Genomic DNA, 55412 nt, shown 5'->3' with positions numbered 1-55412 from the left:
ACCGGATTGTTCAACCGTCGGCACTTCCTGGCGACGCTGGATGCGGAGTGGAGCCGGTTCCAGCGCTACTATCGTTCGGTATCTGTGCTGATGGTCGATATCGATCACTTCAAGAGCATCAATGACCGCTTCGGACATGCGGTCGGTGACGAGGCCATCAAGGCTGTTGCCGGGATATGCATTCGGGGCAAGCGCAAGTCCGACGTCGTCGGCCGCGTTGGAGGCGAGGAGTTCGCCGTCTTGCTGCCGGAGACCACATTGTCGCGCGCTCGAACCGTCGCCGAGCGCATCCGCAAGAGGGCGGAAGCGCTGTCGTTGAGGGCTGATGATCGACTGGTGCCACTGACAGTGAGCATCGGCGTTGCCGAGGCCCTCACAAGCATGCCCGGGATTGATGCCCTGACGAAGGCCGCCGATGCGGCGCTCTACCAGGCCAAGGAGCACGGCCGGAATCGTACGGAGTGCTGGTCACCTCCGTCGCCACCGAAGCTGGCCGCCGGGTAAATTGCAGGATGGAGGGACTTGTCCGCCGTAGCCCGAAGAGCGAAGGCTGAAGCGATACGCCCATCGCGTCACCGCGAATTGGATGACATCGCTGCGCATCGGTGGAACGACGAGTACCATCCATAACACCCGCTGCGGAGTATGGGTCCCGGCCTTCGCCGGGACGACGGCGGAGGACGTGTCCTCTCGGCTCAGCAACTGGCGCCTCTCGAATACTGGATCACTCGCACGCGCACGCGGGTGATGACACCGAATACGCTGTTTGACAGTTGAATCCGTGAGCAGGGGCTGGCCTTTCCCGCTACTCCAGCGGGTTCCATCACAAGGCGGCAATCTATCGGCTATGTGGTCGGGCCCGCGTCTGGTTCCTATAAGGACTGATAATACATGGTTGCCTGGCGGCCACGATTGTTGCGATGTTGCAACGGTGCTTGAACATTTAACCTTAAAAGCACCCGGTCCGCACTCGCGCCGCTTTTTAGCCACACCCCGACATGAAAGGATATTCACGTAGCTGAATAGCCAGCGCTCCGACGACGGGACATTTTTTCGGGTTCCGGCGTTGATGGAGGAAAGAGCGCCGGGAACAGGGTCGCGATGGACGCCAAGACGAACATCAAGGGCAGGCTGCCCAGCCGTCACGTGACGGAGGGCCCCGAGCGCGCACCGCACCGGTCCTATCTTTATGCGATGGGGCTGACGACAGCCCAGATTCATCAACCCTTTGTCGGCGTTGCTTCATGTTGGAATGAAGCCGCTCCCTGCAACATCTCGCTGATGCGCCAGGCGCAGGCGGTGAAGAAGGGCGTGGCCTCGGCCGGCGGCACGCCGCGCGAGTTCTGCACCATCACCGTCACCGACGGGATCGCGATGGGTCATGACGGCATGCGCTCGTCGCTGCCGTCGCGCGAATGCATCGCCGATTCGGTCGAACTGACGGTCCGCGGCCACTCCTATGACGCGCTGGTCGGGCTCGCCGGCTGCGACAAGTCGCTGCCGGGCATGATGATGGCGATGGTCCGCCTCAATGTTCCGTCGATCTTCATCTATGGCGGCTCGATCCTGCCCGGCAACTTCCGCGGCCAGCCGGTCACCGTCCAGGACATGTTCGAGGCGGTTGGCAAGCACTCGGTCGGCGCCATGTCGGACGAGGACCTCGACGAGATCGAGCGGGTGGCGTGCCCGTCGGCCGGCGCCTGCGGCGCCCAGTTCACCGCCAACACCATGGCGACCGTCTCCGAGGCGATCGGACTCGCGCTCCCGTATTCCGCCGGGGCTCCGGCGCCCTACGAGATCCGCGACTCCTTCTGCGCCGCCGCCGGCGAGAAGGTGATGGAGCTGATCGAGAAAAACATCCGGCCCCGCGACATCGTCACCCGCGAAGCCCTTGAAAATGCTGCGGCCGTGGTTGCAGCCTCAGGTGGTTCGACCAATGCTGCGCTGCACCTGCCGGCGATCGCCCATGAGTGCGGCATTAAATTCAATTTGTTCGACGTTGCCGAAATCTTCAAAAAGACTCCTTACGTCGCGGATTTGAAGCCGGGCGGCCGTTATGTTGCCAAAGACATGTTTGAAGTAGGTGGCATTCCGCTGCTGATGAAGACGCTGCTCGACAATGGCCACCTGCACGGGAATTGCCTGACCGTCACTGGCCGAACGATCGCCGAAAACCTCAAAAGCGTGAAATGGAATCCGCACCAGGATGTGGTGCGGCCCGCCGACAATCCGATCACCGTGACGGGTGGCGTTGTCGGGCTAAAGGGTAATCTCGCTCCGGAGGGTGCGATCGTGAAGGTCGCGGGAATGTCCAACCTGAGGTTTACCGGTCCGGCCCGGTGCTTCGACCGCGAGGAAGACGCCTTCGAGGCGGTGCAGAAGCGCACCTACAGGGAAGGCGAGGTGATCGTGATCCGCTATGAGGGGCCGAAGGGCGGTCCCGGCATGCGGGAGATGCTGGCGACCACGGCGGCACTGACCGGGCAGGGGATGGGCGGCAAGATCGCCCTGATCACCGATGGCCGGTTCTCCGGCGCCACCCGTGGCTTCTGCATCGGACATATTGGACCTGAAGCGGCCGTCGGCGGGCCGATCGGGTTGTTGCAAGACGGCGACATCATCGAGATCGATGCGGTCTCCGGCACCCTTAACGTAAATTTGAGCGACGCCGAACTCGCAAATCGTAAGACCAAATGGGCCCCTCGCGCGACGAACCATACATCTGGTGCGCTGTGGAAGTACGCCGAGCAAGTGGGGCCGGCGGTAGATGGCGCAGTCACCCATCCGGGTGGCGCGTACGAGAAACAGTGTTATGCGGACGTTTAGGCGTACGATATTGGCGTTTGCGTTAGGGGCCATCCCGGTGGCGGGCCCCGGATTCGGATTCGACGGCGCCCCGGTCAACCCACAAGATACGGTTCTTCCTGTGGTTTCCCCGCAGCCGGGGACCGCCGGCGCGCTGAAACGGGCCGCCACCCCGGTGGCGCCTGCGGCGACCTCGCCGACCTCGTCGTTCAGCACGCTGCAGTACCAGGCCGAAGGCGGCCACCCCGTGGCGCAGTGGAAGCTCGGCAAGATGTACGCCGAGGGCGACGGCGTCATCCAGGACGACATGCGCGCCTTCGAGTATTTCAGCCGGATCGCCAATGCGCATGCCGAGGATTCCCCGTCGGCGCCGCAGGCCTCGATCGTGGCCAACGCCTTCGTCGCGCTCGGCCGCTACTATCTGAGCGGCATTCCCAATTCCAAGGTCAAGGCGGACACCGAGCGGGCGCGGGAGATGTTCTCCTATGCCGCATCCTATTTCGGCAATGCCGACGCCCAGTATGATCTTGCCCGGCTCTACCTGAAGACGCCGGACGCCTCGCGGGACGACTTCCGCTACGGCGCGCGCTGGCTCGGCCTTGCCGCCCAGAAGGGCCAGCATCAGGCGCAGGCGCTGCTCGGCCAGATGCTGTTCAACGGCGACCGCCTGCCGCCGCAGCGGGCACGCGGCCTGATGTGGCTGACGCTGGCGCGCGACAGCGCGACGCCGGATGAGGCCTGGATCAAGGAAAGCTACAACCGGGCGATCGCCAAGGCCTCCGAGGACGATCGCGCGATGGCGCTGCAGATGCTCGAGCACTGGGTGCAGGGCCGCCGGGATTGAACTTCCGGCCGGCCGGCGGGGTCAGGCGATCTCGAAATCGAGATCGGCCCAGACCGGGACGTGGTCGGACGGCTTCTCCCAGGCCCGGACATAGCTGTCGATGCCGACGTCGATCAGCCGGTCGCTCGCTTGTGCCGACATCAACAGGTGGTCGATGCGCAGGCCCCAGTTCTTCTGCCAGGCGCCGGCCTGGTAGTCCCAGAAGGTGTACTGGCCCGGCTCGTCATTGACCGCCCGCAGCGCGTCGGTCAGGCCGAGGCCGAGCAGCGACTGGAAGGCCTCGCGGGTGGCGGGGCGGAACAGGGCGTCATCGGCCCAGGCGGCGGGATTGTAGACGTCGCGCGCGGCCGGGATGACGTTGAAGTCGCCGGCCAGGATCAACGGCTCCTCGGCCCTAAGCCGCTCCTTCGAATACTCAAAAAGCCGCGACATCCACTTGAGCTTGTACGGATATTTGTCGGTATTGGCGGGGTTGCCATTGGGCAGGTAAAGGCACGCGACCCGGATCACGCCCTGCTTCAGCGTGACGACGCCTTCGAGGAAGCGGGCATGGGCGTCCTCGTCGTCGCCGGCGAGGCCCGATTTGGTCTCGTCGAACGGCAGCTTCGACAGCAGCGCGACGCCGTTGAAGGTCTTCTGGCCGTGCGTGACGACATTGTACCCGAGCGCCTCGACCTCGAGGCGGGGAAACGCATCATCGACGCATTTGATCTCCTGCAGACAGACGATGTCGGGGGAGCACTCCTTCAGCCAGCTGACCAGAAGCTCGATCCGTTGCCGGACCGAGTTGACGTTCCACGTAGCGATGCGAACTGCCATCGGACTTCCTTCATTGTGGGGGAACGTGACCGAGCGCCGCCCCGCTTAGACCAAGCGCTTCCGCATCTCGATGTGCGGGATGCCGGCCTCCTCGAATTCCGCGCCGATCCGCTCGAAGCCGACGCGCGCGTAGAACGGCTCCGCGTGCGTCTGCGCGTTGAGGATCAGTTCCGGATAGCCGAGTTCGGCCGCCTTGGCCATCAGCGCGTCCAGCACGCGGGCGCCTACGCCTGTGCCGCGCGCCGCTTTGAGCACGGCCATGCGGCCGATATGACCGTCCGGCAGCAGCCGGCCCGTGGCCAAGGGCGCACCGTCGTCGGCGAACGCCGGCGCATGCCAGCTCGATGCGTCCATGTCGTCCCATTCCAGTTCTACCGGCACCCGCTGTTCCTCGACGAAGACGCTGTAGCGGATGGCACGGGAGCGTTCGCGAGCTTCTTCCCAGGGGCAGACAAGGACGGAGGTGGACATAAGGTCGCGATTCGAAAGCTCAATGAAGCAGAACGGATGCGGCCCGGTTACTCAAAACGTCCGGCGATGCGCATGCAAATCACCGGATTGAAGCCGCACTATTTCACTTAGGTGGCATACCATGGGCGGTCCGCCTGTGCTAACCCTCTCAGGAAACAAGGCGCAACAATTGCCGACGGGGGAGTGACGACGCGCACCGGCCTTCAAGGGAAGCTGGCGGCGCACGTGCAAAACTTATGAAAAAACGCAATTTGGTTCTGACTGTCGCTGTTCTCGGCATTGCGGCCGGGGCGGCTTACATGACCCGCACTTCATGGATGGGTGGCGGCGCCGCCACCGCGCAAGGGACGGCGCGGCCGCGCGTAGTGTCCGTGGATCTCGCCAAGGCGGAACGCAAATCGGTTCCGGTCGATGTCGATGCCATCGGACAGGTCACGCCGATCTCCAGCGTGGCGCTGAAGTCACGGCTGGAGACCACCATCGTCTCGGTGCATTTCGAGGACGGCGCCAGGGTCAATGAAGGCGACCTGCTGTTCACGCTCGACGCGCGCCAGATCGACGCGCAGATCGAGCAGGCCGAGGGCGTCCTGGCCCGCGACCAGGCCCAGCTCGAGGGCGCGCAGCGCGACCTCCGCCGCTACACCGAACTGGTCGGCAAGGGGGCGACCACCCAAGTCAACCTCGACAACGCCAAGACCCAGTCCGACGTCCTGATCGGCACCATCAAGGCCGACCGGTTCGCGCTGGAGAACCTCCGCGTCCAGAAGAGCTACACCGTCATCCGCGCACCATTCGCGGGACGGATCAGCGCCGCCAACGTCAAGGTCGGCAACTTCGTCCGCCCCGCCGACACCCAGCCGCTCGCGGTCATCAACCAGATGGCACCGGTCTACGTCACCTTCGCGATTCCGCAGCGGGCGCTGGTCGATCTGCGCGACGCCATGGGGAAGGGCGATTCAAAGGTGATCGCGACCATTCCCGGCCACCAGCGCTCCGAGCGCGGCAAGGTCGCGATGGTGGAGAACGCCGTCGACGCGACCACCGGCATGGTGACCGTGCGCGGCATCATGAACAACGAGAGCGAGACGCTCTGGCCCGGCACCATCGTGCAGACCAAGCTGATCATCCGCAGCGAAGACGCGGTCGTGGTGCCGACGGTCGCGGTGCAGCGCAGCCAGAACGGCAATTTCGTCTTCGTCGTCAAGGACGGCGTTGCCAAGGTCCGGCCGGTCAAGGTCGATCGCACCTTCCAGGGCAGCTCGGTGATCTCAGACGGATTGGCGGGCGATGAAAGCGTCGTCGTCGACGGCCAGCTGCTGCTCTCGGAGGGATCGCGGGTTGAACTGCGGGCGCGCAAGGCCGGAGCCTGACCGATGACGCTCTCCGAGCTTTGCATCCGCCGCCCGGTCATGACGACGCTGATCACGGCGTCGATCATCGCATTCGGCGTGTTCGGCTTCCGCCTGCTGCCGGTCTCGGCGCTGCCCAAGGTGGACTTCCCGACCATCGCGGTGACCGCGACCCTGCCCGGCGCCAGCGCCGACACCATGGCGGCCTCGGTCGCCGGCATCATCGAGCGCCAGCTCTCGACCATTGCCGGCATCTCCTCGATGTCCTCGAACTCCTCGCAGGGCACGAGCGTCATCACCATCCAGTTCGACCTCAACCGCAACATCGATGCCGCCGCGCTCGACGTGCAGACCGCGTTGACGATCGCGCAACGACGGCTGCCGATCGAGATGACGATCCCGCCGAGCTTCCGGAAGGTGAACCCGGCGGACTTCCCGGTGCTGTTCGTCTCGCTCGGCTCGGCGACGCTGCCGCTGTCGAGCGTCAACGAATACGGCGACATCACGATCGGGCAGGCACTGTCGCAGCTGCCGGGCGTCGCCCAGGTCTTGATCTACGGCGCGCAGAAATTCGCCATCCGCGTTCAGGCCGATCCGGAGGCCGCCGCCGCGCGCGGCGTCTCGATGGAGGATATCCGCGCCGCGGTGTCGCGCGCCAATTCGTCGACGCCGGTCGGTACCTTGAATGGCCCCAAGCAGGACGTCGCGCTGCAGGCCTCCGGCCAGATGGACAAGGCGGCCGACTACCGCCAGATCTATGTCGCCTGGCGCAACGGCTCGCCGGTCCGGCTCGACGAGATCGCCAAGGTCTATGACAGCGTCGAGAACGACAAGATCGCGACCTGGATGAACGACGAGCGGGCGATCGTGCTCGCGATCCAGAAGCAGCCCGACGCCAACACCGTGGCGGTGGTCGACGCCGTGCTGGCCAAGCTGCCGGCGCTGCGCGCCGCGATCCCGCCCTCGGTGACCATGCAGGTCATGATGGACCGTTCGGTCTCGATCCGCCAGGCGGTCAGCGACGTCGAGGAGACCCTGCTGATCGCGATCGGGCTCGTGATCCTCGTGATCTTCCTGTTCCTGCGCTCGGCGTCCGCGACCTTCATCCCGGCGCTCGCGGTGCCGATCTCGCTGTTCGGCACCTGCGCGGCGATGTACGCGCTGGACTACTCCATCAACAACATGACGCTGCTGGCGCTGACGCTCTCGGTCGGCTTCGTGGTCGACGACGCCATCGTCATGCTGGAGAACATCGTCCGCCATATCGAGCACGGCATGAAGCCGTTCGAGGCGGCGCTGAAGGGCGCCCGCGAGATCGGCTTCACGATCATCTCGATCACCTTCTCGCTGATCGCCGTGTTCATCCCGGTGCTGCTGATGGGCGGCATCGTCGGCCGCGTGTTCCGCGAATTCGCGGTGACGATCTCGGTCGCCATCATCGTGTCCGGCTTCGTGTCGCTGACCTTGACGCCGATGCTGTGCGCCCGCGTGCTGCGCACGCATGACGCGACCAAGCGGCCGAACGTCGTGCTGCGGGCGTTCGAGGCGATGTTCGAGGCCTGGCTGCGGGCCTATGAATGGGCGCTGGATTGGGTGCTGGCCAAGAAGGCCCTGATGCTGGTGGTGACGCTGGCTACGCTGGGCGGCACCATCTACCTCTACATGATCGTGCCGAAGGGCTTCTTCCCGCAGGAGGACACCGGCTTTCTGATCGGCGTGACGGAGGCTGCGACCGACACCTCGTTCGAGGCGATGAAGGTGCGCCAGCAGGCGCTGGTCGAGGTGCTGCGGACCGATCCGGCGATAGAGTACATCAACTCTACGGTCGGCTCCGGCGGTCCCAATCCGACGGCGAATTACGGCCGTCTGTTCATCGCGCTGAAGCCGCAGAAGATGCGTGACAACGCCACCGTGGTGATCGGCCGTCTGCGGCAGAAGGCGCGCGAGATCCCGGGCATGCAGGCGTTCTTCCAGAGCATCCAGAACCTCAGCATCGGCGGCCGCATCTCGAAGAGCCAGTATCAGTATGTGATGCAGAGCGGCGATACCGAGGCGCTGTACCGGCTGGCGCCCGAGATGCGCGACAAGATCGAGAAGATCCCGGGCTTGCTCGACGTTACCACCGACCTCTACATCAAGAACCCGCAGATGACGGTCGACATCGACCGCGAGAAGGCGGCGGTCTACGGCGTCACCGTGGATCAGGTCCGCAACCAGCTCTACAACGCCTATGGCGCGCGGCAGGTCGGCACCATCTACATGCCGTCGAATGACTACCAGATCATCCTCGAGGTGCAGCCGCAGTTCCGCGTCGATCCGTCCGACCTCTCGAAGCTCTACATGAAGACCGCGAACAACCAGACCATTCCGCTGGATGCGGTGGCGAGGCTGGTGCCGACGGTCGGGCCGTTGCAGATCAACCACCAGGGCCAGCAGCCGGCGGTGACGATCTCGTTCAACCTCGCGCCGGGCACCTCACTCGGCTACGCGGTCGACAAGATCACCGAACTCGAGCAGACCGCGAATTTGCCGCCGACGATTGTGACCGGCTTCTCCGGCACCGCGCAGGTGTTCCAGGATTCGCTGCGCGGGCAGGGCGTGCTGATCCTCGCCGCGGTGTTCGCAGCCTTCGTGATCCTCGGCATTCTCTACGAGAGCTTCATCCACCCGATCACCATCATCTCCGGCCTGCCGTCGGCCGGTATCGGCGCGATCCTGACGCTGATGATGTTCGGGATGGAGCTGTCTGTGATTGCGATGATCGGCATCGTGATGCTGGTCGGCATCGTCAAGAAGAATGCGATCATGATGGTCGACTTCGCGCTGGAGCGTCGCCGCGTCGGCCTCAGCGCCGAGCACGCGATCCGCGAGGCGGCACTGCTGCGCTTCCGTCCGATCATGATGACGACGTTCGCGGCGATCTTCGGCACGCTGCCGATCGCGCTCGGCGCGGGTGCCGGCGCCGAACTGCGTCAACCGCTCGGCGTCGCCGTGGTCGGCGGCCTCTGCGTGTCGCAGCTGCTGACGCTGTTCATCACGCCCGTGATCTACATCTATCTCGACCGCATCGACCGCAGGCTGCGCCGCAAGCTCGACCCGCAGGCGGAGGCAGGCGGCGACGTCGAACGGCCGCAGGTGGTCGCGGCGGAATAGCCGAGCGTTCGGCGCGAGCCGGAAACCGGCTCGCCGGGAGAAACCGCTCGGGATCGCGAAGCGTTAGGCGGTGTGGACAGTTATCGCAGCCATAGGACGATGGCTGCGAGAGTGATGACGGCAAGGTAATTTCGGGCGGTCTTTTCGAAGCGGGTTGCGACGCGGCGGAATTGCTTGAGCTTTGAGAAGCAGCATTCGACGAGATGGCGCTGGGCATAGAGATGCTTGTCGAGCGGATACTTGAGCGCGCGTGACGGGTTGTTGGGGATGACGGCGAGCGCGCCCTTGGCTGCAATGTCCTGGCGCAGGTGATCGGCGTCATAAGCCGTATCGGCCATGAAAACCTCGGCAGGCAATCCCTCGATCAATGTGGCGGCTTGCGGTGCATCGCCCTTCTGGCCTGCGGTGATCGTGAACCGTACCGGACATCCCAAGCCGCGAACGGCCATATGTATCTTGGTGCTCAGGCCGCCGCGCGAACGGCCAAGCGCCTGATCTTCAGACCCCCTTTTTTGGCCCCGGCAGCATGCTGATGGGCTCGAACAATGGTGGAATCGACAATCAGATATTCGAAGTCCGGATCGTCGGACATTGCCTCGAAGATCCGCCACCAGACGCCTTTGGCACTCCATCGGCTGAAGCGCCGGAACGCGCTGTTCCAATCCCCGAACGCTTCCGGAAGATCACGCCAGGGAGAGCCCGTGCGAACGATCCACAGCACACCTTCCACGAACATCCGATTGTCGCGCCCGGTCGAGCCCTTCTGGTCAGGCCGGCCTATGATCAGCGGCGCCATCCGCTCCCAAGCCGCATCGCTCAACACCAGACGATCCATCACACCCAAGACTGCCTCCCAAAAGCAGCCTTGAATCTGATTTGCTCCTAAAAGGGAATCCTTAGAGTCCACACCGCCTAGATCGAGAAGCTGGTGCCGCAGCCGCAGGAGGCGGTGGCGTTGGGATTGACGACGCGGAACGAGGCGCCGATCAGGTCGTCGACGAAGTCGACCTCCGAGCCTGCGAGGAACGGGACCGAGGCGGGATCGATCAGCACCACCGCGCTGTCGCGCTCGATCACGAGGTCGTCATCGGCCTGGGTGCGCTCGACGTCGAACTTGTACTGGAAACCGGAGCAGCCGCCGCCCTCGACCGAAATGCGCAGCTTGGCGCCTTCGCCTTCCTTGCTGAGGATCTGCCCGATACGGCGGGCGGCCCGTTCGCTGACGGTAATGGCAGCAGTCATGTCGGTCTCCGAAACCCTATTTGAGCATGATCTGATCCGGATCAGGCCCGGCGTCATCCCCAATTCATTTGGTCGGCCGCCTCAGTCATAGTTAAGTGCGTCGGACCATGGAATCAAATGGATAAGGACTAAAATACAGTGTCGGTCGGAATGGCTGCCCCCCGCGCGCCTTATGCCTGCGACCCCGATCGCAGCCGCGGCCGGCTGGTCGCGGAGCCGCCGAGCCGGACCCGGAGCCCGTTTCGGCGCGACTGCGACCGGGTGATCCATTCCACCGCGTTCCGCCGCCTCAAGCACAAGACCCAGGTCTTCGTCTTCCACGAAGGCGATCACTACCGCACGCGGCTGACCCATTCGCTGGAGGTCGCGCAGATCGCCCGGGCGCTGGCCCGCCAACTTGGGGTCGACGAGGACCTGACCGAGACGCTGGCGCTGGCGCATGACCTCGGCCATCCGCCGTTCGGCCATGCCGGGGAGCGGGCGCTCGACGAATGCCTCAGGGATGACGGCGGCTTCGACCATAATGCGCAGGCGCTGCGGGTCGTCACCTCGCTGGAGCATCGCTACCCCGAATTCGGCGGGCTGAACCTGACCTGGGAATCGCTCGAGGGGATCGTCAAGCACAACGGTCCGCTGACCGAGCGCGGTGGCGCACCCGCCGGCCGCTACCTGGTGAGTGGAATCCCGATCGGAATTGCCGACTACAACAAGGGCCACGACCTCGAGCTCTGGAGCTATGCCTCGCTCGAGGCGCAGATCGCGGCCTTCGCCGACGACATCGCCTACGACGCGCACGATATCGATGACGGCCTGCGTGCCGGTCTGTTCGCGGTCGACGACCTCAAGGAGATGCCGCTGACCGCTGAGATCATCGCCGAGATCGACCGCCACTATCCCGGGCTCGACGAGGTCCGGCGCGGCGCCGAACTGGTGCGTGAGCTGATCTCACACTTCATCAGCGCGGTCTTCAACGAGGCGAGCCGGCGCCTCGCGGCCGCGCAGCCGCAATCGGCCCATGACGTGCGCCACCACAATACCCCGCTGATCGCGTTTCCGTCCGAGGTGGCGGAGCAGGAGGCGGCGATCAAGGCGTTCCTGTTCCGGCGGATGTATCGCCACAAGCGGGTGATGCTGGTGATGGGGGAGGCCGAGAAGGTGGTCCGCAATCTGTTCGAGCGCTACCAGCAATCGCCGGAAGACCTGCCGGCGGAATGGATCGAGGGCAGCGTGCAGGAGACCGGGAGCGCTCGGAACAGGCGGATCGGCAATTTCATTGCCGGGATGACCGACCGTTTCGCCCTGATCGAGCACCAAAGGCTTTTTGACTCGACCCCGGATTTGCGTTAGCGCCCTGCCATGGCCGACACCACTGCTTCACCACACCTTTTTGCCGACATGCTGACGCGCGTGCACGCGATCTGTGCCGCGCTCGCAACCGAGGACAATTGGCCCGCCGGCATCGATCTGTCCCGCGTCGTGGTGGAGCCGCCGCGCGACGCCAGCCATGGCGACATGGCGACCAATGCCGCGATGGTGCTCGCCAAGGATGCCAAGGCCAAGCCGCGCGAGCTCGCCGACAAGATCGCCGACCGGCTGCGCGCCGATGCGCTGGTGGCCTCGGTCGATGTCGCCGGGCCCGGCTTCATCAACCTGACCTTGAAGCCGCAGGTCTGGGCGGACGCGCTGCGTGCCGTGCTGGCCGCCGGCTCGGCTTACGGGCGCAGCGACATCGGCAAGGCCGAGAAGGTCAATGTCGAATATGTCTCGGCCAACCCGACCGGACCGATGCATGTCGGCCATTGCCGCGGCGCCGTGTTCGGCGACGCTCTGTGCAGCCTGCTGCAGTTCGCCGGCTTCGACGTCTGCCGCGAGTATTACATCAACGATGCCGGCGCCCAGGTCGACGTGCTCGCGCGCTCGGCGTTCCTGCGCTACCGCGAGGCGCTGGGCCAGGACATCGGCGCGATCCCGGAAGGGCTCTATCCCGGCGATTACCTCGTGCCGGTCGGCGAGGCGCTCGCCGAGGAATATGGCGAGAAGCTGCTCGACATGAGCGAAGCCGAGTGGCTTCCGATCGTGCGCGACAAGGCGATCGCGATGATGATGGAGATGATCAAGGGCGATCTCGCCGCGCTCAATATCCATCACGACGTGTTCTTCTCCGAGCGCTCGCTTATCACGTCAGGCAACAACAAGGTCGCCGAGACCATCGATTTCCTGCGCGCCAAGGGCGACATCTACGAGGGCCGCCTGCCGCCCCCGAAGGGCAAGCCGGTCGAGGACTACGAGGACCGCGAGCAGTCGCTGTTCCGCGCCACCGCCTATGGCGACGACGTCGATCGTCCGCTGATCAAGTCGGACGGCTCCTACACCTACTTCGCATCCGACATCGCCAACCACCGCTACAAATTCGAGCGTGGCTTCACCAATCTGATCGACGTGTTCGGCGCCGATCATGGTGGCTACATCAAGCGCATGCAGGCCGCCGTGAAGGCGGTGACCGCGGGCAAGGCTGTGCTCGACGTCAAGATCGTGCAGCTCGTGAAGCTGTTGCGCGACGGCGAGCCGGTGAAGATGTCGAAGCGGTCCGGCGAATTCGTCACGCTGCGCGAGGTGGTCGACGAGGTCGGCTCCGACGCTGTCCGATTCATGATGTTGTTCCGCAAGAACGACGCGGTGCTCGATTTCGACCTCGCCAAGGTGATCGAGCAGTCAAAGGACAACGCGGTCTTCTACGTCCAGTACGGCCACGCCCGCGGCCATTCGATCTTCCGCAACGCGCGGGAGGAAGCGGTTTCCGATCTGCCCGAGACCGATGAGGCCCGGCTGGCCTATCTCCGTAATGTTACGGTCGAGCGGCTGACCGACCCGGCCGAGCTCGAGCTGCTCAAGCGGCTTGCGCTTTATCCGCGGATGATCGAGGCTGCGGCGGTGGCGCATGAGCCGCACCGAATCGCTTTTTATCTCTATGATTTGGCCAGTGAATTTCATGCGCTTTGGACCAAGGGGCGCGATTTGCCCTATTTACGCTTCATTATCAATAATGATGCAGAGATCACGAGGGCGCGACTGGCAATGGTTCAGGGCGTCGTCTCGGTTCTGGCATCGGGCTTAGCTGTTCTAGGCGTCCACGCTCCGACCGAGATGCGGTAGGCAGGGGCATTAGGCCCTCACGAGTGGGGATTTGTGAGGGCATCTGGCAGAGGCCAACTCGTACGGACCGGCTGTGCCGGCGATCTTGGCGCTGTCCCGAAGGGGATGCATCATCACAATGGCTGATCGATATCAGGACCGACATTTTCCCGCCGACACGGCTTCCAAGGCCGACAGCGATCCGCTTGCCGAACTGGCACGGCTGATCGGCCAGACGGATCCCTTCGGCTCCGCCAACAAGCCGCCGCCGCGACCGCTGCAGTCGCGCGCCAACGCGCGGCCGCAACAATACGAGCCGCAGGCCGCGGACGAGGATGCGCCGCCCGCGGGCCCGCCGCCCTGGATGCAGCGCGCGCGGCAGGAGGCTGTCGCTCCGCCTCCCGTGCAGAACATCGAAGACGAAGAGCCCGAGCAGGACTACCAGCCGAAGCCGGTGCATCCGTTGCATCGCTACGCGGCTCAGCAGGCGCAGCCCGCGCCCGCGCCGGTGGCGCAGTATCGGCCGGTCGAGGCCCCTCGGCAGCCGGAGGCATTTGACGAGGAGCCGCGCTATCAGAGTGGCAGTCAGAGTCAGGATCCGTCGCGCTATGACGACGCGCTCTACGGCCAGCTGGAAGCCGGCGAGCAGGACCTGCAGCGCGATCCCGCCTATCCGGACGATCCCTATGCCTATGAGGAGGCCTACGAGGAAGAACCCGAGCCCCGTCGGCGGCGCAGCGGCCTGATAACGGTCGCCGCGGTGCTGGCGCTCGGCGTGTTCGGTGTCGGTGGCGCGTATGCCTACCGGACCTATGTCGGCTCGCCCCGCAGCGGTGAGCCGCCGATCATCAAGGCTGACAACACGCCGACCAAGGTGATCCCGGCCCAGGCCGACGCGCCGGCCAAGACGCCGGACCGCATGGCGACGGGCGACGGCACCGAGAAGATCGTTTCGCGCGAAGAGACGCCGGTCGACGTCAATTCGAAGACCGCCGGACCGCGCGTCGTGTTTCCGCCGCTGAACGCCAATGCGAATCCACCGCCGCCCGCCAGCGTGCAGACGGCACAGCCGGCGCCGGCGCCGATCACCGCGAACGGCACGTTGCCGAACAACGAGCCGCGCAAGGTCCGCACGCTTTCAGTCAAGGGCGATACGCCCGATGGCACGCAGGCCACCGCAACCGTGCCGGCGAAACCTCCGGCGGCGGCGAAGTCTCCGGTGTCGCGCGGCAACCCGGCTGCGGCCAACGCCAGCGTCAACTCGCCAATGTCGCTTGTTCCCGGCCAGGCTGAGGCGGCTCCGGCCGCACCTCCGACCCGGGTGGCCTCGACCTCGGCGGCTCCGGTTGGGGGCGGCGGATATCTGGTCCAGGTCTCCTCGCAGAAGAACGAGGCGGACGCCCAGGCGTCGTACCGGACGCTGCAGGGCAAGTATCGCAACGTGCTCGGTTCGCAGCCCTTGGTGGTGAAGCGCGTCGATCTCGGAGAGAAAGGCGTCTACTACCGCGCCTTCGCGGGCCCGTTCGCGTCCTCGGAAGAGGCGAGCCAAGTGTGCAAGAGCCTGATGTCGGCGGGTGGACCGCAGTGCCTCATCCAAAGAAATTAAAGGCCGTTTCCTTGACCCGTGAGCTGCATACGGCCTAATCGGCCGAATGACGAACCGCGCATTCATCACGGGCATATCCGGGCTGATCCTCAACGACGCCGAGCGCGAATTCATTCGCGCCGAGCGGCCATGGGGCTTCATCCTGTTCAAGCGCAACATCGAGAGTCCTGCCCAAGTGGCGGCTCTTGTTGGGGAACTCCGGTCCGCAGTCGGCGTTTCCGATGCTCCGGTCCTGATCGACCAGGAAGGCGGGCGGGTGCAGCGGCTTGGTCCGCCGCATTGGCCGGCCTATCCGCCGGGCGCGAGCTTTGGGGCGCTCTACGACATCGATCCGAAGCTCGGGCTTGCGGCAGCCCGGCTCAGCTCACGGCTGATTGCGGCCGATCTGACCGACCTCGGAATCACTGTCGATTGCCTGCCTTTGGCCGACGTTCCCGTGGCCGGGGCGGATGCGGTGATCGGCAACCGGGCCTATGGAACTGAACCCGGCAAGGTCGCGGCGATCGCCCAGGCGGTCACGGACGGGCTGGAACAGGGCGGGGTATTGCCGGTTCTCAAGCATATTCCCGGCCATGGCCGGGCCACCGCGGACAGCCATTTCCGGCTTCCGACGGTCGATACCGCCAAGGCCGAGCTGGAACGGACCGATTTTGCTGCGTTCCAGCCGCTTGCCGATCTGCCGATGGCCATGACTGCACATGTTGTGTTTAGCGCGCTCGACCCCGTCCATCCGGCGACGACTTCTGCGACAATCGTCGAACAGGTGATTCGCGGCCTGATCGGGTTCCAGGGTTTGTTGATGAGTGATGACGTGTCGATGAATGCTCTGGCCGGATCGATTGCCGAGCGGACCCGCGCCATCGTCACCGCCGGTTGCGACATGGTTCTGCACTGCAACGGCAATATTGACGAGATGCGCGAGGTCGCACGCGAAACGCCGGAACTGACCGGCAAGGCGCTTGAGCGCGCCAAGGCGACGCTCGCCGCGCGCAAGCCGCCTCAGCCGCTCGACCGGCAGGCGGCACGGGCTGAACTGGATGCGTTGTTGGATCGGGTAGGGACGGCATGACCGCTGAAATTCTTTCGTTTGATACCGGGCGGCCGGCCGACCTCGCCGAGGGCGAACCGGCGCTGGTGGTCGACGTCGAGGGCTATGAGGGCCCGCTCGACCTGCTGTTGACGCTGGCGCGGCAGCAGAAGGTCGACCTGTCGAAGATCTCGATCCTTGCGCTTGCCGACCAGTATCTTTCGTTCATCGAGGCTGCCCGCAAGATTCGCCTCGAGCTTGCGGCCGACTATCTGGTGATGGCGGCGTGGCTGGCGTTCCTGAAGTCGCGGCTCCTGCTGCCCGAGCCGCCGAGCGCGGAGGGGCCGAGCGCCGAGGAAATGGCGACCGCGCTCGCCAACCGGTTGCGCCGGCTGGAGGCGATCCGCGAGGCGGCGAACCGGCTGATGAACCGGCCCCAGTTCCAGCGCGATATCTTTCCGCGCGGCAATCCGGAATCGATCGCCGAGATCAAGCATCCGAAGTTCACCGCGACCCTGTACGACCTGCTGTCGGCCTACGCCACGCAGCGCCAGTCGCGCGTGCTGACGACGGTTCATCTGCAAAAGCGTACCGTATGGTCGCTGGCCGAAGCGCGTGCGTCGCTGGAGCGGCTGGTCGGCATCGCCGAGGACTGGAGCTGCCTCGACGAGTATCTGATGAATTACGTCGCCGATCCCACCCAGAAGGCGACGGTGTTCGCATCGAGCTTCGCTGCCGCCCTCGAGCTGGTTCGCGAGGGCGAGATGGAGATCAACCAGAAGCAGGCGTTCGCGCCGATCTATTTCCGAAAGCGTCAAGCGCAGGCCGCAATGGCAGCGCCGGACCTGTCGGTTGAGTAAGTGGAAGAAGGAGAGCAAGCCCATGGCAAGCTTGGCGGAAGTGCGCAGAGAAGAGCCCGAGGAGGAGGTTTCTCCTATGGATCCGGTGGCGCGTCCTGAGGAATTGCGGCTCCTGGAAGCCCTGTTGTTTGCATCGGCCGAGCCGATCGATCAGGCAACGCTGGCAAAGCGGATGCCCGACGGCGTCGACGTCAAGGCGGCGCTCGCGCAGCTGCAGGCGGAATACGCGCCGCGCGGCGTCAATCTGGTGCGTGTCGCCAACAAGTGGACGTTCCGCACCGCCGGCGATCTGTCGTGGCTGATGACGCGCGAGAGCACCGAAACCCGGAAGCTGTCGCGTGCCGCGATCGAGGTGCTGGCGATCGTCGCCTATCACCAGCCGGTGACTCGCGCCGAGATCGAAGAGATTCGCGGCGTGGTCACGTCGAAGGGCACGATCGACGTGCTGCTCGAGACCGGCTGGATCCGCCCGCGCGGCCGCCGCAAGACGCCGGGCCGTCCGCTCACCTTCGGAACCACCGACGCGTTCCTGTCGCAGTTCAGCCTGGAAGCGCTCGGCGACCTGCCGGGGCTCGAGGAGCTGAAGGGCACGGGTCTGCTCGACTCGCGTCTGCCGACCGGATTTTCCGTTCCGTCGCCGTCGGATGACGCGACGCTGCGGGAGGACGAGGAGCCGCTCGAGCCGGGTGATACGCTGGAACTGCTGCTGGCGCCGGCCGTCGAGCCGGAAGCCGAGGAACCGAAAGCCGACGCAGAAACGACCGATGAGGTTGGGACTGCCGAGGTCGAAACGACCGCTCAGGTCGAGGTCGAGGCGGACGTTGCCTCTGACGCGGATGCGGCCGAACCCGACGCGGGCGAGCCGGAAGACCGCGCCGACCACGCGGGTGATGACGCCGACACCGAGGACAAGGGCGAATAAGCCTGAATATTCCCGGTTAAGGCTAGCAATATTACGTAGCCGCGACAGCGATTTGCCGCGGCCGAGGTCCTTGTTTTTGACACCCCGCGGGCCTACCTTCCGGCAAAGTTCAGGCCGGTCCGCCGGCCATTTCTGGAGGGTTGCAGGATGGGTTCGTTGAGCATTTGGCACTGGATCGTCGTGATCGCAGTGGTCCTGCTGCTGTTCGGACGCGGCAAGATTTCTGATCTGATGGGTGACGTCGCCCAGGGCATCAAGGCCTTCAAGAAGGGCATGCAGGACGACGACAAGGTCGCCGAGAAGACCGAGCCCACGAAGTCGATCGATCACAATGCGGCGCCGTCGGCCGCGCGCCAGGACGTCGGCAGCAAGGCCGTCTAACGCGCTTGTACTGACGCATATTTCGACGTTTTTTCTTGCGCGAAACGGTGACGCCGTCGCACAGACGCGCTATGGACGCCGATTGAGAAAAGGCGCCGGCAGCCCCAGATCCTGATGGGAGCGATGGGGCCGATGGCGGCGCGCTTAGGCGGAAGAATTCATGTTCGATATCGGGTGGAGTGAACTGGTCGTCATCGCGGTCGTCGCGCTGATCGCCATCGGCCCGAAAGAACTGCCGGGCGTGCTGCGCATGGTCGGGCAATGGATGGGCAAGGCCCGCAAGATGGCCTCCGAATTCCAGGGCCAGTTCCAGGAAGCCATGCGCGAGGCCGAGATGGCCGACCTCAAGAAGAGCTTTGACGAGGTCAAGGAGGCCGCAACCGGCATCACCAGCGGCAACATCATGACTTCGCTGCAGAAGGACGTCAGCGACGCCCTGCAGATCGACAAGCCGGTCGATGCGCAGGTCGCATCCGCGATCGACGCACCGGTGACGTCGAGCGACGCACTTGTGACGTCAAGTGACGCACCGGTGACGCCCACGACTCCTGCCGAGCCGACGCCGGAAACCTTCGTCGAGGCCGAGGCGCATGCTGCCGCCAGCGAGCCGCTCGCGATCACCAATGAGGTGAAGGCCGAGCCGTCGCCGCAGGACGTGACGCCGGCGCAGCCCGATGTGCGCAAGGACGCGAGGGCGTCATGAGCGCCGAAGACATCGAGGCCAGCAAGGCCCCCTTGATGGATCACCTGATCGAGCTGCGCTCGCGGCTGATCAAGGCGCTGCTCGGCTTCGGCGTGGCCTTCATCATCTGCTTCTTCTTCGCCAAGCAGATCTACAACGTGCTGGTCTGGCCGTTCGTCTGGATCGCGGGGCCGGAGAATTCGAAGTTCATCTACACCGCGCTGCTGGAATATTTCATCACCCAGCTGAAGCTCGCATTGTTCGGCGCTGGGTTCATCTCGTTTCCGATCGTCGCCACCCAGATCTACAAATTCGTCGCGCCCGGTCTCTACCGTCATGAGCGCAACGCGTTCCTGCCATACCTGATCGCCACTCCGGTGTTCTTCGTGATGGGCGCGGCGCTGGTCTATTTCGTCGTGCTGCCGATGCTGGTGCGATTCTCGCTCGGCATGCAGCAGGCCGGCGGCGCGGAGACCGCGCAGATCCAGCTGCTGCCCAAGGTCGGCGAATATCTTTCGCTGATGATGTCGCTGATCTTCGCCTTCGGCATCGCGTTCCAGCTGCCGGTGATCCTGACGCTGCTCGGCCGCATCGGCATCGTCACCTCGAAGATGCTGAAGGAGAAGCGGCGCTACTTCATCGTGATCGCCTTCATCATCGCCGCCGTGCTGACACCGCCCGACGTGCTGAGCCAGGCCTCGCTCGCGATCCCGCTGCTCGCGCTCTACGAGGGCGCCATCATCGCGGTCCGGATCGTGGAGAAGAAGGCCGCGACCTCGACCGCCTCGTCCGGGGCGCCGTCGGCGACCAATCCGGCCGAGTAGGGTGATTTCACCTCACAGTCGGTGTCATACCCCGCGAAAGCGGGGTATCCAGTACGCTGCGGCTTCCCGGTGACACGCCGACGTCTCTGGAATACCGGATCACCCGCTTTCGCTGACGATGAGGGTCGTGATAGTGGAACTACATAGCCGTAGTTTGCCAACGCAATGGTTGGTTGCTTACGCATAGCCTGCCAGGACTGACCCATGCACGACATCAAAGCGATCCGCGACAACCCGACAGCCTTCGACGCCGGCCTGAAGCGCCGCGGGCTAGAGGCCCTGTCGCCGTCGCTGCTGGCGATCGACGAGAAGCGACGGGCGGCGATCCTGGCGTCGGAGCAGGCCCAGGCGCGGCGCAATGCGGCCTCGAAGGAGATCGGCGAGGCCAAGAAGGCGAAGGACGAGGCGCGCGCGGCCAAGCTGATGGCTGAAGTCGCCGAGCTGAAGACCACGATGCCGGAGCTCGAGCTGGCGGCGAAATCGTCCGATGACGAGCTGACCAAAGAGCTGTCGTCGATTCCGAACCTGCCGCTCGACGAGGTGCCCGACGGCACCGACGAGTACGGCAATGTCGAGCACCACGTGTACGGGAAGAAGCGCGACTACGGCTTTGCGCCGAAGCTGCATGACGATCTCGGCACCGCGCTCGGCTATATGGATTTCGAGGCGGCGGCGAAACTGTCCGGCGCACGCTTCGTCGTGCTGAAGAAGGGCCTGGCGCGGCTCGAGCGTGCGATCGGACAGTTCATGCTCGACCTGCACACCGGCGAGCATGGCTATACCGAGATTAATCCGCCGCTGCTGGTGCGCGACGCCGTGATGTTCGGCACCGGTCAGTTGCCGAAATTCGAGGACGACCAGTTCTGGGCGATCAAGGGCGAATTGCTCGCGTCGCCGAATGCCGATCTGCGCAGCGAGCGCCTCGGCCTGATCCCGACCGCGGAAGTCTCGCTGACCAACCTCGCGCGCGAATCCATCCTCGACGAGAAGGAGCTGCCGATGCGGCTCACCGCGCTGACGCCGTGCTTCCGTGCCGAAGCCGGCGCGGCGGGACGCGATACGCGCGGCATGATCCGCCAGCACCAGTTCACAAAGGTGGAGCTGGTGTCGATCACGACGCCGGAAGCCGGCAAGGATGAGCTCGAGCGCATGCTGTCCTGCGCCGAGCAGGTGCTGCAGAAGCTCGACCTGCATTATCGCGTGATGACGCTGTGCGCCGGCGACATGGGCTTCTCCGCGCAGAAGACCTACGACATCGAGGTGTGGATGCCGGGGCAGGGCGACGGCGGCGCTTATCGCGAGATTTCGAGCTGCTCGGTATGCGGCGATTTCCAGGCCCGTCGCATGGACGCGCGCTATCGCGGCCCCGACGGCAAGCCGCGCTTCGTGCATACGCTGAATGGCTCCGGCACGGCGGTCGGGCGCGCTCTGATCGCCGTCATGGAGACCTATCAGCAGCAAGATGGTTCGATCGCGGTGCCCGATGTGCTGCAGCCCTATATGGGCGGGCTCAAGGTCATCGAGCACGGCATGTGAGGCGAGGCCAGTGTGATGCCGCTGCACCGTGACATCCACTGGCTAGGTCGACAATGGGCCGTCACGGGCCACGGTCTGCAGCTGATCAATCAGAAGCAGATGGGCTATTACGACATCGAGGCCGCGCGCCTGTGGGACGCGCGCGTGACCGAGGTGCAATCGAAGGCCTGGATCGACAGGCCCGACTTCGACAAGGCGCTGGAGATCGCGCGCGGCAAGTTCGCCCAATTGGCGCCGGCAGATCTGCCGCCACCACCTGCACCGATTGGGTCGCCGCCACCGCCGGTCCGGGCGACGCCGCCGGCCGCGCCGCGCGCGCCGCTTGACGCGACATCGGTGCCCTCGATCGAGGAGCTGCTGGCCAGGCTGAAATCGAAATCCGCTGCGACGGCGCTGGGCGAAGCGCTCGCTCCGGTGCCGCCCAAACCCGAACCGCTCAGGGTTGAGCCTCGGAAGGTCGAGCCGGCGAGGTCCGAGCTCCCCCAAGCGGCTTGGGTCGCCCCCGAACCGTCCAGGGCTGAGCCTCGCGCGTTTGAAATTCCGAAGGCCGAGTCGCTCACGACCGCGCCCGCCAAAGCTGATCCCATCAAGGCCGATTCCATCACGGCCGATCCCATCAAGAAGTCCGAGCTCCCCACGTCGGAGCTTCCGAAGCCTCCCGAGCCCGAGCCTCGCCAAACCGCACCAATTGCTCTTGAGCCGGCCAGGCCGGAAGCTCGGAGGGTTGAGCCGCCCAAGGTTGAAGCTCCCAAGGTTGAAGCTCTCAAATCTGAAGCTCCCAAGGTTGAAGCAAAGCCTGAACCTGCCAAGCCTGAACCTGCCAGGCCCGAGCCTCCAAGGTCGGAAGCTGTCGCGTCCCGAGGTCTCGGGGCCGAACTGCGTCAGACCCCACGGGTCAAAGTGCCAGAGGCGCCGCGGCCAACGCCCGTGATTGCGGTTGTTCGGCGGCCGGCCAGAGCAGCCTGGCCGGTGTTCGAGCGCAAGATCGCCGGCAGCGCGCGATTTGTCCGTCCATGGCGCGTGACGTCGGCACGATGGCGCGGGCCATCGCCAGGTTTGCCTCCGCGGCCCTAGCCGGTTAAGACGGCAGTCAACTCAAGAAGCCGCAGCGTAAGATACCCGCGCCGAATCGGAACAAAAGGCACTTTGACGGATGCGAATTCTCTGCACCAATGATGACGGCATCCATGCTCCAGGCCTGCAGGTCGTCGAGCAGATCGCACGCGCGTTGTCCGACGACGTCTGGATCGTTGCCCCCGAGCTCGATCAGTCCGGCGTCTCGCATTCGCTGTCGCTCAACGATCCGCTGCGTCTGCGCGAGGTCAGCCCGCGTCACTTCGCGGTGCGCGGCACGCCGACCGATTGCGTCATCATGGGCGCGCGCCACATTCTCGGAGACAAGCTGCCCGATCTCGTGCTGAGCGGCGTCAACAAGGGCCGCAACGTCGCCGAGGACGTGGTCTATTCCGGCACCATCGCCGGCGCGCTCGAAGGCACCATTCTGGGCTTTCCGTCATTCGCGCTGTCGCAGGAATTCTCGATTGAGACGCGCAACGCGCCGCTGTGGGACACCGCGTTGAAATTCGGGCCCGACATCATTCGCAAGGTGATCGGCGCCGGCGTCCCCAGAAACACCGTCATCAACGTCAACTTCCCGTCCTGCATGCCCGATGACGTGAAGGGCATCCGGATCACGCGGCAGGGCAAGCGCAATCAGGGGTTCCTGAAGATCGATCGCCGTCACGACGGACGCGGCAATCCATATTTCTGGATCGGCTTCGAGCGCGCGGCGATGATGGATGCGCCGGCCGAAGGCACCGATCTCGCCGCGCTTGCGGCGCGCTACGTCTCGGTCACACCGCTGCGGCTCGACCGCACCGATGAAGCATTTTCGGAAACGCTGATTGATACGCTGAAGTAATCCTCGGGGAATCTGTAGCCCGGATGGAGCGAAGCGAAATCCGGGACCCGTATTGTGAAGTCCCCGGATTACGCTTCGCTCCATCCGGGCTACGTGCGCAACTTGCGGCTAGACCGGCGCGCCCTTCATCGCGCTGGAGATCACTTGGGCCAGCGTTTCCAGCTGGAAGGGCTTTTGCAGCGCCGGACGGTCGCGATACTCCGGAGGCAGGCCGGACGAGCCATAGCCGGTCGCGAAGATGAAGGGGCGGTTGCGGGCGTTGATCAGTTCGGCGACCGGGGTGATCACCTTGCCATTGACGTTGACGTCGAGGATCGCGAGGTCGAATTCGGTCGATTGCGCAAGCTTGACCGCTTCGCCGATCTCGCCGGCCTCGGCCGCAACGCTATGGCCGAGTTCCTCCAGCATATCGGCGACCATCATCCGGATCATGACCTCGTCCTCTACGAGGAAAACTGAACAGCCCGCCGGCCGTATCGCTGTCATGATGGAATCCTTGCCCTTCCCTGAATCAGGCTCGCAAATAACATTACAGCGCGCAATGCAAACGTTCGGGAATTGGTCCTTTTCCGGCGCGCCACAGCGTTTTCCGCATCGCGCTGGCGGGCTTTGCTGCGCAAGATTTGCCCAACAGCCAACGAGGTGTGTTGGCCCTACGAGCGCCCTGATCTGCGCCACCCAGACGTTAACTGCGCATCGCCGCCGATTATATGTGAGGGGGCCGGGCCGGCGCCAATGCCAAATCTGGCGATGGTTCCTGGCCGGGAACAAAACGCGACGGGAAATTTTTCCTTAACGCGGTATTTCGGATTTCAATGGCATCTAGTGTCCCGAATCCGAAGTTCGCATCATTTGCCGCACCTTCGGAGCGAACTTCGGATTCGATAAGGACACTAGCAAACTTATGATTCTAGTGTGCTTTATGAATGCGAAGTTCGTGAAAGTGGCTGCCGCGAAATCGCACGAACTTCGCATTCAGCACACTAGAGGGCAAGATTCCGCGCTGCCGCCCAGAGACGCTGATGAACATGGCCGTGAACCCCGATCCGACCGAGAAGATGATGTTTCAGCTGACCCTGCGGCGGCGTGGGGTGAGCGATCAGGCGGTGCTGCGTACGATGGAGGAGGTGCCGCGCGAGGTCTTCGTCGATCCGCGCGATCGCAACGAGGCCTATCGCGACAGCGCGCTTGCTATCGCCTGTGGGCAGACCATCAGCCAGCCTTTCGTCGTGGCCTACATGACCGAGCAGTTGAAACTGCAGCAGGACCATCGCGTGCTCGAAATCGGCACCGGCTCGGGCTATCAGGCGGCCGTGCTGTCCCGGTTGTGCAAGCAGGTGCTGACCATCGAGCGCTACCGGACGCTGGCCGACGGCGCCCGCAAGCGCCTCGAAAAGCTGGGTTATTACAATATCGAGGTGCTGCTCGGGGACGGTTTCGACGTTCCGGCCGGGGCAGGCGACTTCGACCGCATCATCGTCACCGCGGCGATGGAGCAGATCCCGGAGAAGCTCTTGGAGCGGCTCGAACCCGGCGGCATCCTGATCGCCCCGGTCGGGCCGCATCAGGGTATCCAGACCCTCGTCCGCGTGGTGCGGACCGAGAACCGCTTCGACCGCAAGGAATTGGTCGACGTCCGCTTTGTGCCGGCGTTGCCGGGAATCGCGCGCGAATTGTAAATTTGGCGATTTGCTGCTTGGCACCAACGCCTTATTCGCAGGGTTAAGCGGTTATTTACTCGGTACGTGTTTACTCAAAACAGTCTTTTGTTGCGTACGAGTGAGTAACCATGTCTGGGGTTGTTGAGTTGCTTCGCTCGCGTCGCGTACCGCAGGTTGCGGTGCTGACGCTGATGTCCATGGCTTTTGCCGGTTGCAGCGCCGATATGTCGTCGCGCTTCTCGCAAAACTCCTACTCGCAAAATCCGTTTGCGTTTGATCCGCAGCCGACCGGCACCGTGCAGCAGGCGCCGCCGCCGCGCGAGTTGCCGCAATACGCGCGGCCGCGAACGCAACCGCAGTATTCGCAATACCAGTCACAGCCGTTGCCGCCGCCGGTCGCAGCGGCGCCGCAGTCCTATCCGGTCGCCAATGGCAATGCCGGCGTCTCCGGAGGAGGGCGCGGGGTCTCGTCCTACACGCCGCCGCCCGCGCGTCCGCAGATCGAATCCACCGGCACCGTTCCGCATTCGGTCGCCGCAGGCCCTGCCGGGCACAACGGCACCACCATCATCGTCGGCACCAGCGATACGCTGGAAGTGCTGGCACGCCGCTACAACGTCTCGACCGCCGAGATCCTGCGCGCCAACGGCTACAAGGGACCGCGCGCGCTGTCGCCCGGCCAGCAGCTGGTCATTCCGCGCCCGACGGCGTCGGCCGCGGCGCCAGCAATGGCCGCACCGGCCACGCGCCCTGTCGCCGTGGCAGCCGCGCCCGCCGGCGTCCACTATGTCAATCGCGGCGACACGCTGCACAGCATCGCGCGCCAGCACCACATCCCGGTGGCCGAGCTCGCCCGCGCCAACAATCTTGACCAGTCGGCCCGGCTGAGCCTCGGCATGAAGCTCGTGGTGCCCGGCGCCAAGACGGCGATGGCCGCACCCGCGTCCGTTGCGCAACCCATTGCTGCCGCGCCGGTTGCTGCCGTGGCTCCAGCACCGGCGGTCGCAGCCCCGAAGGTCGTTGCAACCGCGCTGCCGCAGCAGAGCGCGCGGCTGGTCCAGCCGACCGCGACCGTCGAACAGCCGGCGGCTGCGGCTGAAGCGCCCGTCGTCACCAAGTCGAGCGAGGCCACCGGCGCGTTGCCGACCTTCCGCTGGCCGGTGCGCGGCAAGGTCATCACCGCCTACGGCTCGAAGACCAACGGCAAGGTCAATGACGGCATCAACGTTGCGGTGCCCGAGGGCACGCCGGTGAAAGCGGCCGAAGACGGCGTCGTCGCCTATTCGGGCAATGAGCTGAAGGGCTACGGCAATCTCGTGCTGGTCCGCCATTCCAACGGCTACGTCACCGCCTACGCCCATGCGAGCGAAATCCTGGTGAAGCGCGGCGATACCATCAAGCGCGGTCAGGTGATTGCCAAGTCGGGCCAGTCCGGCGAGGCGGGCTCGCCGCAGCTCCACTTCGAGATCCGCAAGGGATCGTCGCCGGTGGATCCGCTCCAGTTCCTCAACGGCGCGTAAGCTACGCGTCGGGACTTCAAGGGACTTCCAAGTCTCACAACAAAGACAGCGGGGGAGGCGCAAGCCTCCCCCGTTTTGTTTTGACGATTGCAGCGACGATTACTTGCCGCTCAGCCGCGTAGCCCGGATGGAGTGAAGCGAAATCCGGGAGCTCACCCGCGGCGTGCACCGATCCCGGATTGCGCTGCGCTCCATCCGGGCTACACAGGCGATGGCGGGAGGGCTATGCCTCCCATTCCTGTTAATTGCCACTAAGCCGCACGCCGAGCCGGCCTGCGAGTTCCTGCGTGTACTGCCAGGCGACGCGGCCCGAGCGCGAGCCGCGGGTGGTCGACCATTCGAGCGCCTCGCGCTCGAGTTCGTCCTCGGCGATCTTGATGCCGTAATGGTCACAATAGCCCCTCACCATCGCGAGGTATTCGTCCTGGCTGCAGCGGTGGAAGCCGAGCCAGAGGCCGAAGCGGTCCGACAGCGACACCTTTTCCTCGACCGCTTCGCCGGGATTGATCGCGGTCGAGCGTTCGTTCTCGATCATCTCGCGCGCCAGCAGATGCCGCCGGTTCGAGGTCGCATAGAGGATGACGTTGTCGGGGCGCCCCTCGATGCCGCCTTCCAGCACGGCCTTCAGCGACTTGTATGAGGCATCGTTGCCGTCGAACGAGAGGTCGTCGCAGAACACGATGAAGCGGAAGGAGGAGCTGCGCAGCAGCTCCATCAGGCCGGGCAGGCTCTCGATGTCCTCGCGGTGGATCTCGATCAGCTTCAGCCGGTCGGCCGGCTTGCGGTCGAGATTGATGCTGGCATGGGTGGCCTTGACCAGCGACGACTTGCCCATGCCGCGGGCGCCCCAGAGCAGCGCATTGTTGGCGGGCAGGCCGTCGGCGAAGCGCTCGGTGTTCTCCATCAGGATATCGCGCATCCGGTCGACGCCCTTGAGCAGGCCGATCTCGACGCGGCTGACGCGCGGCACCGGGGCGAGGCGCCCGTCCGGATGCCAGACAAAGGCGTCCGCGGCGCCGAAGGTCTCGGCCGGATCGAGGGCCGGGGAGGCGTCCGCGAGGCGGCTGGCGATGACCTCCAGGGCGTTCGCGATCCGCTCGGCCGCTGCGCCGTCGAGCGCCGTTACCGGGCGTTTTGTCGCGGCGTTTTCAGCGCGCTTGGCGGCAGCCTTGGGGGTGGTTTTGCGGGTTGTTTTACTGGTCGTTTTCTTGGCTTTTTTCGGCATTTGTCCAGTTCCTGACGGCGCAGCCTTATCGGGCTGGCGGCGGTCCCGCAAGCGCCCTAAATGAAGGTCCGTTAACGTTGCAATTGGGACCGCGGCCGCTATAGTCCGCGCGAATTTGTCCGGACCGCCATACCGCCCCGAATCCGAGGGCGCTGCCGGTTCTTTCCCGTCTTATCCGAGGATCGTCCGAATGCTGATTACTCCTGCGTTTGCCCAGGCTGGAGCGACTGGTGACACCAACAGCATGTTGATGTCGCTGCTGCCATTCGCGCTGATCTTCGTCATCATGTACTTCCTGATTCTGCGCCCGCAGCAGAAGAAGGTGCGCGACCATGCGGACCTCGTGAAGAACATCCGCCGCGGCGACACCGTGGTGACCTCGGGCGGCCTCGTCGGCAAGGTGACCAAGGTGGTCGACGACGACCAGATCGAGTTCGAGATTTCGGACGGCGTTCGCGTGCGCCAGATGCGCCAGATGATCTCGGGTGTGCGTACCAAGGGTGAGCCGGCGAAGGGCGACGCCAAGGACGAGGCGTCCGCGAGCTGATTGCCGCGGCGCCTTTTTGGAATCTGACGGGTCAACTCGATGTTGTATTTCACGCGGTGGCGAGCGCTGGGGATTATCCTGACAGCGCTGGTGGTCTGCCTGTGCGCCGTGCCCAATTTCTTCCCCGAAGCGCAGGTGAAGACCTGGCCGGCCTGGGCGCAGCGGCGCCTGGTTCTCGGCCTCGATTTGCAGGGCGGCTCCTATCTGCTGCTCGAAGTCGACTCCAACTACGTGAAGAAGGAGAAGCTCGACCAGATCCGCGACGATGTCCGGAAGGTGCTTCGTGAAGCCAAGATCGGCTACACCGGGCTCAACACGCGTAACGACGCGGTGGAAGTCCGCATCTCCAGGGAAGGCGACCAGGCGACGGCGCTGTCGAAGCTCCGCGAGCTGTCGCAACCGCTCGGCGGCCTGCTCGGCTCCAGCGGCCAGCGCAGCCTCGAGGTTGCCGATGCCGGCGGCGGCCTGATCCGTCTGACGGTCCCGCAGGCCGCGATCACCGAGCGCATCCGGCAGACCATCGAGCAATCGATCCAGATCGTCGAACGGCGCGTCAACGAGCTCGGCACGGTCGAGCCGGTGATCCAGCGTCAGGGCACCGACCGCATCCTGGTCCAGGTGCCGGGCCTGCAGGACCCGACCCGCCTGAAAGAGCTGCTCGGCAAGACCGCGAAGATGGAATTCCGCATGGTCGACAGCTCGGTGTCGCCGGACCAGGCCCAGCAGGGCCGCCTGCCGCCGGACTCCGAACTCTTGATGAGCGCGTCACCGCCGCCGGTTCCGTATGTCGTCAAGAAGCAGGTCCTGGTTTCCGGAGGCGAGCTCTCCGATGCGCAGCCAGGCTTTGACCAGCGCACCGGCGAGGCGATCGTCAGCTTCAAGTTCAATACGTCGGGAGCGCGCAAATTTGCCCAGGCGACGGCCGAAAACGTCGGCCAGCCGTTTGCGATCGTGCTCGACAACAAGGTGATCTCGGCACCCGTGATCCGTGAACCGATCACCGGCGGACAGGGCCAGATCTCCGGCAGCTTCACCGTGCAGTCGGCCAACGATCTGGCGATCCTGATGCGTGCCGGCGCGCTGCCGGCGCCGCTGACCGTGATCGAAGAGCGTACCGTCGGTCCCGGCCTCGGGCAGGACTCGATCGAGAAGGGCGAGCTCGCGGCCTATGTCGGCTCGATCCTGGTCATCGTGTTCATGCTGATCACCTATCGGCTGTTCGGCGTGTTCGCCAACATCGCGGTGGCGATCAACGTCGCCATGATTTTCGGACTGCTGTCGCTGCTCAACGCCACGCTGACGTTGCCGGGCATCGCCGGCATCGTGCTGACCGTCGGCATCGCGGTCGACTCCAACGTGCTGATCTACGAGCGCATCCGCGAGGAATTGCGCGGCGGCCGCAACGCGATCTCGGCGATCGACGCCGGCTTCAAGCGGGCATTGGCGACCATCCTCGACTCCAACATCACCACCTTCATCGCCGCCGCCGTGCTGTTCTACATCGGCACCGGACCGGTCCGCGGCTTTGCCGTGACGCTCGGCATCGGCATCATCACCACGGTGTTCACCGCCTTTACCCTGACGCGCCTGATCGTCGCCGGCTGGGTGCGGTGGAAGCGGCCGCAAACCGTGCCGATCTGAGAGGCCTGTTGTGACTCATACCGTTCTCATTGGCCTTGGCATCCTGATCGCCGTGTTGACCGTGGTCGCGGCGCTCGGCCTGCTGCCGCCGCTGCGCATCGTGCCGGACGACACGCATTTCGATTTCACCCGCTTTCGCCGCATCAGCTTCCCGATCTCGGCGCTGCTCTCGATCCTTGCCATCACGCTGTTCTTCACCCACGGCCTGAATTTCGGCATCGACTTCAAGGGCGGCACGCTGCTGGAGGTGCAGGCCAAGTCCGGCACCGCCGACATCGCCGCGATGCGCACCACCTTGAACGGCCTTGGCCTCGGCGAGGTGCAGCTTCAGCAGTTCGGCGGTCCGGCGGAAGTCCTGATCCGCGTCGCCGAGCAGCCCGGCGGCGACAAGGCGCAGCAGGATGCGGTGACGAAAGTGCGCGGCGCGCTCGGCGAATCCGTCGATTACCGTCGCGTCGAGGTGGTAGGACCGCGCGTCTCCGGCGAACTGCTGGCCTACGGCATGATCGGCCTGATGTTCGCGATCATGGGCATCCTGATCTACCTTTGGTTCCGGTTCGAATGGCAGTTCGCGCTCGGCGCCATGATCGCCAACGTCCACGACATCGTGCTCACGATCGGCTTCATGTCGATCACCCAGGTCGATTTCGACCTCACCAGCATCGCGGCGCTGCTGACGATTCTCGGTTATTCGCTCAACGATACCGTCGTCATCTACGACCGTATCCGCGAGATGCTGCGGCGCTACAAGAAGATGCCGATGCCGCAGCTGCTGAACGAATCGATCAATTCGACGCTGTCGCGCTCGATCATCACCCACGTCACCGTGACGCTGGCTTTGCTCGCGCTGCTGCTGTTCGGCGGCCAGGCGATCCACAGCTTCACCGCGGTCATGATGTTCGGCGTGGTGCTGGTCGGCACCTACACCTCGATTTTCATCGCGGCGCCGATCCTGATCTATCTCGGTGTTCACACCACGCGGGGTGGAGAGGCGGCGCAGGACGCGCCGGCCAAGAAGCCGGACACGGCGGCAGCCAAGAAGTAGCCGGTCATGAGCAACTCCTCGGACGCTCCCCATCTTCCGAGGTCGGCGCCGATCGAGGCCTACGGCAAGGGCGGCTTCGCGTTTGCCGATATGTCGCACCGCGGCTCGCTCTTGTGCCTGCCTGACTCGATCTGGGCCTGGCCGGTCACCAGGCCGCAAGAGATCGACGAATACTCGCTGCAAAAGGTGTTCGCGGCCGCCAATGCGATCGACACGCTGATCGTCGGCACCGGCACCGACGTCTGGGTCCCGCCAAAGGGCCTGCGCGAGGCTCTGCGGGCCGTGCGGGTGGTGCTCGATCCGATGCAGACGGGACCTGCGATCCGCACCTACAACATCATGCTGGGCGAGCGGCGTCGCGTCGCGGCGGCGCTGATCGCGGTGCAATGAGCGCGACAGAGGCACCGAAGGACGGCGCGGCCTTCTGCGCCGATCTGGTGCGGAGCCATGACTTCGTGCGCTACGCGTCGACCTTGTTCCTGCCGGGTCCGGAACGGCGCGCGATGCTTGCGATCTACGCCTTCAACATCGAGGTCTCGCGCGTGCACGAGCAGGTCAGCCAGCCGCTGCCCGGCGAGATGCGGCTGCAATGGTGGACCGATATGCTGGCCGGTGCGGGCCATGGCGGCGTCGAGGGCAATCCGGTCGCGGCAGAACTGCTGCACACGATCCGCAATCACCGTCTGCCGGTCTCGCCATTCTCGCGGCTGGTCGAGGAGCACCAGTTCGATCTCTACAACGACCCAATGCCGTCGCTGGCCGCGCTCGAGGGCTATCTCGACGCCACGACCTCAGTGTTGTTCTCGCAGGCGACGCGCGTGGTGGCGCGGCCGTCGGAGGCGATCGATCATCTGGCCCGTCATGCGGGTCTTGCCCAGGGCATGGCTCAAGTCATCGCTTCGCTCGGCCGCGACGCCTCACGGCATCAGCTGTTTCTGCCGTTACAGCTGCTGCAGCAGCACGGCGGCAGCAAGGAGGAGGTGTTTGCCGGCAAGGTGACGCCGAACATCCGTGCCGCGATCGATCAGCTTGCGGACGAGGCCCAGGGCCATCTCAAGACCTCGTTCGGGCTGCTTGCGGATGTTCCGTCCGGCGTGAGGCCGATCTTCCTGCCGCTCGCCCATGTCAGGCGCGAGCTGAACCGGGCGAGGAGGGAGGACTACGACCCGTTCCTGCCGAAGCCGGTTTCGCGCCTGCGCACGCTCTGGACGTTGTGGCGAGCCGCGCGCACGGAGGAGTTCGGTCGCTAGCTCTGCGCTTTCGGGATGTGCTTGGTGAAGATCCGGATCGTTATGCCCTTGACCATCGGGCCACTGTCATAGATGTCGGATGCGATCTGTTCGACCGCGTCGCGCAGCGCAACGAACTGGGCTTGCCGCGCCATGCTCGCCGTTCCACGCGTGCCGGCCAGCTCGTCCAACGCGGCGTCGCTGATCTGGCATTCGATTTCCTGGTCGCCGTTCATCATGGTGAATCCGAACGCCAGTCGTTCGGAATCGTATCCCCCGATCCGGCCACGGGTGAGTGGCATTAAACTTGTCCCTTGAGCGCGCTACCCCTCGCAAAGAGTGAAGCTTCGCGCCGCGTTTGTCGAGGGCCCCGCGCCGACAAGCGCGCGCTAACCTGCCGGCCGGTCCATCTCGGCGACTTCAAAATTGAAGCGGTCGCGCAGATTCTTGCGTTGCTCGAGGATGTCCTTGAGGAACTCGCGATCGGCGTCGCTGCGCATCATCGGTTCGATCAGGTCGATCTGGTTCATGGCGACGAGCTGCAGGATTTCGGTGCGCGGCTTGCCGGCGGCATCGCGCGGCAGCGCGTGCACGATCTGGATGTGTTCGGGCGGCTTGACGTCCCTGGCGGCGGTAAGCTCGTTGCGTAGCGTCTTTTCCAGCGCGGACTGGTCCGCCTCGACGAAGGCGTAGAGTCCGACGCCGACGCGCCGGTCGGCAAAGGCGACGATCGCGGTGTCGCGCACCTGCGGATTCTTGCGGATCAGATCGATCAATACCGGGGCGTCGTTGACCAGCCTCCGGCCGCCGCCTTCGCGGTCGGTGAAATTGAAGATGCCGCGCGTGATCGCCTGATAGACCTTCTTGCCGGTCTTGAGCCAGATGCTGGCGACCGCGGACTTCTTTGCGAGCACCTTGCGCTCTTTCGGCGTCAACGCCTCCGGCGCGTAGCTGCGCTTGTGCTTCAACAGATGCCGCAGATCCTCATAGGCGGCGATGCGGAACAGTCGGCTGCGGGTCTTGAAGCAGGCGGCAAGCTGGAAGTCGGTGAGGTAGGCGCGGCCATCGCGGCCGACCAGCCAGTTCTGCTCCTTGGCGAGATCGTTGTGGCAGATGCCGGCGCGATGCAGCTTGCGCAACGCGGCCTTGGCGGAACGAAAATAGGCGACGTCGCCGTGCGGCTTCGCCAGATGCAGCGCCGCGCCGTCGATGAAGCCACGCACCAGCGCGCGACGGCCGGCCCACAACAGCTTCGGCCCGACGTCGAGGTCGCGCGCCAAGGTCAGCGCGCGGCGCTCGCGCGAGAACAGATGCAGCGCCAGGGCGAACGACCAGAACGGCACCTGATCGAGCCGGCGCAGCACGCCGTCGACCTCGCCGTCAGCGGCGCGGAAGCGGCCGCGCTCGACGGTCGAGAACACGTCGCGCTTGAGCAGCACGCCCTGGCTCCACCGCACCGACAGGGTGGCGTCATCGTCTTTCGGCAAGCTCATGACTGTCAGGCCGCTGCCGCAACGCGCAGGTGCTCTGCGATCCAGTGGTCGAGATCGGCGAGCGCGCGGGCGCTGATTGCCTGCTTCTTGGCGACGGTCTTCTCGTTGCCGCGCAGCCGCGAGCCGTCCGGCTTCTTGGTCGGCGCACTGGCCAGCGGCGGGAACAGACCGAAATTGATGTTCATCGGCTGGAACGAGCGCGAACCGGCCTCGATTGTTTCGATGTGGCCGCCAGTGATGTGGCCGAGCAGCGCGCCGAGCGCGGTCGTCGCCGGCGGCGGCGTCAGCGCGGCACCGCGCATGTCGGCGGCAGCGCAAAGGCCGGCGATCAGGCCGACGCTGGCCGACTCGACGTAACCCTCGCAGCCTGTCATCTGCCCGGCGAAGCGCAGCCGCGGCTGCGCGCGCAGACGCAGCTGACCGTCGAGCAGCTTCGGCGAATTCAGGAAGGTGTTGCGATGCAGGCCGCCGAGGCGCGCGAACTCCGCGTTCTCGAGGCCGGGGATGGTGCGGAACACGCGCTGCTGCGCGCCGTGCTTCAGCTTGGTCTGGAAGCCGACGATGTTGTAGAGCGTGCCGAGCTTGTTGTCCTGCCGAAGCTGGACGATCGCATACGGCTTGACCGTCGGGTTGTGCGGATTAGTCAATCCCACCGGCTTCATCGGCCCGTGGCGCAGCGTCTCGTGACCGCGCTCGGCCATCACCTCGACCGGCAGGCAGCCGTCGAAATAGGGCGTGTTGGTCTCCCAGTCCTTGAAGTCGACCTTCTCGCCGTCGAGCAGCGCCGCGACGAAGGCGTCATACTGCTCCTTCGTCATCGGGCAGTTGATGTAGTCGGCGCCGGTGCCGCCGGGGCCGACCTTGTCGTAGCGCGACTGAAACCAGGCCACCGACATGTCGATGGAATCCTTGTGCACGATCGGCGCGATCGCGTCGAAGAATGCCAGCGCGCTCTCGTCGGTCAGCTGCCTGATGGCGTCGGCAAGCGGTGCCGAGGTGAGGGGACCGGTCGCGACGATGACGTTGCTCCAGTCGGCCGGCGGCAGCCCTGAGACTTCCTCCCGGCTGATCTCGATCAGCGGATGTTCGTTGAGCACCTTGGTGACGGCCGCCGAAAAGCCGTCGCGGTCGACCGCCAGCGCGCCGCCGGCGGGCACCTGGTTGGCGTCGGCCGAGCGCATGATCAGGGAGCCCAGCCGCCGCATCTCCGCGTGCAGCAGCCCGACCGCGTTGTTGGCGGCATCGTCGGAGCGGAAGGAGTTCGAGCAGACCAGTTCGGCGCAGCCTTCGGTCCGATGCGCCTCGGTCATCCGGTGCGGGCGCATTTCGTGCAGCACGGCGCGGACGCCGGCATTGGCGACCTGCCAGGCGGCTTCCGAGCCGGCGAGCCCCGCGCCCACGATGTGCACGGGTTGGGAAGAGGATTGATGCGGTGTCATCGCGCAGCGTTAGCGCGTTTTGATCTCATATGCATCTGAAACCGCACCACAAACGACGACGCCCGCTGTGGAAGCGGGCGTTATCCGTTTAGCAGATGGCTTGCGGCCGATTAGCCGTTGTAGGTGCCGGCGGCAACGCGCGGAATGTCCGAGCGGTCGAGGCCGATATCGGCGAGTTCGCGATCGCTGAGCTGGGACAGTTCGCTGACATTGCGCTGATAATCCCGGAAAGCCTGGATCATGCGGATGAGCGAGAGCAACATGGTAGTCTCCTAGTAATTCAGATTCAGCTTTTCCAAAGCCTCATCGTTGAAGTGAATATAGATGATATAGTGCAGTGCGGTAGTTCCGATGTTGCGATGCAGCTAAGCTCAAAACGCATAGCGATGGTAAGTTCCGGTTAACCGTTTGGCGCATCGAGCCAGGTCCGGTGGACCAAAGTTCCGCATAGCTCGGCGACGGCGAAAAAATCTTCTTGAGATCAGTGAGTTAGAAGAATGGTGGTGGCTTGAACTACGCCGTTCATATGGTAATTACGAACCGTTCGGTCAAGGGATGACGCGCGTCTGACGCCAGATCACGGCGGCGTGTTCCATGCGCGATTCGCATGCGGAATATTGCTGTATGAATGATTTGATATTCATAGCATGATGGGGCGGCACCTAGGCGGACGCAGCGTCAATCAGTCGCATTGACCTCGGAGGTAATTCGGTCCTCCCGCCCGTTCAGATTTTCGCCTGCCGCGCGAACGCGCTGCTGATTATCGGAAGTGCAGCTCGATTGAAGTGAACGCATCGAGCAAAGCTATTGCGGCGCCGCTTCCTTACCGACATGTAATCAAAACACTATGCAACGCATGCGCGATGCGCGCGCAGCGCTCATCACGTTTGTATCGCGCGAAGTTCATTCTGAACGGTGCCGGGGACAGCGAATAATCGTTCCGCAGATTCCGCAATCACGCTGGGATCTGTCCAAGAACAACAGATGGATCATCCCATGATTAAGACATTGATCGCAGCAGCCACCGTGGCTGCCGTTGCCTACGCTGTCGCTCCCGCTCAGGCCGCGCATCGTCATCACGCGGGCCTCGGCTGCAGCGGTGCCAATCTCGGCAAGACCGAAGCTGCAGTCGAAGCTATGGCTGACAATGAGGTCAAATTCGCGGCGGAGAAGGAAGTCTCGCTCGCTCAGGACGCGATGCTGAACAACAAGTGGGGCGCTTGCGGCGCGCATCTCAGCAAGGCTGCCGAAGCCAGCATGGCGAAGTAGGTTTTGGTCATAGCGATAGGGGCCGATTGCCTGGGGCAGTCGGCCCTTTTTGATTCATCCGCAGCTGGACCAGCTTTGATCGAGTCAGAGCAGAAGGTTGGCCTCATCCTTGGCTCGCTGCGCCACGCACGCTGGTGTGAAAGCGCTACGGAGCCTTGGCGAGCTGGGTGGCGAAGTAGCCGATTGTCTTGGCGTACACTTCGCTCTTGTTCCACTGCTGGATCACCGCAAAATTCTCGCTGCCGGGCTCCCAGCCCTTGCCCTTCTTCCAGCCATAGCTCTTCAGGTAGTTCGCCGTCGACGCCAGCACGTCGGGCACGTTGTGCAGGAGGTCGCGCTTGCCGTTGCCGTCAAAGTCGACCGCGAACTTGATGTAGGACGACGGCATGAATTGAGTCTGGCCGATCTCGCCGGCCCAGGCGCCGCGCATCTCCTGCGGCGGCAGATCGCCGCGCTCGACGATGCGCAAGGCATCCATCAACTCGGCCTTGAACATGTCGGAGCGGCGGCAATCATAGGCGAGCGTCGCCAGCGAACGTATGGTCGGAAACTTTCCGGTGTTGACACCGAAATCGGTCTCCAGTCCCCAGATCGCGACCAGGATTTCGCCCGGTACGCCGTAGGCCTCCTCGATTCGCGACAGCACCGAGCCGTAGCGCTTCATCATGTCGGAGCCGCGATTGAGCCGCGGCGGCACCATGCGGCCCGAGAATTGCTCGAAGGTCTGGCTGAACACCTGCTGCGAATGGTCGCGGGCGAGGATCGCCTTGTCCTGCGTGACGCCAGTCAACCCGGCCTGGATCGCGTTCTGCGAAATGCCCTTCGTCGCAGCTTCCTTCTTGAAATCGTCGAGCCAGGATTCGAACGTGCCCGTGCCGCATTGAGCGGCCAGCGCCGATGCCGTCGAGGTCAGGAGCCACGCGCCGATGGCGAGCGTGCGAAAGCAAGAGCGAGAGGTCATAAGCGATTCACTCCGGGGTCTGCGATGTCATCGATTGGTCGCGCAAGGCGGCGGGTATGTTCGCGGCAACAGCGGCCAAAACAAGGCTCGTGACCGAGCCGCTTTTTCTCAGGCCGCGCTGCAAATGCCACGCCAGTTTCACACCCATTTGACGATCCTGAACGACAAACCGCCGGCCGAACATATCGGCCGGCGGTTGCTTTGACGTTTACGAATCCGGGTTAGCGGCGCTTAGCCGCGATCGCTGCGCCGCCACGGAAACAGATTGGCCGGGAAGTCCGCGGCGGGCTTGCGCTCGCGCGGTTCGGGGATCACCGGCCGCGCATTCGGATCCTTGACGATGACCTCGCGATAGAGATGCCAGGTGGCGTGACCGAGCAGCGGGATCACCACGGCAAGCCCGAGGAAGAACGGAATCGTTCCCAGCACCAGCAGCACCGCGACGATCAGGCCCCAGGCCGCCATCGGCACCGGGTTCTGTGCGACGGCGCGCATCGACGTCACCATGGCTTCGCCGGCGGTCGCCTGGCGGTCGAGCATCATGGGGAAGGCGATCACGCTGATGCAAAGCGCGACGAGCGCGAACAGGAAGCCGACGCCGCAGCCGACCACGACGAGCCACCAGCCTTGCTGGGTGGTCAGCACGCGCGCGGCAAAATCGGGAATGTTGGCCGCGGTCTCATAGCCGAACACCGCCGTGTAGATCGCCTGGGCGGTGGCGATCCAGGTCACGAACAGCGCGAACAGCAGCGTTCCGACCCCAAGCATCGCGCCGAATGACGGTGAGCGGAATACCTCCATGGCATCCCAGGCAGATGCTTCCCCGCCGTCCTCGCGGCGGCGGCTCATCTCGTAGAGGCCGATGGCGGCAAACGGGCCGAGCAGGGCAAAGCCCGCGGCCAGCGGAAACAGCAGGGGCAGCACGGAATAGCCGTGCACGGTGCGCGCAAGCACGAGGCCGAGCACCGGATAGATCAGGCAGAGGACGATGGCGTGACTTGGCACCGCCTTGAAGTCTTCCCAGCCGAGACGCAGCGCATGATGCAAATCGGACAAGCCGATGGTGCGGATGACCGGCGCAGACGCGGCGCCTTGTCCGCTCTGCGTCATCGAACTGACATTGCCTTGGTATGACGTGGCCATGGTCGTTGTCTCCCTCTGGGCGGTCGCATCTGGCGCCCGGCATGCGGGCACAAACCTGCCGCTTCTCGAAGCGATCACGATCAAGCCAGACGCGAAAGACAGAGCAGGGAACTGGCCGTGTCGCGAACTGTAAAACGAGGGTACTCCCAAACTGTGCCAAAAGCACTCACGCTTAAGTGAATGTCGCATTGGCAAGCTATGGAGGGGGCGATAGACTTGAACTGCGACCTCGGTCAGGCGCCCAAGGCCGTCTGGCCTTCACATCTCAACTCTCTTGGGAGCGAACGATGAGCATTTTCGGAAAAATCATGGGCGCGATCTTCGGCAGTAGCGCCACCGCTGCGCCCGCCGGCGGAACGGCCACAAGCGCAGCTCCCGCCGGTGGATCCGGCAGCGCATCGTCGTCTCCTGCCGCAGTGCCCGCCGGCGCGGCGCCGGCGCAGTCCGTTGACGTCGCCCCGATCCTCGACAAGGCGGTTGCCGCCAAGGGCGAGAAGCTCGAGTGGCGGACCTCGATCGTCGACCTGATGAAGGCGCTCGACATCGACTCCAGCCTGTCGGCCCGCAAGGAGCTCGCCAAGGAGCTCGGCTACAGCGGCGACACCAACGATTCCGCCAGCATGAACATCTGGCTGCACAAGCAGGTGATGACCAAGCTCGCGGCCAATGGCGGCAAGCTGCCCCCCGACATCAAGCACTGACAGGATCATCCTCCCGTGCATAGAAAGGGCCCGCGCCAACGCGGGCCCTTTTTTATCGATCGGCGAACATCTATAGGTCGGCCAACAACAACAAGGAGAACGCCCATGACTGATCTCGATCGCCGGACGATGCTTGCGACCGGCGCTCTCGCACTGGCCGGCGCCGCCGCGCAATCCGCGCCTGCCCATGCCGAGGCCGCGCCGAAGGCGATGTTTCCGGTCGCGGCCGTGACGATCCCGATCGTCGGCGCCAGCGAGGTGTTCCAGGTTCGCCGCATCTACTGCATCGGCCGCAACTACGCCGCGCACGCCATCGAGCGTGGCTCGGACCCGACGCGCGAGCCGCCGTTCTTCTTCCAGAAGCCGACGGATGCGATCCAGAATGTCGCGATCGGCACCGTCGCCGATCATCCCTATCCGTCGCTGACCAAGAATTATCACCATGAGGTCGAGCTGGTCGCCGCGCTGAAATCCGGCGGCACCAATATTCCGGCCGACAAGGCGCTCGATCACGTCTATGGCTATGCGCTCGGCCTCGACATGACGCGGCGCGATCTGCAGAACGGCATGGCCGCGGAGAAGAAGCCGTGGGAGATCGGCAAGAGCTTTGACCATGCCGCGGTGCTCGGGCCGATCCATCCGGCTGATAAGACCGGCCACTTCACGCATGGCGCGATCTCGCTCGCGATCAACGGCACGGTGCGACAGAGCTCGGATCTGAAGAACATGGTCTGGAGCGTCGCCGAGCAGATCGCAAAGCTGTCCGAGGCATTCGAGCTGAAGGCCGGCGACATCATCTATTCCGGTACGCCGGAGAACGTCGGCCCGGTGGTCAAGGGCGACGTGCTGCTGTGCAAGCTCGAGGGCCTGCCCGACATGTCGATCAAGATCGTCTGACGAACGCGGCGCAAAAAGTGTTTTCGAGCGAAGTGGATACCGGTTCGCGTAAAGAAAACGCGTCATAAGGAGCAGCTAGAGCCCCGTTCCGCTTCCATCGGAACGGAACGGGCTCTAGTGTCCCGAATCCGAAGTTCGCATCATTTGCCGCACCTTCGGAGCGAACTTCGGATTCGATAAGGACACTAGCAAACTTATGATTCTAGTGTGCTTTATGAATGCGAAGTTCGTGAAAGTGGCTGCCGCGAAATCGCACGAACTTCGCATTCAGCACACTAGCCGGCAAGGTCCGCGTATTCCGGATGCTTGTTGAGGTAATCAACCACGAAACCGCAGCCGGCGATCACCTTGCGGCCGTCGGCGCGGATCAGCTCCAGCGCACCCTTGACCAGCTCCGATGCGATGCCGCGGCCGCGCAGGGCGCGCGGTGTCTCGGTATGGGTGATGATCACGGCCGCGGGCGTCCGCCGGTAGTTCGCAAAAGCGAGGCCGCCCTCGGTGTCGAGCTCGAAGCGGTTTTGGTCCTTGTTGTCGCGGACGGCGGCCATCGCAAAATCCCGGGTTGATTTACAGGCCCTGATGTAAGCGTGTGAACCCGCCGGTGCAAAGCCGCGACCAACCCGCAAATTGGCATTTGTGGATTGACGATATGCGCATTTTGGCCTGCCTGACCGCCGTGTTGCTCGGCGCCGCGTTGACGCTTCCAGACCCGCCGCAAGCCGCCGCCGCCGACGATCCGAGCTGGCAGACCTGCGTCGGCCTGACGACGGCACCCGGCGACCGCGTGTCCGCCTGCACCACGGTGATCGACGGCAAGACCGAGACCGGCAAGCGGCTGGCCGGGGCGTATTGCAATCGCGGCCATGGGCTGACCGAGAAGCGCGAGCTCGATGCAGCGCTCGCCGATCTCAACGAGGCCATCAAGCTCGATCCCGCCTATGCCTGCGCCTACACCAATCGCGGCCGCGTCTACGCCTTCAAGCGCGATCTCGATCATGCGATTGCCGATTACGACGAGGCGATCCGCATCGATCCGGCGCTCGCGCTGGCCTACAACAATCGCGGCGATGCCTGGCTCAACAAGGGCGATCTCGACCGCGCGCTGGCCGATCTCAGCCTCGCCATCAAATACAATCCGCAGCTCGCCACCGCCTATGGCAATCGCGGCTTCGTCTACTACCGCAAGCGCGACGCGGCGCATGCGATCGCCGACTTCACCACCGAGATCAAGCTCGAGCCCAACGTGCTCGCCTACATCAACCGCGGCAATGTCTATCGCGATACCGAGCAGCTCGATCGCGCCGCCGCCGACTATGGCGAGGCGGCGAGGATCGCGCCGACCGATGCGCGCGGCTGGCGCAACCGCGGCATGATCCGTCTCTTTCAGGGTGACAACAAGGGCGGACTCGCCGATTACGACAAGGCGCTGCAATACGATCCGACCGACGTCTATTCCTGGAATAATCGCGGCCAGGCCAAGCTGCGGCTCGGCGACAAGAAGGGCGCGGCGGCCGATTTCCGCAAGGCGCTCGAGCTGCAGCCCGATTTGCAGAGCGCCAAGGGGGCACTGGCGCGGCTCGGTGGGGCGCGGTGACATCTTGCCGGCAACGATCGCTCCCGTCGCGTCTCACGCACGGGGGATAGGCCTTGCGGATGGATGCAGTTCGATTACGTTTGATGACAGACATACGCCCCTGATGCGGCTGGATGGTCGTCTGGTACGGAGTGGCGGAGCCGGCCGCCGACGTATGCCTCTTGTCGGAGGAGGTTCGTCATGTCGGACAATCGTTTCTTCAACACACACCGTCCCTGGGAGGACTGGCTCGGCATGCTGCTCGGCGTGCTGATCATGGTCTCGCCCTGGTTTCCGATGCAGGTGAGCGGCGCCGTCGATATCGAGCGCAGCCACCTCGTCCTCAACAGCTTCATGGTCGGCATGCTGGTGCTCGGCATCGCCCAGCTCGAATATGTCGCGCTGCACCGCTGGGAGGAGGTGGCCAGCATTCTGCTCGGTCTCTGGCTGATGGCATCGCCCATGGTCTTTGGTTACGCCGAGGACCACGCGCTGCAGTTCTGGCACATCCTGCTCGGCGCGCTGGTCGCCTTTATAGGCGCGTTGCAGCTGTGGCAGGACTGGAACCTGAGCGAGCAGGAACTTGCCAAGCACCCGCAGTAGTGGGCTGGGCAGAAAACAACGGGTTGACCGCCGCCGGCGCGCGGTATCATCGGGCCGCGCCCGGCGGGCCTTGCCGAAGGCGGCGGCTTGGCGATAAACCGGGCGGTACCAATCCCTTGCGGCGCTTGAAGACGCCCGGTTCTGACCGAGGAAACACCCGATGATCGTCCTGACCTTGCCCTGTCTGTTGTGCGTATCGGCGGGGCGGCAATGAGCGGGACGGCTGCTGCCGCGCCGCGCGGCGGGATCGCGCGGGTGTCGCGCCGGGTGATGAACCTCGCCTACATCCTGACACAGAACGCCCGCCGCCACGGCGATCGCCCCGGCTTCGTCTGGAACGAGAAGGCCTGGTCCTGGCGTCACATCGACCAGAACGTCTCGGCGCTGGCGGCGGCATTGGCGGCGCGCGGCATCGTCAAGGGCGACCGCATCCTGGTGCATTCCAAGAACTGCGACGAGATGTTCTGGTCGATGTTCGCGGCCTTCCGGCTCGGCGCGGTCTGGGTGCCGACCAATTTCCGCCTGATGCCGGACGAGGTCGCCTATCTCGCGGCGGCCTCCGGCGCCAAGGCGTTTCTGTGCCACGCCGACTTCCCCGAACATGCCAAGGCAGCCGCCAATCCCGCGCTCGAATTCGTCTGGCAGATCGGGGAGGAGGGCACGTTCGGCGAGGCGACGCTCGGCGACGTCATCGCCAAGCACGCCGGCGCTGTGGTCGAGAACGTTGCCGTCGACTATGACGATCCCTGCTGGTTCTTCTTCACCTCCGGCACCACCGGCCGCTCCAAAGCCGCGGTCTTGACCCATGGCCAGATGGCCTTCGTCATCACCAACCATCTCGCCGACTTGATGCCCGGCACCACGGAAGAGGACGCCTCGCTGGTGGTGGCGCCGCTGTCGCATGGCGCCGGCGTGCATCAATTGGTGCAGACCGCGCGCGGCGTGCCGACCATCCTGCTGCCGTCGGAGAAGTTCGACATCGCCGAAGCCTTCCGGCTGATCGCCAAGCATCGCGTCAGCAACATGTTCACGGTGCCGACCATCCTGAAGATGATGGTCGAGCATCCCGCCGCCGACCAGCACGACCATTCCTCGCTGCGCTACATCATCTACGCCGGCGCGCCGATGTATCGCGAGGACCAGAAGGCGGCGCTGAACAAGCTCGGTGGCGTGCTGGTGCAGTATTTCGGTCTCGGTGAGGTCACCGGCAACATCACCGTGCTGCCGCCCGGCCTGCACGATCCCGAGGACGGGCCGCATGCGCGGATCGGCACCTGCGGCTTCGAGCGCACCGGGATGCAGGTCTCGATCCAGGGCGACGATGGAAGCGAGCTGAAAGCGCACGAGACCGGCGAGATCTGCGTGATCGGTCCCGGCGTGTTCGCGGGCTACTACGACAACCCCGAGGCCAATGCGAAGGCGTTTCGCGACGGCTGGTTCCGCACCGGCGACCTCGGCCACATGGACGAGGAGGGCTTCGTCTACATCACCGGCCGTGCCTCCGACATGTACATCTCGGGCGGCTCCAACATCTATCCGCGCGAGATCGAGGAGAAGCTCTTGACCCATCCCGCGGTCGGCGAGGTCGCGGTGCTCGGCGTACCCGATCCCTTCTGGGGCGAGGTCGGCGTCGCCGTCTGCGTCGCGCGCGAGGGCGCCGAGGCGGTCGCGGAGGCGGAGCTTGCCGCCTATCTCGCGCCAAAAGTGCCGCGCTACAAGATGCCGAAACGCTTCTTCTTCTGGGAGGCGCTGCCGAAGTCCGGCTACGGCAAGGTGCCGAAGCGGCTGATCCGCGACGAACTCGAGGCGCGCGGATTGCTCGAGGTGATCGCCAAATCGACGGGAGCGTGAGGCGATGCGCAGCATCGCCCAGCCTGGCGCTCCGCATCCAGAGCGCATCCAATGGGTCAGCGCGCGCGGCCGCGCCTTTTCATTCGTGCTCGAGGCCGGCATTCCCTTGCTCGAAGCCGTGCGCCGCGGCTTTGCGGCGGAGGGCTTTTGCAGCGGCGTCCTGAGCGCGAAAAGCGGCGCGCTCGGGCCGTTCGCCTATGTGATGCCGGCGCTGTCGAAGGATGGCGTCAACGCTGCGTTCTACAGCGACACGTTCCGTCTCGACGGCGTGACGCGGCTCAAGCTCGCGGCGCTGACCTTCGGCGAACGCGCCGGCGCGCCGTTCTTTCATTGCCACGGCCTGTGGACCGAAGCCGACGGCCGTTTCAACGGCGGCCACATGCTGCCGGACGAAACCATTGTCGCCGAGCCGTTCGAGGTGAACGCGTTCGGGATCGACGGCGCGACGTTCCTGGCCGAAGCGGACAGTGAGACCAATTTCAAGCTGTTCGGTCCCGTCGCCAGCGCGCCGCGTGGGGCCAGGACCACGAGCCATGCCTTCGCGCTGCGGCTGCGGCCGAACCAGGATTTTGCCTGCGCGCTGGAAGGCTTCTGCCGCCAGCACGGCATCCTGCGCGCGCGGCTGCATGGCGGCGTCGGCTCGACCATCGGCGCCGTCTTCACTGACGGCCACAGCGTGGTGCCGTTCGCGACCGAGCTCGCGGTGACCGCGGGCGAGATCGCACCGGACGCGGATGGCCGGCTGCATGCAGAGCTCGACATCGCACTGGTCGACTATCTCGGCGGCATCGCCGAGGGACGCCTGGTGCGCGGCGACAATCCGGTGCTGATGACGATGGAGCTGGCGCTGGAGGTGTTGGAGGAGGCGGAGCAGCCGTAGGGGCGGGCGCGTTCTCCCGGCGGTCGTCCTGGCGTTCGCCGGAGCCGATATCGCGCCGCGGCCTCCGCTGTCGTCCCTGCGAGAGCACTAGGGGATGCACACATCTGGTGCGACGGATTGACTCGGGTCAGAGATTGGGGATTCCAGAATCGGGGGTCTCGGTGACTTCTATTACGGCACTTCGGCTTGGGCGGAGGTGCCAGCATGTTGTCGCGGATTGACTGGACGTTGGGCCGGTTCGAGGATGGTCGTCTCGATAAAGGGGGGCGGCGCTCATCGGACGCATGGTCGCGGGCAAGGATGTATGCCTTCGGCGGCTTTCCAAGGGAGACCGCGCGCTGGAGGTGCGGTTCAACCGCTTTCTCGGTAACTCCAAGGTGACGAAGGAGCGCATCATCGAAAGCTGGAGCGAAAGCACGGCTGCGGCGGTTACAGGCCGCCATGTTTTGGCGATCCAGGACACCAGCGAGATCCACTTCAACACCACGCCGCAACGCCGGCGCGGGCTCGGGGAGATCGGCAAGGGCAATCACCACGGCGTGCTGCTGCACCCGATGCTGGCGGTGGATGCGGACAATGGCACCTGCCTGGGACTTTTGAGCGGCGAGGTGTGGACGCGTGAAGGCCCTCGGAGCGTCTCGCATGACAGCCGCGACCTGTCGGACAAGGAATCGCAGCGCTGGATTGCCACCGCCCTTGCGGCCAAGCCGCTGCTTACCGGTGCTGCAATGGTGACCCTGCTTGGTGACCGCGAGAGCGACATCTTTGCTCTTTATGCCAGCGCAGCCGAGCAAGACTACCGCGTGATCGCCCGCAGCATGCATGATCGCAAGCTGGCCGACACGACGGGTTTGTATGCGGCGATCGACGCCATGACGGCGGTAGAGCGTCGCATCATCGAGTTGCCTGCGCGTGCGGGGCGGCCTGCACGTCCGATGGACCTCGAACTTCGCTTCGGCGCAATCGAGCTGGCCCGGCCGCAAAGCAAGTTCCTGCGCCATTTGCCGAAAAGCCTGCATCTGGCCATCGTTGACGTCCGCGAGATCAATGCCGATCCCAACGTCGAGCCGTTGCACTGGCGTCTTCTCACCTCTCACGAGGTCACCAGTTCAGACGATGCCTGGCGCATCGTCGCCTGGTACAAGCAGCGCTGGATCATCGAGCAGTTCTTCCGCGTCCTCAAGACGCAGGGCTTCAAGCTCGAGGATAGCCAGATCGGCACCGCCGGCCGGCTTCTCAAATTGGTTGCCATCGCTGCCAAGGCCGCGATCATCACCATCCAGCTCCTGCAAGCGCGCAACGGGAGCCAGCAGTCGCTTCACGTTGCCTTCAATCCCAGCGAGATCGATGCGTTGACCGCCCTCAATCAGCAGCTTGAAGCCAGGAACAGACGACTGAAGAACCCGCATCCGTCCGATCGTCTTGCCTGGGCGGCCTGGATTATCGGCCGCATTGGAGGATGGGACGGCTATCCGTCCTCCAAGCCACCAGGCCCCATCACCTTCAAAAACGGTCTCGATTACTTCCGCGCCGTCGCTCTCGGATGGAGCCTCAGAAATGTGTGCATGCCCTAGTGCGAGAGCAGGGACCCATAACCACAGACGTTCGTTGTCGAAGCGAGCTGTGGCTCCAGCGTCGTGCACTATTGACCTTCGGTGGTTATAGGTCCCGGGTCGCGCTTCGCTTGCCCGGGACGACGCCTAATCTGTTGCGCGATCTGCGAGTCACACATCCGCATTCTCGCGACATGAATTGTCCGAGGTTTGCCGCCTTTGCCGCCTTCTCTTGACCAGAGGGCGCAGGGGCCACTCACCGCCGCTTGCGGACATCGATGTTGATGTCGAGGTCGATGGCGCTGACGCAGGTCTGCTCGGTGCGGTGCGATCCGCCCTCGTGCCAAGGACCGTTGCGCAGGCTGATGTCGGTGACGTGAGCGAGCCGCAGGCAGCGCCATTGCGGCAGTTGGCCCGAGCTCGAGCCGCCGAACTGCCAGGCCAGCACGACCTCCTCACCGCTCTTGTTGTGGCCGATGATGTGCGGGCAGAGTTCGCGCGGCCGGCCGTCATAGATGCAGACCGCTTGCTGTTCGTTGAGGATCGCCTTGCGGAAGAGGGCGTAAGCTTTGCTAGCCATGGGACATCCGGCCATCTAGGATTGCTGCGGGCTCCTATCATATAAACTGGGCCACCCGCCGTTGTTTCCCCGGATCCGCGCCGATGGCCAGAGGACGACACCGCCCGATCAACATGCCCGCGCCATATCTGAGGCGCGTCTGGCTCGATCCCGAGCGCATTCCCAATCGCAACGCATATCCGTTCGCGCTGCCGCTGCTGCGCGACGAATTCGAGCTCAGCTTCGACATGGCGATCACCATCATCGTCGGCGAGAACGGCACCGGCAAGTCGACACTGCTCGAGGGGATCGCCGTGATGGCCGGCTATGATGACGCCGGCGGCGGCAAGGGCTATCGCGCGGTCGACCACGGCAATGCCGTTGAGAAGATGGGCGGCTCGCTTGCGTCGGCGCTGCGTGCCAGCTGGCTACCTAAGATCACGAATGGCTGGTTCTTCCGCGCCGAGAGCTTTTTCTCGGTGGCGCGCTACGTCGACGAGGCCGCGCTGGATGTCGGAGACGTGCCGCCGAACTTCCTGTCCTATTCCCACGGCGAGGGCTTCCTGCGCTTCTTCAACGAGCGTTGCCAGCGGCAGGGCATCTTCATCTTCGACGAGCCGGAATCCGCGCTGTCGCCGTCGCGGCAGATCGAATTCCTCAAATTGTTGCACCGGATGAACGGCACCGGCCACTGCCAGGTGATCATGGCGACGCATTCGCCGATGCTGATGGCGTATCCGAACGCGACGCTGTTGCGGGTTACCAAATGTGGGCTGGAGCCGGTGGGCCTGAAGGACACCGATCACTACCGGCTGATGCGCGAGTTCTGCGACGATCCGAAAGGGTTCGTCGAGGCGGCGATCGAGGAGTGAAACCGCTGACCGGCAGGCTTGCCTCCCGGGGAAGCCGCCGGCCGCGACTTCGCTCTGGTGCAAGAAGCAGGTTGCCGGTCTAGTCTAGAACCTCCAATCATAAACTGCGGCATGCGCCAGGCGGCGCAGGGCCGACAGACATCGGGAGAGGACCAAGGATGAGGCGGACGATCGCACGGACTTTCGTGGTGGTGGCGGCATTGGCCGTGTTGGGGGCCGCCTGGGCCCATGGGCCGACCCGCCAGAAGGTGCGGGAATCCATCGAGATCGATGCGCCGCAGGCCAAGGTGTGGGCGGTGATCGGCAATTTCCAGGACATGAGCTGGCTTGCCGGTGTCGCCAAGACCGAGGGCGAGAAGGGCAACGAGATCGGCGCCACACGGCGGCTGACACTGGCGCCCGGCATTACCATCGACGAGGAGCTCTACAAATACGAACCAGAGATGATGAGCTATTCGTACCGGATCACGGCGGTCGACGTGAAGGTGCTGCCGGTCACCAATTATTCCTCGACGCTGACGGTGTCGCCGGCGCCGGACGGCAAGTCGAAGCTGGAATGGGCCGGCGCGTTCTACCGCGGTTTTCCGAACAATGATCCGCCGCCGGAACTGAGCGACGAGGCCGCGGTGAAGGCGGTGAGCGGGCTCTACAAGGCCGGGCTCGAAGCGCTGAAGAAGAAGATCGAGAGCGGGACCTGAGCATGATCCGGAAAAGTGCGAAGCGGTTTCCGACAAGATCATGCTCAAAACGAGGGGCTAAAGCGCGATGATGGTTTGTCCCAATCTCATCGGGCTTTAGCCGTGCGCGCGATTGCGCTCGTCGCGCTGCTTGCCAGCCTCGGCGCCGCGCATGCCGAGGAGGCGTTCGTCACCAACCAGCTCAGCGACGACCTCACGGTGGTCGATCTCGCGACCTCGAAGCCGGTTGCGACCATCGCGATCGGCGGCAAGCCCGCCGGCGTTGCCGTCAGCAATGACGGCCGCTTCGCCTATGTGACCAGCCCGGATGCCAAGGCGGTCACGGTAGTCGACGCGCCGGCGCGAAAGGTGGTAGGCCGGGTCGATGTCGGCGGCGGGCCGCTCGGCATCGCGGTCGCGCCCGACGGCGCGACGGTCTATGTCGCCGACTGGTACGCCGCCGCGGTGCGGGTGATCGATGCCAGAGAGCGGCGTGTCGTCGCAAGTATCGCGGTCGGTGCATCCCCGTCCGGGCTGGCGGTGACGCCGGATGGGCTGCTGCTGCTGTCGGCGGATCGCGACGATGACAGCGTCTCCATCATCGACACCGCCTCGCGCGAGCGGAGGGGGATCGTGAAGGTCGGGAGTCGGCCGTTCGGTGTCACCATCGATGCCGATGGCAAGCGTGCCTACACCGCCAATGTCGGCACCAACGACGTCTCGGTGATCGACGTCGCAACCGCGCGCGAGATCGGCCGCGTGCATGTCGGCCTGCGCCCCTACGCGGTGGCGCTGGCGCAGGGCCGCGGCTTCGTCACCGACCAGTATGACGGCAAGGTCAGCGTGTTCGACCTCGCGACGTTGCAGCCCGTGAAGCGGATTACGGTCGGCGATTACCCCGAAGGCATCGAGGCGACCGCCGACGGCAAGCGCATCCTGGTCGCGAACTGGGAAAGCAACACGCTGAGCGTGATCGACGCCGCCGAGATGAAGGTGATAGGCGAGGTCAAGGTCGGCGACGGCCCGCGCGCGTTCGGGGCATTCCTGAGACGGACGGAGTAGGGGGAAGGTGCGTGGGGTGTCCCAAAATATCGAAAACAACCCCATGCAAAGGAGCAGGCTGCCGCCGAGACTCGGAAAAGCGACTTGACGCGTCGGGCAAATCAGCGGTACGTTTTTATTATTCCGAAATTGTGCAAGCGTCCGCCGCCGCAGGATAGAGCCAACCGCGCCCTGCGACGTGTCGCCGAGCTGCGACCCATTGGCTCACCAGCGCGACAGGCCTATATTATCAGACAAACGCCAGGAAACAGGGAGGATGCCATGCATCATACCTTGGTGCCCAGTGACCGGGTCGAGCACGTCTGCGTCTTCGGGCGCGACGGGACGAAACTTGGGTCGATCGAGCGGCTGATGCTCGACAAGGTGAGCGGAACGGTGGCCTACGCCATCATCAAGACCGGCGGCGTGCTGAGCACCCACCACCACTATCCCGTCAGATGGACCGCGCTGCGATTTGATCCTGTGCGGCAGGCCTTCGAGGCCGAGGTGACGCTGGATGATCTGCGGTCAGGACCCTCCGAATTCGACGGCGACGAATTCGACTGGGGCGACCGCTCGCGATCCTACACGCACCCGAATTATTGGGCGGTGTAGCAGAGCGGTTGAGAGACCGTAGCCCGCATGAGCGAAGCGACATGCGGGAGCGGTCAACTTGTTCGGCTGATAGACCCCGCATATCGCTCCGCTCATGCGGGCTACTAAGTCAGGCACATGACCCAATTCAAGTCCGCAGGCTGGCCTTCCGTCATACCGCGAATTGTCACCCGCGACCTCACCGGCTTGGCCAGATTTCTTCGAGACGTTTTCGATGCGCAGGGCGAAGTCCGCTCCGGCGCGCCAACGGAAATCCGGATCGGAGACTCGATCATCCTGATCAGCGACGGCGGAGGCGTGCGCGAGGCGATGCCGGCCTTTCTCTACGTCTATGTTCCGAACGTAGACGAGACCTATCGGCGGGCGATCGCGGCAGGCGGTGAATCCATCGAGATACCCGCGGATATGCCGTATGGCGACCGACGCGCGACGGTCCGGGATGCCTGGGCAAACGTCTGGCAGGTCGCCACCTATCGCGGGAAGTGAGGACCGTAGGGGCAAGCCACCACTATTGGGCCAACAGCACTACGCTTGTTGCGCACTCGGTTGATTGCGGCGACGTCGTGCTGATGCCATCCGTCGATCAGTGCTGGTTTGTATTCCAGAGAGAAAGCCGACGCGGCGGTAGTTTGCAACTCCCTTTCGGAAGCTAGCTAGCTGAGCAGCAACCGGGTCGTCAGGCGTCAAATATTGAAAAAGACTGGGATCATGGTGAGGTTCTAGACCGCCGTGACACGTGTGACAAAGAGTAATCAAATTTCTCAGATCAGTGACGCCGCCCTTTTCCCATGGTCGGATATGATGCACATGAAGCACAACGTCCTCGCAATCGTCAGGACGTCGCCCGCAAATGCGGCAACGTCGCCTGTCACGCGTTAAAACCTGCATTCTTACTTTTGGCGTCGGCGCTCGCCGAAAAGCAGTTTCGGGCAGTAGACCAGGCGAAATGAATCCGGTCGCGCCGTCATGGATCGAACGTCCGGCCCTTCCCAAGAGACGAAGAAAAATGGACCGTCCCAGAGATTCTTCCAGTAGAGCGTTTCCGGCCACCAATCAGGAAGAGACACAACTCGTCGGGTGTATGAACAACAGCATAGGGCTGATGTGCATGCCTCCAAAGCTCCACGAACTGTGGGTAAACGAGACGCGCAGTTCGGAGCTCTTCGCGTCGGTCTTCGTCTGACCAGCCCACCCACTCAGTCTGCGTTCCAAAAATAACCTTGCCATCGTCGTCTGCCGTCAGCGTAATCGCGAAATAGAGACAGTCAGGACGAACCGCCGTTAGCGCATTCAGCCGATCATCGAGACCCTTCTCTTTTGGATCGCGCGTGTCCACGTACAGGTCCTTTTTACTCCGCCGCCTCGCTCGCTGAGCTCTTCCTCGGCTTGCTGTTCGCCTTCTTCAGCACCGGAGCCAGGAACTTGCCGGTGTAGCTGCGCGGGGCCTTGACGATGTCCTCGGGCGGGCCCCAGGCGACGATCTCGCCGCCGCCGTCGCCGCCTTCGGGGCCGAGGTCGATGACCCAGTCGGCGGTCTTGATGACCTCGAGATTGTGCTCGATCACCACCACCGTGTTGCCCTGGGCGACCAGCTCGTGCAGCACCTCGAGCAGCTTGGCCACGTCGTGGAAGTGAAGGCCGGTGGTCGGCTCGTCCAGGATGTAGAGCGTGCGGCCGGTGGCGCGCTTTGACAATTCCTTGGCCAGCTTGACGCGCTGGGCTTCGCCGCCCGACAGCGTCGTCGCCTGCTGGCCGACATGGATGTAGTCGAGGCCGACGCGGTGCAGGGTCTGGAAGGTCTCGCGCACGCGCGGCACCGCCTTGAAGAACTCGGCGGCTTCCTCGACCGTCATGTCGAGCACGTCGGCGATGCTCTTGCCCTTGAACAGGACCTCCAGCGTCTCGCGGTTGTAGCGCTTGCCCTTGCAGGTGTCGCAGGTGACGTAGACGTCCGGCAGGAAGTGCATCTCGATCTTGATGACGCCGTCGCCCTGGCAGGCCTCGCAGCGGCCGCCCTTGACGTTGAAGGAGAAGCGCCCGGGCTCGTAGCCGCGCGCCTTCGCCTCCGGCAGGCCGGCGAACCATTCGCGGATCGGCGTGAAGGCGCCGGTATAGGTCGCGGGGTTGGAGCGCGGCGTGCGGCCGATCGGCGACTGGTCGATGTCGATGATCTTGTCGATGTGCTCGAGGCCCTCGATGCGGTCGTGCGGCGCGGCGCCTTCGCTGGCGTTGTTCAGCTTGCGGGCGATGGCGCGGTACAGCGTGTCGATCAGCAGCGTCGACTTGCCGCCGCCGGAGACGCCGGTCACGCAGGTGAACAGGCCGAGCGGGATTTCGGCCGAGACGTTCTTGAGGTTGTTGCCGCGCGCGTTGACGACCTTGATGGTGCGCCGGTGGTTCGGCGGCCGCCGGTCGGGCACAGGCACCGACAGCTCGCCGGTGAGATACTTGCCGGTCAGCGATTTCGGGTTGCGCATGATCTGGTCGGGCGTGCCTTCGGCGACGATGTGGCCGCCATGCATGCCGGCGCCGGGCCCGATGTCGAGCACGTAATCGGCGAGGCGGATGGCATCCTCGTCATGCTCGACCACGACCACGGTGTTGCCGAGGTCGCGCAGCCGCTTCAGCGTGTCGAGCAGGCGGGCATTGTCGCGCTGGTGCAGGCCGATCGACGGCTCGTCCAGCACGTAGAGCACGCCGGTGAGGCCCGAGCCGATCTGCGAGGCGAGGCGGATGCGCTGGCTCTCGCCGCCCGACAGCGTGCCGGAGGAGCGCGACAGCGTCAGGTAGTTCAGGCCGACATCGAGCAGGAAGGTCAGGCGCTCGCGGATCTCTTTCAGGATGCGCGTCGCGATCTCGTTCTGCTGCGCGTTCAGCGCCTCCGGCACCGTCTCGAACCATTCGCCGGCGCGCTTGACCGAGAGCTCGGAGATCTCGCCGATATGCTTGCCGCCGATCTTAACGCACAGCGCCTCGGGCTTCAGCCGATGGCCGTTGCAGCCTTCGCAGGGCACGTCGGAGAAATACTTGCCGAGCTCCTCGCGCGCCCACTCGCTCTCGGTTTCGCGGTAGCGGCGGTTGATGTTGGTGATGACGCCCTCGAACGGCTTCTTGGTGTCGTAGGAGCGGACGCCGTCCTCATAGGAGAACTTGATCTCGTCGTCGCCGGAGCCGTGCAGCAGCGCGTTCTGGACCTTCTTGGTGAGGTCCTTCCACTTGGTGTCGAGCGTGAACTTGTAGTGCTTGCCGAGCGCGGTCAGGGTCTGGATGTAGTAGGGCGAGGACGATTTCGCCCAGGGCGCGATCGCGCCCTTGCGCAAGGTCAGCTCCTTGTCGGGGATGACCAGGTCCTCGTCGATATGCTGCTCGACGCCGAGGCCGCCGCAGGCCGGGCAGGCGCCATAGGGGTTGTTGAACGAGAACAGGCGCGGCTCGATCTCGGGGATCGTGAAGCCGGAGACCGGACAGGCGAACTTCTCCGAGAACAGGATACGCTCGGGCCCGCTCTTGTCGTGGATCTTGGCGGTCTTCTTCTTGTCCTCTTTCTTGTCGTCCTGCGCTGCCGCCGCCGGCGCATCGGCGTATTCGATCACGGCGAGGCCCTCGGCGAGCTTCAGCGCGGTCTCAAAGCTTTCCGCAAGGCGCTGGGCGAGGTCGGGACGCACCACGATGCGGTCGACCACGACGTCGATGTCGTGCGGGAATTTCTTGTCGAGCGCGGGCGCTTCGGACAGTTCGTAGAAGGTGCCGTCGATCTTGACGCGCTGAAAGCCCTTCTTGAGATACTCGGCGAGCTCCTTCTTGTACTCGCCCTTGCGGCCGCGCACGACCGGCGCCAGCAGATATAGACGGGTGCCTTCCGGCAGCGCCAGCACGCGATCGACCATCTGCGAGACGATCTGGCTCTCGATCGGCAGGCCGGTGGCCGGCGAATAGGGCACGCCGACGCGCGCCCAGAGCAGGCGCATGTAGTCGTAGATCTCGGTGACGGTGCCGACGGTGGAGCGCGGATTCTTCGACGTGGTCTTCTGCTCGATCGAGATCGCCGGCGACAGGCCGTCGATCTGGTCGACATCCGGCTTCTGCATCATCTCGAGGAATTGGCGCGCATAAGCCGACAGCGACTCGACGTAGCGGCGCTGGCCCTCGGCATAGATGGTGTCGAACGCGAGCGACGATTTGCCGGAACCGGACAGGCCGGTGAACACCACGAGCTTGTCGCGGGGAATCTCGACGTCGATGTTCTTCAGATTGTGTTCGCGCGCGCCACGGATCGTGATGGCGCGCGATGAGGAGCCGGCGTTCTGTTGGCGCTTCGCCTTGAGCACTTCATCCATAGCGACGGTTCCGGGCGCATGCTTGGGCGCCTTTTGGGCGCGCATCGCCGGTGATGCCGGGACCTTGCGCCGATGGGGTGTGAAGGCTGGAACGTAGGAAGAACGGCCGACAATTTCCAGTGCTGAGTCGCGTCCATCAACGGATAGTTTGCCTGATGGCAGCAGCCGTCAGCAGGGCCGGTTCCGCTAAAGCCTTTCCCCCGTTCCGATGGAATCGGAACAGGGGCTCCAGATTCCTGCTTTGACCCGTTTTCTTTCCGCGAGCCGGAATCCGCTTCGCTCGAAAACGCTCTTACGCAAAAAGGCCGGCGCGAGGCCGGCCTTTCGGTGCGTTCTGATCGCAGATCAATCTTAGTACTTGGCGACGATCGGGCCGCCGAAGTGATAGTTCACGCCGAACTGGGCGCTGTGCAGCTCGAGCGTACCGGAGGGCACGCCGAAATAGTTCTCGCTGTCGAGGCTGCGATACAGGTATTCGCCCTTGATCGACCACTGCGGGGCGATGA

General features: G+C 64.4%; 55 protein-coding genes and 1 pseudogene (2 of these 56 cut by a window edge). 37 read left to right on the top strand and 19 right to left on the bottom strand.

Annotated features, from left to right (window positions below; translation table 11 throughout):
- From ACVIYL_RS33220 to ACVIYL_RS33210, 3 genes are all read left to right on the top strand, one after another.
- Positions 1 to 504 carry the 3' end of a diguanylate cyclase gene (locus ACVIYL_RS33220; RefSeq protein WP_456780608.1) on the top strand. The gene continues 1113 nt to the left of window position 1, outside the view, so the window shows 504 of its 1617 coding nt (coding positions 1114–1617); its start codon lies beyond the left edge, outside the window; the stop codon is at positions 502 to 504.
- A gap of 597 nt (positions 505 to 1101) precedes the next feature.
- Positions 1102 to 2826 (top strand): dihydroxy-acid dehydratase, encoded by a 1725-nt coding sequence (gene ilvD / locus ACVIYL_RS33215; RefSeq protein WP_253608710.1) that lies wholly within the window; start codon positions 1102 to 1104, stop codon positions 2824 to 2826.
- Positions 2813 to 3649, top strand: a complete 837-nt coding sequence (locus ACVIYL_RS33210) for a tetratricopeptide repeat protein (RefSeq protein ID WP_026192730.1) — start codon at positions 2813 to 2815, stop codon at positions 3647 to 3649. Before ilvD ends, ACVIYL_RS33210 begins: the two co-directional genes overlap by 14 nt.
- A gap of 21 nt (positions 3650 to 3670) precedes the next feature.
- On the opposite strand, the gene xth is transcribed toward ACVIYL_RS33210, so the two are convergent.
- Together xth and ACVIYL_RS33200 are read right to left on the bottom strand one after the other, a co-directional pair.
- The gene (gene xth / locus ACVIYL_RS33205) at positions 3671 to 4468 is read right to left on the bottom strand and encodes an exodeoxyribonuclease III (protein ID WP_253608709.1); all 798 of its coding nucleotides are present in this window, start codon (positions 4466 to 4468) and stop codon (positions 3671 to 3673) included.
- 45 nt (positions 4469 to 4513) lie between these two features.
- Complete coding sequence (locus ACVIYL_RS33200) at positions 4514 to 4939, bottom strand: GNAT family N-acetyltransferase (protein WP_456780607.1); 426 nt, start codon at positions 4937 to 4939, stop codon at positions 4514 to 4516.
- Between the two features lie 236 nt (positions 4940 to 5175).
- On the opposite strand from ACVIYL_RS33200, the gene ACVIYL_RS33195 reads away from it, so the two are divergent.
- Both ACVIYL_RS33195 and ACVIYL_RS33190 read left to right on the top strand, forming a co-directional pair.
- On the top strand, positions 5176 to 6309 hold the full coding sequence (locus ACVIYL_RS33195; protein WP_057018545.1) for an efflux RND transporter periplasmic adaptor subunit: 1134 nt from the start codon (positions 5176 to 5178) through the stop codon (positions 6307 to 6309).
- Positions 6310 to 6312: 3 nt separating this feature from the next.
- Complete coding sequence (locus ACVIYL_RS33190; protein WP_253608707.1) at positions 6313 to 9441, top strand: efflux RND transporter permease subunit; 3129 nt, start codon at positions 6313 to 6315, stop codon at positions 9439 to 9441.
- An 80-nt stretch (positions 9442 to 9521) separates the two neighbouring features.
- On the opposite strand, the gene ACVIYL_RS33185 is transcribed toward ACVIYL_RS33190, so the two are convergent.
- Together ACVIYL_RS33185 and erpA are read right to left on the bottom strand one after the other, a co-directional pair.
- A protein-coding gene (locus tag ACVIYL_RS33185) for an IS5 family transposase (protein ID WP_092083899.1) occupies positions 9522 to 10285 on the bottom strand; the annotation gives its coding sequence in 2 pieces (ribosomal slippage) (positions 9522 to 9947 and positions 9950 to 10285; 762 coding nt in all).
- Positions 10286 to 10353: 68 nt separating this feature from the next.
- A complete protein-coding gene (gene erpA / locus ACVIYL_RS33180) occupies positions 10354 to 10683 on the bottom strand; it encodes an iron-sulfur cluster insertion protein ErpA (protein WP_016846874.1) in 330 nt (109 codons plus the stop codon).
- A gap of 138 nt (positions 10684 to 10821) precedes the next feature.
- Here erpA and ACVIYL_RS33175 point away from each other — a divergent pair, with 138 nt between their 5' ends.
- The 12 genes and pseudogenes from ACVIYL_RS33175 to surE all read left to right on the top strand — a co-directional run bounded on the left by ACVIYL_RS33175 (position 10822) and on the right by surE (position 23574).
- Complete coding sequence (locus ACVIYL_RS33175; RefSeq protein WP_456780606.1) at positions 10822 to 12030, top strand: deoxyguanosinetriphosphate triphosphohydrolase; 1209 nt, start codon at positions 10822 to 10824, stop codon at positions 12028 to 12030.
- A gap of 9 nt (positions 12031 to 12039) precedes the next feature.
- Positions 12040 to 13836, top strand: coding sequence for an arginine--tRNA ligase (gene argS / locus ACVIYL_RS33170; protein ID WP_456780605.1), 1797 nt, complete (start codon positions 12040 to 12042; stop codon positions 13834 to 13836).
- Positions 13837 to 13954: 118 nt separating this feature from the next.
- Complete coding sequence (locus ACVIYL_RS33165; RefSeq protein ID WP_253608704.1) at positions 13955 to 15421, top strand: SPOR domain-containing protein; 1467 nt, start codon at positions 13955 to 13957, stop codon at positions 15419 to 15421.
- A 46-nt stretch (positions 15422 to 15467) separates the two neighbouring features.
- Positions 15468 to 16490 (top strand): beta-N-acetylhexosaminidase, encoded by a 1023-nt coding sequence (gene nagZ / locus ACVIYL_RS33160; RefSeq protein ID WP_253608703.1) that lies wholly within the window; start codon positions 15468 to 15470, stop codon positions 16488 to 16490.
- On the top strand, positions 16487 to 17308 hold the full coding sequence (locus ACVIYL_RS33155; RefSeq protein WP_050420355.1) for a segregation and condensation protein A: 822 nt from the start codon (positions 16487 to 16489) through the stop codon (positions 17306 to 17308). Before nagZ ends, ACVIYL_RS33155 begins: the two co-directional genes overlap by 4 nt.
- A gap of 22 nt (positions 17309 to 17330) precedes the next feature.
- A pseudogene (gene scpB, locus ACVIYL_RS33150) lies at positions 17331 to 18215 on the top strand (SMC-Scp complex subunit ScpB); the annotation flags it as partial.
- A gap of 162 nt (positions 18216 to 18377) precedes the next feature.
- Entirely contained in the window at positions 18378 to 18611 is a 234-nt protein-coding gene (locus ACVIYL_RS33145; RefSeq protein WP_028332136.1) for a twin-arginine translocase TatA/TatE family subunit, read from the top strand.
- Between the two features lie 160 nt (positions 18612 to 18771).
- The gene (gene tatB, locus ACVIYL_RS33140; RefSeq protein WP_456780604.1) at positions 18772 to 19314 is read left to right on the top strand and encodes a Sec-independent protein translocase protein TatB; all 543 of its coding nucleotides are present in this window, start codon (positions 18772 to 18774) and stop codon (positions 19312 to 19314) included.
- Positions 19311 to 20117: a twin-arginine translocase subunit TatC gene (tatC, locus tag ACVIYL_RS33135; protein ID WP_028342074.1), complete on the top strand. Its 807-nt coding sequence runs from the start codon at positions 19311 to 19313 to the stop codon at positions 20115 to 20117. The genes tatB and tatC overlap by 4 nt, the downstream gene beginning before the upstream one ends.
- 204 nt (positions 20118 to 20321) lie before the next feature.
- The gene (gene serS, locus ACVIYL_RS33130) at positions 20322 to 21653 is read left to right on the top strand and encodes a serine--tRNA ligase (RefSeq protein ID WP_253608701.1); all 1332 of its coding nucleotides are present in this window, start codon (positions 20322 to 20324) and stop codon (positions 21651 to 21653) included.
- A 12-nt stretch (positions 21654 to 21665) separates the two neighbouring features.
- Positions 21666 to 22727: a hypothetical protein gene (locus tag ACVIYL_RS33125; RefSeq protein WP_456780603.1), complete on the top strand. Its 1062-nt coding sequence runs from the start codon at positions 21666 to 21668 to the stop codon at positions 22725 to 22727.
- 79 nt (positions 22728 to 22806) lie between these two features.
- The gene (gene surE / locus ACVIYL_RS33120; RefSeq protein ID WP_028332131.1) at positions 22807 to 23574 is read left to right on the top strand and encodes a 5'/3'-nucleotidase SurE; all 768 of its coding nucleotides are present in this window, start codon (positions 22807 to 22809) and stop codon (positions 23572 to 23574) included.
- 108 nt (positions 23575 to 23682) lie between these two features.
- Here surE and ACVIYL_RS33115 read toward each other — a convergent pair whose 3' ends face one another.
- Positions 23683 to 24060, bottom strand: a complete 378-nt coding sequence (locus ACVIYL_RS33115; RefSeq protein ID WP_026192734.1) for a response regulator — start codon at positions 24058 to 24060, stop codon at positions 23683 to 23685.
- 536 nt (positions 24061 to 24596) lie between these two features.
- Between ACVIYL_RS33115 and ACVIYL_RS33110 the strand changes: the two genes are divergently transcribed.
- Positions 24597 to 25253, top strand: a complete 657-nt coding sequence (locus tag ACVIYL_RS33110) for a protein-L-isoaspartate(D-aspartate) O-methyltransferase (RefSeq protein WP_253608699.1) — start codon at positions 24597 to 24599, stop codon at positions 25251 to 25253.
- A gap of 110 nt (positions 25254 to 25363) precedes the next feature.
- A complete protein-coding gene (locus ACVIYL_RS33105; RefSeq protein WP_253608698.1) occupies positions 25364 to 26755 on the top strand; it encodes a LysM peptidoglycan-binding domain-containing M23 family metallopeptidase in 1392 nt (463 codons plus the stop codon).
- A gap of 241 nt (positions 26756 to 26996) precedes the next feature.
- On the opposite strand, the gene ACVIYL_RS33100 is transcribed toward ACVIYL_RS33105, so the two are convergent.
- The gene (locus tag ACVIYL_RS33100) at positions 26997 to 27980 is read right to left on the bottom strand and encodes an ATP-binding protein (protein WP_141340434.1); all 984 of its coding nucleotides are present in this window, start codon (positions 27978 to 27980) and stop codon (positions 26997 to 26999) included.
- A gap of 190 nt (positions 27981 to 28170) precedes the next feature.
- Between ACVIYL_RS33100 and yajC the strand changes: the two genes are divergently transcribed.
- From yajC to ACVIYL_RS33075, 5 genes are read left to right on the top strand one after another with little or no spacing between them, the layout of a single operon-like run.
- Entirely contained in the window at positions 28171 to 28527 is a 357-nt protein-coding gene (gene yajC / locus ACVIYL_RS33095) for a preprotein translocase subunit YajC (protein ID WP_026192737.1), read from the top strand.
- Positions 28528 to 28566: 39 nt separating this feature from the next.
- Positions 28567 to 30168 (top strand): protein translocase subunit SecD, encoded by a 1602-nt coding sequence (gene secD, locus ACVIYL_RS33090; protein WP_057018530.1) that lies wholly within the window; start codon positions 28567 to 28569, stop codon positions 30166 to 30168.
- A gap of 10 nt (positions 30169 to 30178) precedes the next feature.
- Positions 30179 to 31213, top strand: a complete 1035-nt coding sequence (gene secF, locus ACVIYL_RS33085) for a protein translocase subunit SecF (protein ID WP_168858627.1) — start codon at positions 30179 to 30181, stop codon at positions 31211 to 31213.
- Between the two features lie 6 nt (positions 31214 to 31219).
- On the top strand, positions 31220 to 31603 hold the full coding sequence (locus tag ACVIYL_RS33080) for an Mth938-like domain-containing protein (protein WP_456780602.1): 384 nt from the start codon (positions 31220 to 31222) through the stop codon (positions 31601 to 31603).
- A complete protein-coding gene (locus ACVIYL_RS33075) occupies positions 31600 to 32463 on the top strand; it encodes a phytoene/squalene synthase family protein (RefSeq protein WP_225644358.1) in 864 nt (287 codons plus the stop codon). Before ACVIYL_RS33080 ends, ACVIYL_RS33075 begins: the two co-directional genes overlap by 4 nt.
- Here the strand turns inward: ACVIYL_RS33075 and ACVIYL_RS33070 are convergent.
- From ACVIYL_RS33070 to ACVIYL_RS33055, 4 genes are all read right to left on the bottom strand, one after another.
- Positions 32460 to 32744: a DUF1488 family protein gene (locus tag ACVIYL_RS33070; RefSeq protein ID WP_225644360.1), complete on the bottom strand. Its 285-nt coding sequence runs from the start codon at positions 32742 to 32744 to the stop codon at positions 32460 to 32462. The genes ACVIYL_RS33075 and ACVIYL_RS33070 overlap by 4 nt on opposite strands.
- An 87-nt stretch (positions 32745 to 32831) precedes the next feature.
- The gene (locus ACVIYL_RS33065; RefSeq protein WP_456780601.1) at positions 32832 to 33935 is read right to left on the bottom strand and encodes a serine/threonine protein kinase; all 1104 of its coding nucleotides are present in this window, start codon (positions 33933 to 33935) and stop codon (positions 32832 to 32834) included.
- A gap of 5 nt (positions 33936 to 33940) precedes the next feature.
- Positions 33941 to 35374 (bottom strand): methylenetetrahydrofolate--tRNA-(uracil(54)-C(5))-methyltransferase (FADH(2)-oxidizing) TrmFO, encoded by a 1434-nt coding sequence (gene trmFO / locus ACVIYL_RS33060; RefSeq protein ID WP_456780600.1) that lies wholly within the window; start codon positions 35372 to 35374, stop codon positions 33941 to 33943.
- A gap of 110 nt (positions 35375 to 35484) precedes the next feature.
- Entirely contained in the window at positions 35485 to 35637 is a 153-nt protein-coding gene (locus ACVIYL_RS33055) for a DUF1127 domain-containing protein (protein WP_016846063.1), read from the bottom strand.
- A 721-nt stretch (positions 35638 to 36358) separates the two neighbouring features.
- On the opposite strand from ACVIYL_RS33055, the gene ACVIYL_RS33050 reads away from it, so the two are divergent.
- Entirely contained in the window at positions 36359 to 36643 is a 285-nt protein-coding gene (locus ACVIYL_RS33050; protein ID WP_028332121.1) for a hypothetical protein, read from the top strand.
- 145 nt (positions 36644 to 36788) lie between these two features.
- Here the strand turns inward: ACVIYL_RS33050 and ACVIYL_RS33045 are convergent, their stop codons facing one another.
- The 3 genes from ACVIYL_RS33045 to ACVIYL_RS33035 all read right to left on the bottom strand — a co-directional run bounded on the left by ACVIYL_RS33045 (position 36789) and on the right by ACVIYL_RS33035 (position 38747).
- A complete protein-coding gene (locus ACVIYL_RS33045) occupies positions 36789 to 37604 on the bottom strand; it encodes a lytic murein transglycosylase (protein WP_253608693.1) in 816 nt (271 codons plus the stop codon).
- Positions 37605 to 37611: 7 nt separating this feature from the next.
- Positions 37612 to 37752 (bottom strand): hypothetical protein, encoded by a 141-nt coding sequence (locus ACVIYL_RS33040; protein WP_156436338.1) that lies wholly within the window; start codon positions 37750 to 37752, stop codon positions 37612 to 37614.
- Positions 37753 to 37835: 83 nt separating this feature from the next.
- Complete coding sequence (locus ACVIYL_RS33035) at positions 37836 to 38747, bottom strand: DUF2189 domain-containing protein (protein WP_057018609.1); 912 nt, start codon at positions 38745 to 38747, stop codon at positions 37836 to 37838.
- A 287-nt stretch (positions 38748 to 39034) separates the two neighbouring features.
- Here ACVIYL_RS33035 and ACVIYL_RS33030 point away from each other — a divergent pair, with 287 nt between their 5' ends.
- Positions 39035 to 39448, top strand: a complete 414-nt coding sequence (locus tag ACVIYL_RS33030; RefSeq protein ID WP_229160630.1) for a DUF3597 domain-containing protein — start codon at positions 39035 to 39037, stop codon at positions 39446 to 39448.
- A 105-nt stretch (positions 39449 to 39553) separates the two neighbouring features.
- Positions 39554 to 40345, top strand: coding sequence for a fumarylacetoacetate hydrolase family protein (locus ACVIYL_RS33025; protein WP_456780599.1), 792 nt, complete (start codon positions 39554 to 39556; stop codon positions 40343 to 40345).
- 275 nt (positions 40346 to 40620) lie between these two features.
- Here ACVIYL_RS33025 and ACVIYL_RS33020 read toward each other — a convergent pair whose 3' ends face one another.
- Entirely contained in the window at positions 40621 to 40893 is a 273-nt protein-coding gene (locus tag ACVIYL_RS33020) for a GNAT family N-acetyltransferase (protein WP_456780598.1), read from the bottom strand.
- 101 nt (positions 40894 to 40994) lie between these two features.
- Between ACVIYL_RS33020 and ACVIYL_RS33015 the strand changes: the two genes are divergently transcribed.
- The 5 genes from ACVIYL_RS33015 to ACVIYL_RS32995 all read left to right on the top strand — a co-directional run bounded on the left by ACVIYL_RS33015 (position 40995) and on the right by ACVIYL_RS32995 (position 46826).
- Positions 40995 to 41939: a tetratricopeptide repeat protein gene (locus ACVIYL_RS33015; protein WP_456780597.1), complete on the top strand. Its 945-nt coding sequence runs from the start codon at positions 40995 to 40997 to the stop codon at positions 41937 to 41939.
- 180 nt (positions 41940 to 42119) lie between these two features.
- Positions 42120 to 42521, top strand: a complete 402-nt coding sequence (locus tag ACVIYL_RS33010) for an SPW repeat protein (protein ID WP_253608690.1) — start codon at positions 42120 to 42122, stop codon at positions 42519 to 42521.
- Between the two features lie 210 nt (positions 42522 to 42731).
- Positions 42732 to 44372, top strand: a complete 1641-nt coding sequence (locus tag ACVIYL_RS33005; RefSeq protein ID WP_076828728.1) for an acyl-CoA synthetase — start codon at positions 42732 to 42734, stop codon at positions 44370 to 44372.
- A gap of 4 nt (positions 44373 to 44376) precedes the next feature.
- A complete protein-coding gene (locus tag ACVIYL_RS33000; protein WP_456780596.1) occupies positions 44377 to 45252 on the top strand; it encodes a PCC domain-containing protein in 876 nt (291 codons plus the stop codon).
- A gap of 284 nt (positions 45253 to 45536) precedes the next feature.
- Positions 45537 to 46826: an IS4 family transposase gene (locus ACVIYL_RS32995; RefSeq protein ID WP_225642830.1), complete on the top strand. Its 1290-nt coding sequence runs from the start codon at positions 45537 to 45539 to the stop codon at positions 46824 to 46826.
- Between the two features lie 235 nt (positions 46827 to 47061).
- Here the strand turns inward: ACVIYL_RS32995 and ACVIYL_RS32990 are convergent, their stop codons facing one another.
- Positions 47062 to 47385: a hypothetical protein gene (locus ACVIYL_RS32990; RefSeq protein WP_253608688.1), complete on the bottom strand. Its 324-nt coding sequence runs from the start codon at positions 47383 to 47385 to the stop codon at positions 47062 to 47064.
- Positions 47386 to 47468: 83 nt separating this feature from the next.
- Between ACVIYL_RS32990 and ACVIYL_RS32985 the strand changes: the two genes are divergently transcribed.
- The 5 genes from ACVIYL_RS32985 to ACVIYL_RS32965 all read left to right on the top strand — a co-directional run bounded on the left by ACVIYL_RS32985 (position 47469) and on the right by ACVIYL_RS32965 (position 51055).
- On the top strand, positions 47469 to 48236 hold the full coding sequence (locus ACVIYL_RS32985) for an AAA family ATPase (protein ID WP_253608687.1): 768 nt from the start codon (positions 47469 to 47471) through the stop codon (positions 48234 to 48236).
- Between the two features lie 158 nt (positions 48237 to 48394).
- Positions 48395 to 48934, top strand: coding sequence for an SRPBCC family protein (locus tag ACVIYL_RS32980; protein ID WP_057018515.1), 540 nt, complete (start codon positions 48395 to 48397; stop codon positions 48932 to 48934).
- A 102-nt stretch (positions 48935 to 49036) separates the two neighbouring features.
- The gene (locus ACVIYL_RS32975) at positions 49037 to 49975 is read left to right on the top strand and encodes a YVTN family beta-propeller repeat protein (protein WP_253608686.1); all 939 of its coding nucleotides are present in this window, start codon (positions 49037 to 49039) and stop codon (positions 49973 to 49975) included.
- A 261-nt stretch (positions 49976 to 50236) separates the two neighbouring features.
- Positions 50237 to 50569, top strand: coding sequence for a PRC-barrel domain-containing protein (locus tag ACVIYL_RS32970; protein WP_229158910.1), 333 nt, complete (start codon positions 50237 to 50239; stop codon positions 50567 to 50569).
- A 117-nt stretch (positions 50570 to 50686) separates the two neighbouring features.
- Positions 50687 to 51055: a VOC family protein gene (locus ACVIYL_RS32965; protein ID WP_253608685.1), complete on the top strand. Its 369-nt coding sequence runs from the start codon at positions 50687 to 50689 to the stop codon at positions 51053 to 51055.
- Positions 51056 to 51094: 39 nt separating this feature from the next.
- Here ACVIYL_RS32965 and ACVIYL_RS32960 read toward each other — a convergent pair whose 3' ends face one another.
- From ACVIYL_RS32960 to ACVIYL_RS32945, 4 genes are all read right to left on the bottom strand, one after another.
- The gene (locus ACVIYL_RS32960; protein ID WP_375167086.1) at positions 51095 to 51457 is read right to left on the bottom strand and encodes an HNH endonuclease; all 363 of its coding nucleotides are present in this window, start codon (positions 51455 to 51457) and stop codon (positions 51095 to 51097) included.
- Positions 51458 to 51533: 76 nt separating this feature from the next.
- Positions 51534 to 51905: a hypothetical protein gene (locus tag ACVIYL_RS32955; protein WP_253608684.1), complete on the bottom strand. Its 372-nt coding sequence runs from the start codon at positions 51903 to 51905 to the stop codon at positions 51534 to 51536.
- A gap of 13 nt (positions 51906 to 51918) precedes the next feature.
- Complete coding sequence (uvrA, locus tag ACVIYL_RS32950) at positions 51919 to 54906, bottom strand: excinuclease ABC subunit UvrA (protein WP_057018510.1); 2988 nt, start codon at positions 54904 to 54906, stop codon at positions 51919 to 51921.
- 351 nt (positions 54907 to 55257) lie between these two features.
- Positions 55258 to 55412, bottom strand: partial view of an outer membrane protein gene (locus ACVIYL_RS32945; RefSeq protein ID WP_253608683.1) — the 3' end only. The gene runs 505 nt beyond the window's last position; only the last 155 of its 660 coding nucleotides appear in the window; the start codon falls outside the window, past its right edge — the gene reads right to left on this strand; its stop codon occupies positions 55258 to 55260.

The organism is Bradyrhizobium sp. USDA 3315, assembly GCF_054056795.1.
Note: the sequence above shows the minus strand (reverse complement) of the source record. Positions and strands in the feature narration are given on the sequence as shown.

Excerpts from the sequence above, each read along its gene's own strand:
- ilvD (WP_253608710.1), top strand. The coding sequence starts at position 1,102 with ATGGACGCCAAGACGAACATCAAGGGCAGGCTGCCCAGCCGTCACGTG.
- ACVIYL_RS33210 (WP_026192730.1), top strand. The coding sequence starts at position 2,813 with ATGCGGACGTTTAGGCGTACGATATTGGCGTTTGCGTTAGGGGCCATC.
- xth (WP_253608709.1), bottom strand. The coding sequence starts at position 4,468 with ATGGCAGTTCGCATCGCTACGTGGAACGTCAACTCGGTCCGGCAACGG.
- ACVIYL_RS33200 (WP_456780607.1), bottom strand. The coding sequence starts at position 4,939 with ATGTCCACCTCCGTCCTTGTCTGCCCCTGGGAAGAAGCTCGCGAACGC.
- ACVIYL_RS33195 (WP_057018545.1), top strand. The coding sequence starts at position 5,176 with ATGAAAAAACGCAATTTGGTTCTGACTGTCGCTGTTCTCGGCATTGCG.
- ACVIYL_RS33190 (WP_253608707.1), top strand. The coding sequence starts at position 6,313 with ATGACGCTCTCCGAGCTTTGCATCCGCCGCCCGGTCATGACGACGCTG.
- erpA (WP_016846874.1), bottom strand. The coding sequence starts at position 10,683 with ATGACTGCTGCCATTACCGTCAGCGAACGGGCCGCCCGCCGTATCGGG.
- argS (WP_456780605.1), top strand. The coding sequence starts at position 12,040 with ATGGCCGACACCACTGCTTCACCACACCTTTTTGCCGACATGCTGACG.
- ACVIYL_RS33165 (WP_253608704.1), top strand. The coding sequence starts at position 13,955 with ATGGCTGATCGATATCAGGACCGACATTTTCCCGCCGACACGGCTTCC.
- nagZ (WP_253608703.1), top strand. The coding sequence starts at position 15,468 with ATGACGAACCGCGCATTCATCACGGGCATATCCGGGCTGATCCTCAAC.
- ACVIYL_RS33155 (WP_050420355.1), top strand. The coding sequence starts at position 16,487 with ATGACCGCTGAAATTCTTTCGTTTGATACCGGGCGGCCGGCCGACCTC.
- ACVIYL_RS33145 (WP_028332136.1), top strand. The coding sequence starts at position 18,378 with ATGGGTTCGTTGAGCATTTGGCACTGGATCGTCGTGATCGCAGTGGTC.
- tatB (WP_456780604.1), top strand. The coding sequence starts at position 18,772 with ATGTTCGATATCGGGTGGAGTGAACTGGTCGTCATCGCGGTCGTCGCG.
- tatC (WP_028342074.1), top strand. The coding sequence starts at position 19,311 with ATGAGCGCCGAAGACATCGAGGCCAGCAAGGCCCCCTTGATGGATCAC.
- serS (WP_253608701.1), top strand. The coding sequence starts at position 20,322 with ATGCACGACATCAAAGCGATCCGCGACAACCCGACAGCCTTCGACGCC.
- surE (WP_028332131.1), top strand. The coding sequence starts at position 22,807 with ATGCGAATTCTCTGCACCAATGATGACGGCATCCATGCTCCAGGCCTG.
- ACVIYL_RS33115 (WP_026192734.1), bottom strand. The coding sequence starts at position 24,060 with ATGACAGCGATACGGCCGGCGGGCTGTTCAGTTTTCCTCGTAGAGGAC.
- ACVIYL_RS33110 (WP_253608699.1), top strand. The coding sequence starts at position 24,597 with ATGAACATGGCCGTGAACCCCGATCCGACCGAGAAGATGATGTTTCAG.
- ACVIYL_RS33105 (WP_253608698.1), top strand. The coding sequence starts at position 25,364 with ATGTCTGGGGTTGTTGAGTTGCTTCGCTCGCGTCGCGTACCGCAGGTT.
- ACVIYL_RS33100 (WP_141340434.1), bottom strand. The coding sequence starts at position 27,980 with ATGCCGAAAAAAGCCAAGAAAACGACCAGTAAAACAACCCGCAAAACC.
- yajC (WP_026192737.1), top strand. The coding sequence starts at position 28,171 with ATGCTGATTACTCCTGCGTTTGCCCAGGCTGGAGCGACTGGTGACACC.
- secD (WP_057018530.1), top strand. The coding sequence starts at position 28,567 with ATGTTGTATTTCACGCGGTGGCGAGCGCTGGGGATTATCCTGACAGCG.
- ACVIYL_RS33080 (WP_456780602.1), top strand. The coding sequence starts at position 31,220 with ATGAGCAACTCCTCGGACGCTCCCCATCTTCCGAGGTCGGCGCCGATC.
- ACVIYL_RS33075 (WP_225644358.1), top strand. The coding sequence starts at position 31,600 with ATGAGCGCGACAGAGGCACCGAAGGACGGCGCGGCCTTCTGCGCCGAT.
- ACVIYL_RS33070 (WP_225644360.1), bottom strand. The coding sequence starts at position 32,744 with ATGCCACTCACCCGTGGCCGGATCGGGGGATACGATTCCGAACGACTG.
- ACVIYL_RS33065 (WP_456780601.1), bottom strand. The coding sequence starts at position 33,935 with ATGAGCTTGCCGAAAGACGATGACGCCACCCTGTCGGTGCGGTGGAGC.
- trmFO (WP_456780600.1), bottom strand. The coding sequence starts at position 35,374 with ATGACACCGCATCAATCCTCTTCCCAACCCGTGCACATCGTGGGCGCG.
- ACVIYL_RS33055 (WP_016846063.1), bottom strand. The coding sequence starts at position 35,637 with ATGTTGCTCTCGCTCATCCGCATGATCCAGGCTTTCCGGGATTATCAG.
- ACVIYL_RS33050 (WP_028332121.1), top strand. The coding sequence starts at position 36,359 with ATGGATCATCCCATGATTAAGACATTGATCGCAGCAGCCACCGTGGCT.
- ACVIYL_RS33045 (WP_253608693.1), bottom strand. The coding sequence starts at position 37,604 with ATGACCTCTCGCTCTTGCTTTCGCACGCTCGCCATCGGCGCGTGGCTC.
- ACVIYL_RS33040 (WP_156436338.1), bottom strand. The coding sequence starts at position 37,752 with ATGGGTGTGAAACTGGCGTGGCATTTGCAGCGCGGCCTGAGAAAAAGC.
- ACVIYL_RS33035 (WP_057018609.1), bottom strand. The coding sequence starts at position 38,747 with ATGGCCACGTCATACCAAGGCAATGTCAGTTCGATGACGCAGAGCGGA.
- ACVIYL_RS33030 (WP_229160630.1), top strand. The coding sequence starts at position 39,035 with ATGAGCATTTTCGGAAAAATCATGGGCGCGATCTTCGGCAGTAGCGCC.
- ACVIYL_RS33025 (WP_456780599.1), top strand. The coding sequence starts at position 39,554 with ATGACTGATCTCGATCGCCGGACGATGCTTGCGACCGGCGCTCTCGCA.
- ACVIYL_RS33020 (WP_456780598.1), bottom strand. The coding sequence starts at position 40,893 with ATGGCCGCCGTCCGCGACAACAAGGACCAAAACCGCTTCGAGCTCGAC.
- ACVIYL_RS33015 (WP_456780597.1), top strand. The coding sequence starts at position 40,995 with ATGCGCATTTTGGCCTGCCTGACCGCCGTGTTGCTCGGCGCCGCGTTG.
- ACVIYL_RS33010 (WP_253608690.1), top strand. The coding sequence starts at position 42,120 with ATGTCGGACAATCGTTTCTTCAACACACACCGTCCCTGGGAGGACTGG.
- ACVIYL_RS33005 (WP_076828728.1), top strand. The coding sequence starts at position 42,732 with ATGAGCGGGACGGCTGCTGCCGCGCCGCGCGGCGGGATCGCGCGGGTG.
- ACVIYL_RS33000 (WP_456780596.1), top strand. The coding sequence starts at position 44,377 with ATGCGCAGCATCGCCCAGCCTGGCGCTCCGCATCCAGAGCGCATCCAA.
- ACVIYL_RS32995 (WP_225642830.1), top strand. The coding sequence starts at position 45,537 with ATGGTCGCGGGCAAGGATGTATGCCTTCGGCGGCTTTCCAAGGGAGAC.
- ACVIYL_RS32990 (WP_253608688.1), bottom strand. The coding sequence starts at position 47,385 with ATGGCTAGCAAAGCTTACGCCCTCTTCCGCAAGGCGATCCTCAACGAA.
- ACVIYL_RS32985 (WP_253608687.1), top strand. The coding sequence starts at position 47,469 with ATGGCCAGAGGACGACACCGCCCGATCAACATGCCCGCGCCATATCTG.
- ACVIYL_RS32980 (WP_057018515.1), top strand. The coding sequence starts at position 48,395 with ATGAGGCGGACGATCGCACGGACTTTCGTGGTGGTGGCGGCATTGGCC.
- ACVIYL_RS32970 (WP_229158910.1), top strand. The coding sequence starts at position 50,237 with ATGCATCATACCTTGGTGCCCAGTGACCGGGTCGAGCACGTCTGCGTC.
- ACVIYL_RS32965 (WP_253608685.1), top strand. The coding sequence starts at position 50,687 with ATGACCCAATTCAAGTCCGCAGGCTGGCCTTCCGTCATACCGCGAATT.
- ACVIYL_RS32960 (WP_375167086.1), bottom strand. The coding sequence starts at position 51,457 with ATGCAGGTTTTAACGCGTGACAGGCGACGTTGCCGCATTTGCGGGCGA.
- uvrA (WP_057018510.1), bottom strand. The coding sequence starts at position 54,906 with ATGGATGAAGTGCTCAAGGCGAAGCGCCAACAGAACGCCGGCTCCTCA.